This window comes from Azorhizobium doebereinerae UFLA1-100 (assembly GCF_000473085.1).
Classification (GTDB): Bacteria; Pseudomonadota; Alphaproteobacteria; order Rhizobiales; family Xanthobacteraceae; genus Azorhizobium; species Azorhizobium doebereinerae.
Genome location: NZ_AXBA01000015.1, coordinates 112,980 through 167,412, shown reverse-complemented (window position 1 = coordinate 167,412; position 54,433 = coordinate 112,980). Strand labels below are relative to the sequence as shown.

Sequence of the window (54,433 nt, the reverse complement as noted above, 5' to 3'; positions counted from 1 at the left end):
TGCGCGAGGGCTGCGGTGCCCGGCACGGCAATGCCGAACGCGAGGGCGAGCGCCGGAAGCGCAGCCCGCAGCATGCGGGGAATGGGTGAGCCCTTGGATCGCATGGGTTTCCTCCGATGTGTGCTTGTTATCGTTGGTTGGCCGAAGTGGATGGCCGCCAGACGGTGAGCCGGTTCTCGATCAGCGTCACGCCGGCATCGATGAGGATGACGAAGACGGCGAGCACGAGCATCCCCGAGAACACGCCAGTCACGTCGAACACGCCTTCCGCCTGGTGGATGCGGTAGCCGAGCCCCGCGGCCGAGCCGAGATATTCCCCGACCACGGCGCCGACCAGGGCAAAGCCCACCGAGGTGTGCAGCGAGGAGAACATCCAGGTGAGCGCGGACGGCCAGTAGACATGGCGCAGCAGCTGGCGCTCCGACATGCCGAGCATGCGCGCATTGGCCAGCACCGTCGGGCTCACCTCCTTCACGCCCTGATAGACGTTGAAGAACACGATGAAGAAGACGAGGCTGACGCCCAGCGCCACCTTCGACCAGATGCCCAGCCCGAGCCACAGGGCGAAGATGGGCGCCAGCACCACGCGCGGCAAAGCGTTGGCCATCTTCACGTAAGGGTCGAACACGGCGGCCACGAGCTGGCGGCGGGCGAACCAGAACCCCACCACGACCCCGCCCGCCGCGCCGATGGCGAAGGCGAGCGCCGTTTCCAGTAGCGTGATGCCGAGGTGATACCAGATGACCCCGGTGGCGAAGTCCCGCCACGTGCGCTCGAACACCGCGATCGGCGTCGAGAAGAAGAACGGATCGAGCGGATAGACGGCCTTGGCCGACAGGTAGCCGGCGGGAATCCGCACGGTCGAGCCGAAATGCCAGATGCCGATCAGCACCACCGCCACCAGCACCTGAAACAGCAGCAGTGCCGGGCGCGAGAACAGGAAACGCATCAGGCGGCACCTTCCGTCTGTAGATAGCCCTTCGCCACTTCTTCCCTGAGCGCGCTCCAGATCTCCCGGTGCAGGGCGTGGAATTCCGGCAGCAGGCGCACCTCGGCGATGTCGCGTGGCCGGGCGAGGCCGACGCGCCACTCGCCGATGATCCGGGAAGCGGGACCGGCGCTCATGATGACGACCCGGTCGGCGAGCGCGATGGCCTCGTCGAGGTCGTGGGTCACGAACATCACCGCCTTGCGGTCGAGGCTCCACAGGTCGAGCAGCAAATTGCCCATGATCTGCCGGGTCTGGGCGTCCAGCGGGCCGAAGGGCTCGTCCATGAGCAGGATCTTGGGGTCGCGGATCAGCACCTGGGCGAGGCCGACACGCTTGCGCTGGCCGCCGGAGAGCATGTGCGGATAGCGGGCGCCGAACGCGCCGAGCCCAACCCGCTTCAGCCAGGCCATGGCGCGCGCCCGCGCCTCGGCGGTGGCCACGCCGGCCACCTCCAGGCCGATGGCCACATTCTCCTCGACCGTCTTCCAAGGAAACAGCGCCTCGGCCTGGAACAGGTAACCGGCCTGCCGGTTCAGCCCCGCCAGCGGCTGGCCGAACACCCGGACGCGTCCCACACTGGGGATGAGAAGGCCCGCGGTGGCGTTGAGGAGCGTCGACTTCCCGCACCCGGTCGGGCCGACAATGGCGAGGAACTCCCCGTCCGCGACGGTCAGGTCCACGCTGTCGACCGCGATGAACGGGGTTTCCTTCGCCTGTCTGCCGGAAAACGAGATCCGCACGCCCTCCAGCTGTGCGGCCGGGGCGGCAGGGAGCGAAGCGGGTATTTCGGATCGTGCGCTGGCGGTGCCGTCAAGCCCGGCCATATCTCCTCCCATATTGCCGGTGACCCCGGCTTCTTGGGCGCAGAGGTTAGCGGCCCGTGCCGGTGACGCAAGCGCGGCGGGCACCGGCACACAGCCTTAAGAGGGCTGCCGTTGCGGGACTAAGAATTTGCACCGGCAGGCGAATTCAATCGTTGGTGGAAACCGGGTGGGGCCGCCTCACGCCGACGCGCGCCACCGGCACGGCGCGCGGGCAACAAAAAAGCCGGGACGAAGCCCGGCTTTTGCAGTGATGGATGGAACGGCCCTGCGGCGCGTTCGCGGCCTTCAGCGACGGCGGAAGTTCTGCTGGCGCCGGGCGCCGGGCGGCGGCGCATTGCCTTCCGCCTTGTGGCGGAAATTGATCCGGCCGCGATCAAGGTCGTAGGGGGACATTTCCACCACGACGCGATCGCCTTCGATGGTGCGGATGCGGTTCTTCTTCATCTTGCCGGCCGCATAGGCCAGGATCTGATGATCGTTGTCGAGCCGCACACGGAAGTTGCCGTCGGGCAGCACTTCCGTCACCGTTCCTTCGAACTCCAGCAGTTCTTCTTTCGCCATATAGTCTGCTCCAGCTTCCCCAATATCACCGGGCCGGACGACGCGCCGGGCCCGTCTTGTCGGTGCGGACGGTTGCCGACCGCATGAAACCCACGGCTCCGATCTCGGAGCTCTGCTGTGAACGCTGGCCACCCTGGCCGCGCCCCTGGCGGGCACCTTCAGGCCGGCCGCCGGGCGCGGATCCCGCCCCGCGTCCCTCGGCCTTGCGGCCATCCTGGTTCGCGCCGGCGTTGCGCTGGCGCGGAGCCTGCGAACGTTCGCCATGATTACGCTCGCCATGGCTGCGCTCACCCTGTGAGCGGTCACCCTGGCTGCGTTCGCCGTGGCCCCGTTCCCCACGCTCGCCCTGCGGGCGGTCGCCGCGCGGACGGTCGCCCTGCGGACGACCGCTGCGGCGATGCCCCTCGCTGCTGGCGGGCGCGCCCGCGATGGCAGCCTGGCGGGGCTCGCCGCGCCGATCGGTGGTCGGAAGCGCCATGCGGATAAGCTTCTCGATCGACCGCAGGTAGGCGCGCTCCTCGCCGTCGCAGAACGAGATGGCGATGCCTTCGCGTCCGGCGCGGGCCGTGCGTCCGATGCGGTGAACATAGGATTCCGGCACGTTCGGCAGATCGAAATTTACCACATGACTGATGCCGGTGACATCAATGCCGCGTGCGGCGATGTCGGTGGCCACCAGCGTGCGGATGGTGCCTTCGCGGAAGGCCGCGAGCACACGGTCACGCTGGTTCTGCGACTTGTTGCCGTGAATGGCCTCGGCGGCGACGCCGGCCCGCGACAGGGCCTGCACCACCTTGTCCGCGCCATGCTTGGTGCGGGTGAAGACGAGCGCGCGGTCGATGTCCTCGGCGCCGAGAATCTCGGCGAGGAGCTGCGGCTTGTTGGACTTCTCCACGAAGATCACGCGCTGGTCGACGCGATCGGCGGTCTTGGCCACCGGCGTCACCGCCACCGTCACCGGATTGCGCAGCATGGAGCCGGCGAGTTCGGCGATCGCGCTCGGCATGGTGGCCGAGAAGAACAGGCTGTGGCGCTTGGCCGGCAGCCGGCGCACCACGGCGCGGATCGAATGGACGAAGCCCATGTCGAGCATCTGGTCGGCCTCGTCGAGGACGAACACCTCCACCGCGTCGAGCTTCACGGCGTGGTTGTCCACGAGGTCGATGAGGCGGCCGGGGGTCGCCACCAGCACGTCGACGCCGCGCTGGAGGGCGCGAATCTGGCGGCCCATGGGCACGCCGCCGATGGCGAGCGTGGTGGACAGGCGGATGTGGCGGCCGAACTTGTCGAAATTATCCAGGATCTGGCCGGACAGCTCGCGGGTCGGCGACAGCACCAGAACGCGCACGCTCTTGGGCTCGACGCGGCGCGGGTTGCGCGCCAGGTGATCGAGAATGGGAAGGGCGAAGGCCGCCGTCTTGCCGGTGCCGGTCTGGGCGATGCCGATCAGGTCCTTGCCCGCAAGGACGGAAGGGATGGCCTGGGATTGGATGGGGGTCGGGGTGACGTGCTTCTCTTCGGTGAGGGCACGGACGATAGGCTCGGCGAGGCCGAGTTCGGAAAACGAGGTCAAGCTCATTCTTTCATGAGGCGAGAGCCGGCCGCGCCAACAAAGGGGCAGCGCGTGCTGTCACGAGGGTCTTTTGACACCCCGCGTGGCCTGGGCTGTCGCAATCGATCGGATGAAGATCGGGCCGAAGCCGTGCGAGAAGACGGAGGATGTCCGTTCGATCTCGTGGGCGGTTTCCGCTACGCGGCCCGAGAGCGACCCGAGATGGACCTGTCAAGGCACCTTGATCGCTGCAAGCCGCCATATGGCCCAGATCCGTGGTCATTTCAAGGCATTTGCTGCCTTTTGTGCCGGCGGCCCCGAAAATAGGCCGCGCGTCTTCGAACTCCGGCAGCGCAGGCTCCGCCCTTGCAATGCCCGATTTCCCCCCGAGATAGGAAGACGGAGGCGGTATGTTCGATTTCAGCACGTTGGTTTCCCAGACGCTGGCGCTGGTCCAGCAGCATCAGCAATGGGCCGTGCCCATCGTCTTCGCGCTGGCGCTGGGCGAATCGCTCGCCGTGCTCTCGCTGTTCATCCCGGCCACCGTGCTGCTGCTCGGGATCGGGGCGCTGATCGAGGCCAGTAACCTGGATTTCTGGCAGATCTGGGCCGCGGCGGCGGTGGGCGCCGTGGTGGGCGACACCATCTCCTACGGTCTGGGCTATTATTTCAAGGATGGTGCCAAGACCATCTGGCCGCTCTCGCGCCAGCCCGAAATGGTGATGAAGGGCGAGGTCTTCTTCGCCCGCTTCGGCGTCTGGAGCATCGCCATCGGCCGCTTCTTCGGGCCGGCGCGCGCGGTCGTGCCGCTGATCGCCGGGGTGCTCGCCATGCGCCAGATCCCGTTCCAGCTGGCCAATGTGGGCAGCGCGTTCGTCTGGTCGTTCGTGATGCTCGCTCCCGGCGGGGCGGCGCTCAAGATGTTCGGCCTCTGAGGGAACACGGCTCTTCCGGGCGGGGTTGGCAGGTCATCGCCCCCCGCAGGAGGCCCGCCATGTTGAAGATCGTTCCCGCCCTCGCGGTCATAGCCTTTCTCTCTCCCCTGCCCGCGCTGGCCCAGGTCGGCACCGGGCCGCGCCCGCCCGACGCGCCCGGCCCGACCGTGCCAGGCCCGCGGCCCGGCGAAACCCTGAGCGACCAGCTCCAGCGCAACGACGGGGTCATCCCGCCGGCGCGGAATCTCGATCCGGACATGCACAAGCCCGCCCCGGACACCGGCACCACGCCGGTCATCCCCCCACCGGGGTCGCCGGGTGGCAACAGCAATGTGCAGCCGAAATAGAACCATTCCACTGTGGCGCTTCGCCTGTGGAACGGCCCGCCAAAGCTGTATATGACGGGACATAACATAGACGGAGGTCTTCCATGTCCCGCCTTGCCGCTGCCCTGAATTGCCTGAATCCGTTATTCCTGTCCCGTCGTAGCGTCCTCTCCCTCGCGCTGGCGTCGGCCATCGGCGCCGCCGCTCCCGTGGCGGCGCGGGCCGAGGAGGCGGTGACGGTGTTCGCCGCCGCCAGCATGACCAACGCCATCCAGGACATTGCCAAGGCCTACACGGCGAAGACCGGAGTGGTCGTGCGGACCTCGTTCGCCGCCTCGTCCGACCTCGCCAAGCAGATCGAATCGGGCGCGCCCGCCAACGTGTTCATCTCCGCCGACAACCGCTGGATGGACTATCTGGAGCAGCGCAGCCTGGTCCTGAAAGACACCCGCACCGATCCCATCGGCAATTCGCTGGTCGTGGTCGTGCCGGCCACCAAGCCGGTCAAGATCACGATCAACTCGTCCTTCGATTTCGACACCATCCTGGGCAAGGACGGCAAGCTGGTCACCGGCATTCCGGAGAGCGTGCCGGTGGGCGTCTATGCGAAGGCGGCCCTCACCAAGCTCGGCCTGTGGGACAAGGTGCGCCCGCACGTGGTCGGCGCCGAGAGCGTGCGCGCCGCATTGGCCCTGGTGGAGCGCGGCGAAGCCGCCGCCGGCATCGTCTATGCCACCGACGCCGCCATCGCGAAGAATGTGGTGGTCGCCGGCACGTTCCCGGCCGACAGCCATGAGCCGGTGGTCTATCCCTTCGCCATCGTGAAGGGCAACGACACGCCCGCCGCCAAGGCGTTTTTCGCCTACCTGCTTGGGCCGGACGCCAAGGCGGTCTACGCCAAGTACGGCTTCACCGCGAAGTAGTCGCGCGCAACGCCTTCGCAGCGGCTGGCATGCCGGCGTAAGCTCCGGCAGAAACCGGCCTGTTCGAGGATTCCCGCCGTCATGCTGACACCGGAGGAATGGACCGCCGTGCGGCTCAGCCTTCAGGTGGCCTTCTGGGCCACGATCTGGAGCCTGCCGCCCGGCATCCTCGTCGCCTTCATGCTTTCGCGCCTGGAGTTTCCCGGGCGCGGGCTGTTCGACGGGCTGGTCCATCTGCCCCTGGTGCTGCCCCGCGTGGTGGTGGGCTATCTGCTGCTGCTCCTGCTCGGGGCGCGGGGGACGTTCGGCTACTATCTCGACCAGTGGTTCGGCATCCGCCTGATCTTCTCCACCGCCGGCGCGACGGTCGCGGCGGCGGTGGTGTCCTTCCCCCTCACGGTCAATGCTATCCGCCTGTCGCTCGACGCGGTGGACCGCGGGCTTGAAACCGCGGCCCGGACGCTGGGGGCGACGCGGCTCGACGTCTTCTTCAGCATCACCCTGCCCCTCATGCTGCCGGGCATCCTGTCCGGCACGCTGATTTCCCTGGCTTCGGCCCTGGGCGAGTTCGGCGCGACGATTACCTTCGTCTCCAATGTCGAAGGCATCACGCGCACCATCCCGCTCGCCATCTACAGCGCCACCAGCATGCCGGACGGCGACGACATCGCCTTGCGGCTGACGGTCGTGTCCATCGTCCTGGCGCTCGGCGCCCTGCTGCTGGCCGAGTTCGCCGACCGCCGCATCCGCATCGTGCTGGGGCGCGCATGATCGAGATCGACGTCACGCTCACGCGCTCCTCCAGCTTCACCCTGACAGCCCGCTTTTCCGCGCCCGGTCGGGGCGTCACCGCGCTGTTCGGCCGGTCCGGAGCGGGAAAAAGCACCATCATCCACATGGTGGCCGGCACCGTGCGCCCCGACAGCGGGATCATCCGGGTGGGCGACGCGGTGTTCTTCGATTCGGCCAGCCGCACCGAGTTGCCCATGGAGCGGCGGCGGGTGGGTTATGTCTTCCAGGACGCCCGGCTGTTCCCGCACATGGGGGTGGAAAACAATCTGCGCTACGGCGAGCGCCGGGCCGGCGCCGAGCGGCGCATCGGCTTCGACGCGGTGGTGGGCATGCTCGGCATCGGCCACCTGCTCAAGCGCCGGCCGCACACGCTCTCGGGCGGCGAGCGCCAGCGCGTCGCCATCGGCCGCGCGCTCCTGGCGCAGCCGCGCCTGCTGCTGATGGACGAGCCGCTGGCGGCGCTCGACGACCAGCGCAAGGCGGAAATCCTGCCCTATCTCGAACGGCTGCGGGACGAACTGAAGCTGCCGATTCTCTATGTGAGCCATTCGCTGGAGGAGGTGCTGCGCCTGTCCGACATGGCGGTGGCGATGGCCGACGGCCAGGTGGTCGCGGCCGGGCCGGTGGCAGAGGTGATGTCCCGGCCGGAACTCCTGCCCGTGATCGGGCGGTTCGATCTAGGCACCATCCTCGACTGCACCGTGAAGGCCCATGACCCGGCCTATGCGCTCTCCACCCTGGCGTTCCAGGATGGCGAGCTGCGGGTGCCGCTCGTGGATCTGCCGGTGGGCACGCCGGCTCGGGCGCGGGTGCGGTCCCGCGACGTGGCCCTCTCCCTCTCCCGCCCCATGGATGTCTCCGTCACCAACCGCCTCGCGGGCAAGGTCAGCGACATCCGGCGGGAGGAAGGCCCCTATGCGGACGTGGGGGTCGATCTCGGCCATGCCACGTTGCGCGCCCTGGTCACCAAGGAGAGCGTCGAGCGCTTGGCGCTCGAACCGGGGATGCCGGCCTGGGTGATGATCAAGGCGGTGGCGGTGGATGCCCGCTCGCCGCTGTTCGACACACCGGCACCGGGCGAGGCTCCTGCGGCCGACCTGCCTGCCGCCGTCAGCCCGCCTTCGGCTCCGGCTCTGCGTCTTGTCGGGACCGATCGTCCTTCGCGAGGGAACGGCTGAGTTCCCGCACCGATGCCTCGGTCGCGCGCGCGCTCTGGCGCTCCATCGCCCGATAGAGTGCGATCAGCCGGTGCCCGAAGGGCGTCACGTCGGTGCCGCTGCCGCGCCGGCCGGGATGGGTAACGATGACCGTCTCCTCGAACATGCGGTCGAGTTCGTCCATGAGCAGCCACGCCCTGCGGTAGCTCATGCCGACAGCCTTCGCGGCCGACAGGATGGAGCCGTGGACACCGATGGCCTCCAGGAGGGCGATCTTGCCCGGGCCGAGGCGGCGCCCGTCGCCGAAATCCAGGCGCAGGAAAAGGCTGGGCGTGGTGTCTGTGGCATCCGGCATTAAGGCACCTCCTGCGCCAGGATAGACGCAGACCGTCCGGATGACAGCCGCCATGTCCCGGCCCGCACGAAAAAGCCCGCCGCCCCCGAAGGGACGGCGGGCCGAAAGCCGACAGCCTTCGCGGCGGCTCAGTTCTTGGTCTTGTCCACCAGGGCCTTGGCCTTGATCCACGGCATCATGCCGCGCAGCTTCTCGCCGACTTCCTCGATCTGGTGGGCATTCACCTTGGCGCGGGTGGCCTTGAACGAGGTCTGGCTGACCTTGTTCTCCAGCATCCAGTCGCGGGTGAACTTGCCGGACTGGATGTCGTTGAGGACGCGCTTCATCTCGGCCTTCGTCTCGGCGGTGATGATGCGCGGGCCGGTGACATATTCGCCGTACTCGGCGGTGTTCGAGATCGAGTAGTTCATGTTGGCGATGCCGCCCTCATAGATGAGGTCGACGATCAGCTTCACTTCGTGCAGGCACTCGAAATACGCCATCTCGGGCGCGTAGCCGGCTTCCACCAGCGTCTCGAAGCCGGCGCGGATCAGCTCCACGAGGCCGCCGCAGAGCACCACCTGCTCGCCGAACAGGTCGGTCTCGCACTCTTCCTTGAAGGTGGTCTCGATGATGCCGGCGCGGCCGCCGCCGTTGGCGGAGGCGTAGGAGAGGCCGAGGTCATGGGCGTTGCCCGAGGCGTCCTGCGCGATGGCGATCAGGGTCGGCACGCCGCCGCCGCGCTGATACTCGGAGCGCACGGTGTGGCCGGGGCCCTTGGGGGCGATCATCAGCACGTCGAGATCCTTGCGGGCCTCGATCAGGTTGAAGTGCACGTTGAGGCCGTGGGCGAACAGCAGCGCCGCGCCCTGCTTCATGTTGTCGTGCAGGCTCTCCTTGTAGATGTCGGCCTGCAGCTCGTCCGGGGTGAGCATCATCACCACGTCGCCCCACTTGGCGGCGTCGGCGGGCGTCATGACCTTGAAGCCTTCGGCCTCGGCCTTCTTGGCGCTGGCGGAGCCGGGGCGCAGAGCCACGACGATGTCCTTCACGCCGCTGTCGCGCAGGTTGAGCGCATGGGCGTGGCCCTGGCTGCCGTAGCCGACGATGACGACCTTCTTGCCCTTGATGAGGTTCAGGTCGGCATCACGATCGTAATAAACGCGCATTGGCTTTCCTCTTGATGAAACCGTTTGAAGCGTACGGGCCGGAGCCCGGATCAGGTGGCGCGGCCGCCGGCGCTCACATGGCGTCGGGGCCGCGGGAAATGGCGACCACGCCGGTGCGGGCCACCTCGACGAGACCGAGGGGCTCCATCAGCACGGCGAACTGGTCGATCTTGTCGGACTTGCCGGTGATCTCGAACACGAAGCTCTCGGTGGTGGCATCGATCACCCGGGCACGGAAGGCCTCGGCGAGGCGAAGCGCCTCGCTGCGCGCCTCCCCGGTGCCGCGCACCTTCACCATGGCCAGTTCGCGTTCGAGCGAAGCGGCTTCCACGGTCAGGTCGCGCACCCGGTGCACCGGCACCAGGCGGTCGAGCTGGTTGCGGATCTGCTCGATCACCATGGGCGTGCCAGTAGTGACGATGGTGATGCGCGAGAGATGCCCCTCGTGGCTCACCTCGGACACGGTGAGGCTGTCGATATTGTAGCCACGGCCGGAGAACAGGCCGATGACGCGGGCAAGCACGCCGGGCTCGTTGTCCACCAGCACGGAGAGGGTGTGGCGTTCGGTCTTGTCTTGGACGAGCGACATGAAGAGGTCTCTGCGAGGACGGCGAGAAAAGGGAGCTTGCGGCGCCGGCGGATGGTGGCGACCGGCCGCGCGCTGCGCGGCCGGCATGAGGTCACACCAGCATCTTGCCTTCGTCGGTGATGGCCTCGTCGAGGTCCACGGCCATGTCGCCGAGGATCATCTCGTTGTGGGCACGGCCCGACGGGATCATGGGGAAGCAGTTCTCCTGCTGGTCCACGATGCAGTCGAAGATCACCGGGCGCTTGATGTTGATCATCTCCTGGATCGCCCCGTCGAGGTCGCCCGGCTTCTCGCAGCGGATGCCGACGCCACCATAGGCGTCCGCAAGCTTCACGAAGTCCGGCAGCGCTTCCGAATAGGAATGCGAGTAGCGCCCGCCATGCAGCAGCTCCTGCCACTGGCGCACCATGCCCATGTAACGGTTGTTCAGGATGAAGATCTTCACCGGCAGGTTGAACTGCACCGCCGTGGACATCTCCTGCATGTTCATCAGGATCGAGGCTTCGCCGGCGATATCGACGCACAGCGCCTCGGGATGGGCGATCTGCGCGCCGATGGCGGCCGGCAGGCCGTAGCCCATGGTGCCGAGGCCGCCGGAGGTCAGCCAGCGGTTGGGCTCCTCGAAGCGGAAGAACTGCGCCGCCCACATCTGGTGCTGGCCGACTTCGGTGGAGATGTAGACGTCCCTGTCCTTGGTCGCCGCATAGAGCCGCTCGATGGCCTGCTGCGGCTTGATGGTGTCCGGCAGCAGCCGGTAGGCGAGCGAATTGCGCCCGCGCCAGCGGTCGATCTGCTTCCACCAGTCGTCCAGCGCGGCGCGGTCGATATGCCGGTCCTGGCTCTTCCAGGCGGCCAGCATGGCGTCCAGCACCTTGGCGCAATCGCCGATGATGGGCAGGTCCACCTTGACGTTCTTGTTGATGGACGAGGGGTCGATGTCGATGTGGATCTTCTTCGAGCCGGGCGAGAAGGCGTCCAGCCGCCCGGTAATTCGGTCGTCGAAGCGCGCGCCGATGCAGACCATGACGTCGCAGCCGTGCATGGTCATGTTGGCCTCATAGGTGCCGTGCATGCCCAGCATGCCCAGCCACTGGCCGTTCGCCGCCGGAAAGGCGCCGAGGCCCATCAGCGTGGAGGTGACCGGAACGCCGGTAAGGCGGGCCAGCTCGCGCAGGGCGCGGCTCGCCGCCGGGCCGGAATTGATGACGCCGCCGCCGGTATAGAAGATCGGGCGCTTGGCGCCGGCGATCATGTCCACCGCCTGCTGGATCTTGTCGGCATCGCCCACCAGCTTCGGCTTGTAGGTCTTGTGTTCGATATTCTCGCGGCCGACGTAGGTGCCCTTGGCGAACTGGACGTCCTTCGGGATGTCGACGACGACCGGGCCGGGCCGACCGTTCTGCGCCACGTAGAAGGCTTCGTGCAGCACGCGCGCGAGGTCGTTGACGTCGCGCACCAGGTAATTGTGCTTGGTGCAGGGCCGGGTGATGCCGACCGTGTCGCATTCCTGGAACGCGTCGTTGCCGATCAGGTGGGTGGCGACCTGGCCGGTGATGCAGACGATCGGGATCGAGTCCATCAGCGCGTCGGTCAGGCCGGTCACCGCATTGGTGGCGCCGGGGCCGGAGGTGACGAGGACCACGCCGACCTTGCCGGACGAGCGCGCGTAGCCTTCGGCCGAATGGACCGCCGCCTGCTCGTGGCGCACCAGGATGTGCTCGATCCGGTTCTGGTGGAACAGCGCATCATAGATCGGCAGCACGGCGCCGCCGGGATAGCCGAACAGGTGATCGACCCCCTGGTCGGCAAGCGCCTGGATCACCATCTCGGCGCCGGTCATCTCCTTGCTCATCTCATCTGCTCCTTGCTGCCCTTGGCGCATCCTGCGCCTCCGGCCGCCCTTGAACCTTCGGAATTCTCGAACCTCAGAAACGACGAAGGGGCCCGAAGGCCCCTCGTCACGCGCCACTCGTCCCTTCCGACGACCCTCAGGCCGTCGTGACGGTGGCGCTCCTGCGTACAAGAATGATAACGAAGTTGCGCATGTGCGCAGTCACCCTTTCAAAAGTTGCGCGAACGTACCCACTGACGAAATCTCCGTCAAGGCATTCCCGCGCGCTTTTTTACATGCGGCATCAGCGCCGCTCGCGTATCTTCCCGTTGCCCCGATATTGCCCCAACAGTCAGGTCTTTGTTAGGAAACGCCATCACCGACGTAGCGGAACTGGACATGTCCCGGATCACTCATTCGCCGCGCTTCAAGGGCTCGATCGCCTTCGGCCTCGCCCTCGCGCTCTGCACGGCCGGTGCGGTCCCGGCCCTTGCCGACTGCCAATCCGACTTCATGGCGCTGCGCGCCGACATGGAAGCCAAGGGCAAGGCCCTGCAGGCCGCCGGCAAGGCCAAGGTCGGCCCGCAGGAGCTCTGCCCGCTGTTCCGCAACTTCACGGCGGCGGAATCCAAGGCGGCCAAGTACCTGCAGGACAACAAGGACTGGTGCCAGATCCCGCCGGAGACGGTGCAGTCGGCGCTCGCCAACAACCAGAAGACCGCCGCGCTGCGCGACAAGGTCTGCCAGGCTGCCGCCAATGGCGGCGAGGCGGGCGGAGGCGGCGCGGTCAAGCCGCCGCCGCAGGGCAGCCTCTCCCAGGCGCTCGGCGTGACCACCGGCTATGTGCCGGGTGAGAGCAGCAATCGCGGCGGGGTGTTCGACACCCTCACCGGAAACGCGCTGTCAAAGTGAACGGGGATCTGAGGGACGCGATGGAAGGCCCTGCGCTTTCGGCCGTGGCCGATGCGCCCGCGGGCAACTGGGTCGATCGTTACGCGCCACCGAAGGTTCGCCCCTACCTCCAACTCGCGCGCCTCGACCGCCCCATCGGCAGTTGGCTGCTGCTGCTGCCGTGCTGGTGGTCCACGGCGCTCGCGGCGGGCGCCGCGCGCCAGCCGTTCCCTGACCCCCGGCTGCTGATTCTGTTCGCCATCGGCGCGGTCGCCATGCGCGGCGCCGGCTGCACCTGGAACGACATCCTCGACCGCAAGATCGACCGCATGGTGGCACGGACCCAGAGCCGCCCCATCGCCAGCGGCGCGGTGAGCGTGCCCGCAGCCTTTGCCTTCCTGGTGTTCCAGGCGCTCATCGGGCTTGCCGTCCTGCTGTCGCTTCCGCGCTTCGCGGTGATCACCGGCCTCGCCTCGCTCGGCGTCGTCGCCATCTACCCGTTGATGAAGCGCATCACCTCGGTGCCGCAGGCGGTGCTGGGCATCGCTTTCTCCTGGGGCGCGCTCATGGGCTGGGCCAGCGTGTTCCGCAGCATCGACGACCCGGCGCTGCTGCTGTTCGCCGGCTCGGTGTGCTGGGTGTTCGCCTACGACACCATCTATGCCCATCAGGACCGCGAGGACGACGCCATCGTCGGCGTGCGCTCCACCGCTTTGCTGTTCGGGCAGGCGAGTTGGCTGGCGCTGGCCCTGTGCTACACCGCCACCGTCATCCTGTTCGCCATGGCCCTGCTCGGGGCAGGATCCGGCATTCTGGCCTGGATCGGGCTGATGGCGTTTGCCTATCACCTGCACGGGCAGGTGAAGCGGCTCGACATCGACGATCCGGCGCTTTGCCTCGCCATCTTCAAATCCAACCGCGACGCCGGCCTGATTCTGTTTGCCGGCCTCTCCCTGGACGCCATCGGCCAGCATCTCGCGTCCATTTGGCTGTCCTGATGCCGATATGGAGACATGTCGCCTTGCCTCGGGCCACCGGGGCGCCTATGGGCTGCGCATGATTTCCCAAGACCCGTCCCTGCCCCGCGCCGGCCTGTCGTCCATCGACGCGCCGGAGGCGGCCGCGCGGCATCTGGCCGATGCGGTGACCGCTGCCGGAGCCGTGGCGCTCGCCATGTTCCGGTCCGGCAAAGTGGCGTCCTGGACGAAGAACAACGATTCCCCGGTCACCGAGGCGGACATCGCCGTCGACCGTTTTCTGAACGAGCGGCTGACGGCGCTGGCGCCGGACTATGGCTGGCTCTCCGAGGAGACCGCCGACAGCGCGGATCGCCTGGCGCGCACGCGGGTGTGGGTGGTGGACCCCATCGACGGCACTCGCGCCTTCATGGCCGGAGCGCCGGACTGGTCGGTTTCCGCCGCTCTCGTGGAGGCCGGACGGCCGATCGCGGCCGCCCTGTTCGCGCCCGCCACCAACGAACTGTTCGTGGCCGCCGTCGGCCAGGGCGCCAGGCGCAACGGGCTGCCCCTGCGCGCCGGGGCGCGCACGGATCTGGACGGAGCCACCGTGTCCGGGCCGGCCACGGCGGTGGACCATCTGGCACATTACGCGGCGATCCAGCGCCAGCCACGCGTGCGGTCGCTTGCCTTGCGGATCGCCCGGGTGGCCACGGCCGAGCTTGACGTGGCGCTCGCCACCAGCAATGCCCACGATTGGGATCTTGCGGCGGCCGATCTGCTGGTCCACGAAGCCCACGGGATTCTGTCCGGCCTGGATGGAAGACCACTGACCTATAATGCTACGGTGCCGCGGCACGGCGCCCTGGTTTCCACCGGGCGCGCGCTGCACAGCACAGTTCTTGCCGCGGCGCGTGCGGGCGCCGGCGGAACGCCGTGATTTCTCTTCACGCCTCGTTGTACTGGCCTGCTCCGGGATCGGACGACAATGACTGAACGCAAGCAACTGCCCCACCTCGTATTCGGTGGGGAACTGAAGGAACTGGGCTCGGTGGAGTTCAAGGACCTGAGCCAGCTCGACATCGTCGGCGTCTATCCCGACTATGCGAGCGCGGTGGCCGCTTGGCGCGGCAAGGCCCAGATGACGGTCGACAATGCGATGATGCGCTATTTCGTCGTCCATCTGCATCGGCTGCTCGACCCCGACACGGACACCGCCGGCGGGCACTGACGGACGGAAATCTCGACACATGTGGCGTCGCATTCGGACCAACCGGGGTGCCCAGGTCGCCCTGGGCACGGCTTTTGCGTATTATTTCAAGGCCGTCGCTCGGACGACCCGGTTCGTCGTGGAGCCGGCCGACATCTATGAGCGCATCGACGGCAACCTGCCGCTGATCATGACCTTCTGGCACGGGCAGCACTTCCTGACGCCGTTCGTCATGAAGCCGCACCACAAGGCCAAGGTGCTGATCTCCCGCCATGCTGACGCCGAGATCAACGCGATCGCGGCGGAAAAGCTCGGCGTCGGCACCATTCGCGGCTCCGGGGCCACTTCGCCGCGGGATTTTCATCGCAAGGGCGGCGTCTCGGCCACCTATGCCATGATTGACACCCTCGCCCAGGGGATCAATGTGGCGATGACGGCGGACGTGCCGAAGATCGCTCGCCACGTGGGCAAGGGCGTCATCGTCATCGCCCGCCATTCCGGCCGTCCCATCATTCCGATCGCCATGGCAACCAGCAACCGCATCACCCTGAAGAGTTGGGACAAGGCGAGCCTCAACCTGCCGTTCGGACGCGGGGCGGCGGTCGCCGCCGAGCCCATCTGGGTGCCGCGCGACCTGGACGACGCCGGCATGGAGGCCATGCGCCAATTGCTCCAGCAGCGTCTCGACGCGGCGACGGCGCGGGCCGAGGCGCTGGTCGGGCGGGGCCATGCGCCGGCGCTCGTGGCGGGCCGGGCGCCCGCCGAGGCGCCGCAATGAAGGGGAGGCCGCTGCCGGTCCCTCTGCGCATCTATCGCGGCGCCGCCGCGGCCGCGACGCTTCTTGCCCCGGCGTGGCTCAAGTATCGCGTTTCCAAGGGCAAGGAAGACCCGGCCCGGCTGTCCGAGCGGCGCGGCATCACCCGGCTGGAGCGGCCCCAGGGCCCGCTGATCTGGGTGCATGGCGCCAGCGTCGGCGAGATCGTCTCCGTGCTGCCGCTGGTGGACCGGCTGATGGGGCGCGGCTTCCACATCCTCCTCACCTCCGGCACGCTGACCTCCAGCCGGATCGCCTCGCGCCGGGCCGCGCGCGGCGTGATCCACCAGTTCATCCCGCTGGATGCCCCGGCCTTCGTGCGGCGCTTCCTCGCCCATTGGAAGCCGGACCTCGTGCTGCTGGCGGAATCGGAGCTCTGGCCGAACCTGATGACCGAGCTGGACCGGCGCGGCACCTCCGTCGTCCTGGTCAACGGGCGGCTGTCGCGCCGGTCCGCCGAGCGCTGGGGCCGCCTGCCGCGCAGCGCCCGCGCCCTGCTCTCCCGCGTCGATCTCTGCCTTGCCCAGACGCCGGAGGACGGCGCCCGCTTCAAGTCGCTCGGCGCGCCGCGCGTGGAAGTGGCGGGGAACCTGAAGTTCGACGTTCCCGCCCCGCCCGCCGACCCGGCCCTGCTGGGGCGCCTGGAAGCGGCGGTGGGCGACCGCCCCATCCTGCTCGCCGCCTCCACCCATCCCGGCGAGGATGAGGTGGTGATCGCGGCGCACCAGCAGTTGCGGCAGCGGTTGCCCGACCTCCTGACCATCATCGCCCCCCGCCATCCCGAGCGCGGCGCCGACATCCTGGCGCTGGCCGAGGGGGCCGGCCTTGCCGCCGCCCAGCGCAGCCGCACGCCGCTGCCGCCCGCCGAGGCCGAACTCTATGTGGCCGATACCATCGGCGAGCTCGGCCTGTTCTACCGGCTGGCGCCGGTGGCGTTTCTCGGCGGGTCGCTGGTGCGGCACGGCGGTCAGAACCCCATCGAGGCGGCCAAGATCGGCACCGTCGTGCTGCACGGCCCGCACGTGTGGAACTTCGGCGCGGTCTACGGCCGCCTGGACGCCGATCTCGGCGCCGTGCCGGTGGAAGGGGCCGAGGAGATCGTCCGCTCGGCCCTCGACGTCTTCCTGAGCCCCGGCTTCCACGACCACACCGCCCGCGCCGCCCGGCGCGCGGTGGAAATGCTCGGCGGCGCGCTCGACCGGACGCTGGCCGCCGTGGAGCCCTACCTGCTGCAAATCCGGCTGGAAGGGAAATGATCGGCAGCGCCCCGGCGTTCTGGTCGCGGCGGACGAGCCTCGCGAGCCTGCTGCTGAGCCCTGTCGGCTGCATCGTCGGCGCGATTACCCTGCGCCGCATGAAGGGGCCATCCCAGATAGTTCCCGTGCCGGTCCTCTGCATCGGCAATCCCACCGTGGGCGGCGCGGGCAAGACGCCTACCGCCCTTGCCCTGCTGGCCCGCCTGTCGCGCCAGGGGCATGCGCCGTTCGCGCTGCTGCGCGGCCACGGCGGCAGCCTGCCGGGGCCGGTGCGCGTCGTCCCCGACCGGCACGATGCCGTTGCCGTGGGCGACGAGGCGCTGCTGCTGGCCGCCGCCGCGCCCACCATAGTGTCCCGCGATCGGCCGTCCGGGGCGCGGCTGGCGGTGGCGGAGGGCGCCTCGGTCATCCTCATGGACGACGGCTTCCAGAATCCCTCCCTCGCCAAGGACGTCAGCGTCCTGGTCATCGACGGCGCGGCCGGGGTCGGCAACGGCAGGGTGCTGCCCGCCGGCCCCTTGCGCGCACCCCTGGCGCCGCAGCTCGCGGCGGCGGATGCGGTCCTCGTGGTCGGAGACGGTGCGGCCGGCGAGGCCGTGGCGGCGCAGGCCGCACGGATGGGCAAGGCAGTGCTGCACGGAACCGTTCGCCCCGACCCGCAAGTGGTGGCGGCCCTGCGCGGGCGGCGGGTGCTCGCCTTTGCCGGCATCGGCCGGCCGGACAAGCTGGCAACCACCCTGCGGACAGCCGATGTGGAGGTGGCGGGACTGCGGGCCTTTCCCGACCATCACGCCTACGTGCCGGACGAAATCGCCGCACTGGCTGCCGAGGCCGAGCGCATCGGCGCGATGCTGGTGACGACCAGCAAGGACATGGCGCGGCTGCGCGCCCCCGCCTTCGCCGCCCACCGGCCGGCGATCATTGTCCTGCCCATTGAGATGGAGATCGGCCCGCAAGCAACGCTCGACGACCTGCTGGCGCTGGCATTCACGCGCGCGGCGCGGCGCTCGCTCCAGCCGGCATGACGCATTCCGGCCTGCACAGGCGGACCTGCGGTCAGTCCTCGGCCTTGGCCTGTCCCGTCACCCGCGCCAGGACGGCCTGCGGATCGGCATAGGCTTCCTGGAGGTCCACGCTCCAGTAGCGCAATTCGTCGAGCGGAATCTGCTGGCCGGTGACCGCGCATCGCACGTAGCTGCCGGGCCGCAGGATGCGGAATTCACCGTCGAGATAGCGGATCTCCGCTTCGCCGTGGGGCTCCGGAAAACGTTCGAATCGATTCATCACGGCGAAACAGGGTCCTGCAAGGCGGGTGCGGCCGAGGCCGCATGTGCCGAAGATAATGCGTTTATGCCGCCACCGAAAGAGCGCCGCCGTTGCGGCATGAGGTCAGGTGTCGAACAAGGTGGGCTGCGACGGCTTCTCCGGCCCGCGCGCCGGCGCGACAGGAGCGGCCGCTCCGGGTGTCGGCTTGGCGGGCGCGCCGCCCGCCACCACGCCGACGCGGCCGTCGGCGAACTCAAGCTCCAGCCGGGCACCGGCAGCGACGGCTCCGGCGGTGCGCACCGCATGACCCTGTGCATCGCGCACCAGCGCGAAGCCGCGCGCCAATACGCCCCGATAGGACAGCGCCCGCAGCAACTGGTCCACCGCCTCCAGGCGCCGCCGACGCGCCCGCAACTCGCCCGCCACCGCGCGCCCCGCCCGCTGGTCGAGGACCGCGAGGCGCTCCCTGGCACGCGCCATCTGAACCTGGTGCGCGCGCAGATTGGTGGCGTGGGCGGTGGAGAGGCGGGTGGCGAGCGCGGCGAAGCACTCGCCCCGGCGCTGCACGAGGCCGCCGAGGCCGGTCTGGAGGCGCCGCCCGAGCCCGTCCGCCCGTTCGGCGAGCCGTTCCAGCCGCATCCGCAGGGCCGAGGGGGACAGGCGGGCGCGCGCGGCCTGGAACTGGACGCGGTGAGCCACCGCATTGCCGCGCAGCGCGCGGGGCAGGCGCTCCCCTGCCCCGTCGAGCCGCTGGCGCGGCACGGCCAGCAGGGTATCGGCGGAGGGCAGGTGCCGGGCCAAGGCGCGGAAATCGCCCCGCCGCCGCTCCAGCAGCCGGATGGGCGCGGCCGCGAGGCGCCCGCCCAGCCCGTCCACGGCGGCGATGAGATCGGCCCGCACCGGCACCACCATCTCGGCGGCGGCGGTCGGCGTCGGCGCGCGCACATCGGCGGCGAAATCGATCAGCGTCACGTCGGTCTCGTGGCCCACGGCCGAGACCAGGGGGATGCCGCTCTCAGCCGCCGCGCGAACCACGGCCTCGTCGGAAAAGCCCAGCAGGTCTTCCAGCGACCCGCCGCCGCGGGCGACGATCAGCACGTCCGGCCGCGGGATTGGCCCCCCCTGCGGCAGCGCGTTGAAGCCGCGGATGGCGGCGGCGACCTCGGCGGCGCTGGTGTCGCCCTGCACCCGCACCGGCCACACCAGCACCTGGCGGGGAAAGCGGTCGGAGAGGCGGTGCAGGATGTCGCGGATCACCGCGCCGGTGGGCGAGGTGATGACGCCGATCACCTTGGGCAGAAAGGGCAGCAGGGTCTTGCGCGCGGGGTCGAACAGGCCCTCGGCGGCGAGGCGGCGCTTGCGCTCCTCCAGCATAGCCATGATCGCCCCGGCGCCGGCGAATTCCAGGCTCTCGATGACGATCTGGTAGCCCGACTTGCCCGGATAGGTGGTGAGCTTGCCGATGGCCACCACTTCCAGGCCTTCCTCGGGGCGCAGCTTCAGGCGGGCGAAGGTGCCCTTCCAGATGATGGCGTCGAGGCGCGCGCCTTCGTCCTTCAGCGAAAAATAGGCGTGGCCGGAGGAATGAGGCCCGCGATATCCAGAGATTTCTCCGCGCACCCGCACATGGCCATAGGCGTCCTCCACCGTCCGGCGGAGGGCGAAGGACAGCTCGGAAACGCTCCATTCGGGCGCATTGGCGCGGGTTTCAGCGGTGTTGGTCATGGAATCACATGGCAGCAGAAGATCGAGGCAGAAGCATAGCCCCTATCTCATATGCAGCGGGCGCAATGCCCAACCCCTTGTTCGCGAGGCCCGGAGCCGATAGCGAAATCGAAACGGGGGAAGACAGCCTGATGAACGTGCTCCTGCTCGGCTCCGGTGGCCGCGAACATGCTCTCGCCTGGAAGCTCGCCCAGAGCCCCGGCATGGGCCGCTTTTATGCCCTGCCGGGCAATCCCGGCATCGGCGACCTCGCGGAACTGGTGGAGGGCATCCCGCTTTCGGCGCATGACACGCTAGTGCGCTGGTGCAAGGACAACGCCATCGACCTCGTCGTGGTCGGCCCCGAGGCGCCCCTGGTGGCGGGCCTCGTGGATCGCCTCGCGGAAGCCGGCATCGCCGCCTTCGGCCCCGATGCGGCCGCCGCCCGGCTGGAAGGCTCCAAGCTCTTCACCAAGGAATTGTGCCGGGCCAACGGCATCCCCACCGCCGCCTTCGCCCGCTTCACCAAGCCGGAAGCCGCCTGGGCCTATGTGACGACCGAGGGCGCGCCCATCGTCATCAAGGCCGACGGGCTCATGGCCGGCAAGGGCGTGGTGGTGGCGCAGACCGTGGAAGAGGCGGTGGCCGCCATCGACCAGGTGTTCGCCGGCGGCGGCCAGGAAGTGCTGGTCGAAGAGTTCATGGAGGGCGAGGAAGCCAGCCTGTTCTGCCTCGTGGACGGCGAGACGGTGGTGCCCTTCGGCAGCGCGCAGGACCACAAGCGCGCGTTCGACGGCGACCTCGGCCCCAACACCGGCGGCATGGGCGCCTATTCCCCGGCCCCCATCCTGACGCCGGAGCTGGAGCGACAGGCGATCGAGGAGATCGTCATCCCCACCGCGAAGGCGATGGTGGCGGCAGGCACGCCGTATCGCGGGGTGCTCTATGCCGGCCTGATGCTGACCTCCGCCGGGCCGAAGCTGGTGGAATACAACTGCCGTTTCGGCGACCCGGAATGCCAGGTCTTGATGCCCCGCTTCAAGGGCAACCTGCTGGAAACCCTCGCCGCCGTCGCTCACGGGCGCCTCGCCGAGGTCTCGGTCTCCTGGTCGGACGAGGCGGCCATCACCGTCGCCTATGCGAGCCGGGGCTATCCCGGCGCGCACCAGACCGGCAGCGAGATCCGCGGCGTGGAGGCGGCCGCCGCGCTTGAGGGCGTGCTGGTGTTCCAGGCCGGAACCAAGAAGATCGGCGCCCGCCTCCTGTCCAACGGCGGCCGGGTACTGAACGTCACCGCCGTCGGCGCCACCCTGAAGGAGGCGCGGGACCGCGCCTATGCGGCCGCCGCCCTCATCGACTGGCCGGACGGCTTCTACCGCCATGACATCGGCTGGCGCGCCCTGGGCTGAGCGAAGACCGCCGCTCGAAGACCGCCGCACCCGCACTGGCGGGCGCGGCGCATCCTGTGCCACCCTCCGGGAAAAGGCCAAGGAGGCGCACATGTCCGATCTCGCCGATCTGTTTCCCGGCTTCGAAGCGCACAATGTGGATACGCCCGTCGGGCGTATTTTCGTGCGGACCGGTGGAACGGGCACCCCGCTCCTCCTGCTGCACGGGTTCCCGCAGACCGGCGTGATGTGGCATCGCCTCGCGCCGGAACTGGCCAAGCAGCACACCCTTGTCATCGCCGACCTGCCCGGCTACGGCTGGAGCGCCGCCCCCGAGCCGGGACGCGACCATGCGCCTTATTCCAAGCGCGCCATGGGCGAGGCCCTGGTGCGGGCGATGGAGCATCTCGGCCACGCCCACTTTTCCCTTATCGGCCATGACCGGGGGGCGCGGGTCGGCTACCGCATCGGCCTCGACCATCCCGGGCGCCTCGACCGGCTGGCGGTGCTCGACATCGTGCCCACCAGCGTCATGTGGCACGGCATGGACCGCAGCCGGGCCATGACCACCTATCACTGGATGTTTCTCGCCCAGCCCCATCCCTTCCCCGAGACGATGATCGGCAAGGACCCCGGCTTCTTCTTCGACTGGACCCTGGCGAGCTGGACCGCCGGCAAGGATCTCTCCACCTTCGATCCGCGCGCGCTGGCCCATTACCGGGCGTCGTGCGCGGTGCCTGAGCGCATCCGCGCCATGTGCGAGGATTATCGCGCCGGGGCCACCATCGATCTCGCCCATGACGAGGCGGATCTGGCCGCCGGACGCACCATCGACTGCCCGGTGCTGGCGCTGTGGGGCAGCTCGGGCATCCCGGCGCGGGGCGAAAGCCCGCTCAACGCCTGGCGCGCCTTCGCCCCCGATGTGACCGGCGCCTCGGTGGAGGCCGGGCATTTCGTCGCCGAGGAAGCGCCCGAGGCGGTGCTCGGGGCACTCCTGCCCTTTCTGAAGGGGTAGCCGTCAGGTCAGGAGCGCGACCAGCCAGTCGGGATGCAGCGACCAGCCGGCGAAGCCGGCGGCGCCCATGACGAAGCCGAAGGCGCCGAACCCCCAGGAGATGAACAGCAGCCACCACATGCCGGTCAGCGCGGCGACGGCGGCCAGCGACAGGGAGATGGCGAGGGCGGCGTCGGCGAGGTCGAACTGGTCGTCATGCAGGTTCAGCGCGTCATAGCTGGCCTGGAGGTCCTTGGCTTTGAGCGCGAGCGCGTCGGAGCGCGCCTGGTAGCGGGCCTTCTCGGCCTCGATGGCGGCTTCCTTCGCCACCATCTGGGCGGAGGGCGACGGCAGGGTGATCTTGAGGATCTCCTGCGTCTGCTCGTTCATGTGCAGCTTGAGCCGGGCGGCCTGATATTCGTTCCAGGTGTCGACGATGTCGGCCTTGGCGACCTGCATGGCCTGGACCACGTTGTCGTCCTTGATCTTCGCCACCGCCATGAAGACGGAGAGAAAGACCACGGTTATGGCCACGGCCCGGTTGAGCGAGCGCGTCCGGCCCTCGCTGGTGATCTCGACTTCCATGCGCTTCCCCCGATGACGGCCAAGGCCGCGCTGCGGACCTTAGAGCGGGAGGTATGTGGAAGGAAGTTGTGACCCAAGGTCACGCCGCGCCGGGCGAAACCGATAAGCTGGCTCAGCGCCGTTCCTGGAAGAAGGCGCGCAGCACCTCGGCCGCCTGGCGTTCCGCGATGCCGCCATAGACGTCGGGGGCATGGTGGCAGGTGGGCTGGGAAAAAAACCGCGGCCCGCTTTCCACCGCCCCGCCCTTGGGGTCGGGGGCACCGTAATAGAGCCGGCGGATGCGGGCGAAGGAGATCGCCCCCGCGCACATGGCGCAGGGCTCCAGCGTCACATAGAGATCGCAGGACAGCAGGCGCTCGGCCCCCATGGCGGCGGCGCCTGCCCGCAGCACCTGCATTTCCGCATGGGCCGTGGGGTCGGAAAGCTCGCGGGTGCGGTTTCCGTCGCGGGCGACCACCTGGCTGCCCCGCACCAGCACCGCGCCCACCGGCACTTCGCCCCGCGCCGCGGCGGCGCGCGCCTCGGAGAGCGCCATCTGCATGAAAGTCTCGCTCACCGGGGGCCCCGTGATCTCGTCTCGCAGCACGGATCGTGCTATCGCCCCTGCATGCCTCGAACATTGCCTCCCCGCAAGGACAAGAACCGCGTCCCGCGCGCCAAGCGCGCCCTCCCCCGTCCGGCTCCCAAGGAGGCCGAGCGCGTCGCGAAAGTGATCGCCCGCGTCGGCCTCGGTTCGCGCCGCGAGATCGAGGAGTGGATCACTGCCGGCCGCGTGTCGGTCAATGGCGAGGTGCTGACCACGCCCGCCGTCACGGTCACCCCCGCCGATGAAATTCGCGTGGACGGCGAGCCGCTTCCCGAGCGGGAGCGCACGCGCCTGTTCCTCTATCACAAGCCCAATGGCGTGGTGACCACCAACCGCGACCCGGAAGGGCGCACCACGCTGTTCGAGCTCCTGCCCGCCAGCCTGCCCCGGCTGGTCAGCATCGGCCGGCTCGACCTCAATTCCGAGGGCCTGCTGCTGCTGACCAATGACGGCGGCCTCGCCCGTGTGCTGGAACTGCCCGAGACCGGCTGGCTCCGGCGCTACCGGGTGCGGGCCAAGGGTAGCGTAAACCAGGCCCAGCTCGACGCCTTGCTCAAGGGTATCACCGTCGACGGCATCGAATACGGTTCCATCGAAGCGGTGCTCGACCGCGTGCAGGGCGCCAATGTGTGGATCACCGTGGCGCTGCGCGAAGGCAAGAACCGGGAAGTCCGCAACGTGCTCGGTGCGCTCGGGCTCCAGGTGAACCGGCTGATCCGCGTGTCCTACGGCCCGTTCCAGCTCGGCGACGTGCCCGAAGGCGGCATCGAGGAGGTGCGCACCCGCGTCCTGCGCGACCAGATCGGCGATGACATCGCCGCGGCTGCGGGCGCCGATTTCTCCGGTCCGCTGATCGAGCGCGAGGTGGACGAGACGCCGCGTGAACGCCCGGCCACCGTCGCCCGCCCCGCGGCGGACAGCGAAAAGCCGGCGCGCGCGCCCCGCCGCGCGCCCCAGCGCGAGATCGATCCCGAACGGGCCAAGCCCGCGCCGGGCAAGCGCCGCCGCGACGACGACCGGCAGGTGGTCCGCGTCGGCACCGTGGCCGACCGCAAGGGCCGCGAAGTCAAGGTGGAGCGCAAGATCACGCCACCCGGCGAAGAACGCGGCCCCCGCCGCGGCCGCGCGGATGCCGCCGGCCGCGACCAGGGCTTCGAGGCTCCGGCACGCGGCCGCGCGCCGCGCCGCGAGCCCTATGGCGACGGCCCGCCCCGCTCGCGGGAGGACCGCGCTGACCGCCCGCGCGAAGGCACGTTCCGTCCGCGCTTCAATCGCGACGACGCCTCCCGTGGCAACCGCGAGGACGCCCCGCGCGGCCGCGCGCCCCGTGGCGATTTCGAGGACCGGCCGAAGCGCAGCTTCCGGTCCGAAGGCGGCAGCGAGCGTCCGCGTGAAGGTGCGGCCCGTCCGCGCTTCAATCGCGACGACGCCTCCCGTGGCAGCCGCGAGGATGCGCCGCGCAGCCGCGCGCCCCGTGGCGATTTCGAGGACCGGCCGAAGCGCAGCTTCCGGTCCGAAGGCGGCAGCGAGCGTCCGCGTGAGGGTGCGGCCCGCCCGCGCTTCAATCGCGACGACGCCTCCCGTGGCAACCGCGAGGATGCGCCGCGCAGCCGCGCGCCGCGCGGGGATTTCGAGGACCGGCCGAAGCGCAGCTTCCGGTCGGAGGGCGGAACCGATCGTCCGCGTGAGGGTGCGGCCCGCCCGCGCTTCAACCGCGACGAGGCGCCACGCCGTGGCCCGCCGCGCGACGGTGCGCCGGAGCGACGCCCCCGCGAGTTCCCGGCGGGCGAGGATCGTTCCGACCGCGCCCCGTGGCGCGAGCGCGAGGAAAGCCCACGCCGTCCGCCCCGGGCCCGGCCTCCGCGCGAGGATGGCGACCGGCCCCGCGGCGAGCGTCCGGCCAAGTTCGGCAAGCCGGCCGGCGAACGCGCCGGGCGTGCGCCCGGCGGCGCCGGCGGCTTCCGGGCCGAACGCGGCCCGCGCGGTGCGGCGAAGGATGTCGGCTTCGGCGGTGCCGAGCGGAGCGAACGGCCGCGAAGCGGCGGCAAGCCCGGCGGCTTCAAGGCGGGTGGCTTCAAGGCCGGCGGCGCCGCCAAGGGCGGTCCGGCCCGGGGCAAGGGCGGTCCCGGCGGTGGCAAGGGTGGCCCGGCGCGCGGCGGCAAGCCGTCCGGACCCCGCACTCGCGGCTGATCCCGATGCGGATCGTCGGCGGCAAGCATCGCGGGCGCCCCATCGAGGCGCCCGCTTCCAAGGCCACGCGGCCCACCTCGGACCGCCTGCGCGAGGCCCTGTTCAACGTGCTCGCCCATGCTTATGGCGATGCCGCGCAGGGCGCCCGGGTGCTCGATCTTTTCGCCGGCACCGGCGCGCTGGGGCTTGAAGCGCTGTCGCGCGGCGCCGACTTCGCGCTGTTCGTGGAGGATGCGGCGGAGGCGCGCGGCCTGATCCGTACCAATGTGGAGAGCCTCGGTCTGACCGGCGCCACCCGCATCTTCCGGCGCGATGCCGCTAGGCTCGGCGACATGGGGCCGGGAGCGCCCCACGATCTGGTGTTCTGCGACCCGCCCTACGGCAAGGGGCTGGCGGAGGCCGCCGTCGCTTCAGCCCAGGCCGGCGGCTGGCTGACCGCCAACGCGCTGATCGTGGTGGAGGAACTGGCCGGGGCGTTCGTCCTGCCCGCCGGCTTCGAAGAAATCGAACGCCGCCGCTATGACGACACCGAGCTGACCTTCCTCCAGCCGCTCCCGCCGGCCGCAGGCTGATCGTCCGGCTCACCGCCGGGCGAACAGCTTCTCCACGTCCTTAAGGGACAAGGTGACGAAGGTCGGCCGGCCGTGGTTGCACTCGCCGGCATTGGGCGTCGTCTCCATCTCGCGCAGCAGCGCGTTCATCTCCTCCACCCGCAGGCGACGGCCGGCGCGCACCGAGCCGTGGCAGGCCATGGTGGCGGCCACGTGCAGCAGGCGCCGCTCCAGCGGCAAAGCGTCGTCCCATTCCGCCGCGTGCTCGGCCACGTCGCGCACCAGCCGCGTCACGTCGGCGGAGGACAGCAGCGCGGGAACCTCCCGCACCAGCACGGCGCCGATGCCGAAGCTCTCGATCACCAGCCCGAGCTGGGCCAGATCGGCCGCGCGCTCCACCAGCCGGTCGGCCTCGGCCGGATCGAGATCCACCACCGCCGGCACCAGCAGGCCCTGGCGGCCGACGCCGTCGCGCTCCAGGGCGGCCTTCAGCTTCTCATAGACCAGCCGCTCATGGGCGGCGTGCTGATCCACCAGCACAACGCCCTCGCGGGTCTGGGCGACGATATAGGTCTCGTGCAGCTGCGCGCGTGCCGCCCCGAGCGGCCGGTCGAGATCGCCGGCCTCCGGCACCGCGCGGTCGGCCCGCGCATCCACCGACGGCGGGCCGATGTCGAAGACTGCCTGCGCGGCCTCGGCAAAGCCGGCCGCCGCCGTGCCCGGCTCATCCGGCGGGCGGGCCGGCGAGGCACGCCAGTCATACCCACCGGCCGGCATGGGGTCGGGGCGGTAGAGGCGCGGCGCGAAGCCGCCCTGCCCGCCCGGCAGAGCCGGAGCGCGCAGATCGACCGTCTCCAGCTCCGGCGCGCGGGCGAGCGCCACGAGGCGGTCGGCCATGGTGGCCGCGGTGCGCGGAACCCGGGCGGCGAGCGCATCGGTCAGGGTGCGCACCAGCAAGGCGCGGACATTGCCGCCGTCGCGGAACCGCACCTCGGTCTTGGCCGGATGGACGTTCACGTCCACCTCGCGCGGGTCGAGGGTGAGGAATAGGGCCAGGACGGGATAGCGGTCGGAAGGCAGGAGGTCCGCATAGGCGGCACGCAGCGCCCCCATCAGCAGCTTGTCCTTCACCGGCCGGCCGTTGACGAACAGGAATTGCGACAGGGAATTGGCCTTGGAGAAGGTAGGCAGGCCGGCGAGGCCGACCAGTTCGACACCACCCCGCAGGCCGTGAACCGGGATGAGATTGCGGCCCGCCTCGGCACCCAGCACGTCGGCGACGCGGGCCGCCCGTCCGACCTCGTCGGCGCCGCGGGCCACCCAGGTCAGCGGCTGGCGGTCGTCGGTGACGAGGGTGAAGGCCACGTCGGGCCGGGCGAGCGCGAGGCGGCGCACCACGTCCATGGCTGCGGCGGATTCCGCGCGATCGGATTTCAGGAATTTGAGACGCGCCGGCGTGGCGAAGAACAGGTCGCGCACCTCCACCCGCGTGCCGCCGTTCAGCGCCGCCGGACGGGGCGGGGTGAGGACGCCGCCTTCCACGCGGATCTCGAAGGCATGGGGCGCGCCCTTCGGCCGGCTGGCGATGGACAGCCGCGCCACCGCCCCGATGGACGGCAGGGCCTCGCCCCGGAAGCCGAGCGTCGAGATCGACAGCAGGTCCTCGGTGGGCAGCTTGGAGGTGGCATGCCGTTCCACCGCCAGGGACAGGTCGTCGGCGGACATGCCGCCGCCGTCGTCGGTGACGCGGATGAGCTGGCGCCCGCCGCCGTCCACCAGCACCTCGATCGCCCGGGCGCCGGCATCGAGCGCATTCTCCACCACTTCCTTCACCACGGCAGCCGGGCGCTCAACCACCTCGCCGGCGGCGATGCGGTCGATGAGGACGGGCGGCAGGCGGCGAATGGACATGGGGCGCGGACGACTCACCAGATGGGATGGCGCCATCTTAGACGGGTTGGGAGAGGCATCCCACACGGCATGCGCGCGGAAGCGCTGCCGCCCCGCAGCCGGGGCGTCGGGCCTTGCAACGGAATGGCAGGGAAAGCGGAGCGGTCAGAACGACATGGAATGGTCCGACCCCGGATGCCGCTCCGGACCGGGGTCGTCGTCTTCGTCCAGCAGGTCCCGCAGGGCGGCGGCGATGCCGGCGCTTGTATAGGGCTTGGGCACCCGGATGGCGTCGGAGAAGCGATCGGGAAAACGCGACAGGCCCATATGGCCGCTACAGAAGATCATCGGGATGCCACGGTCGCATAGCACCGCCGCAGCCGGGAAGACCAGTTCGCCACGCAGGTTCACGTCCAGTATGGCCGCGTCCATCTGCTCGGTCTCGGCCACCCGCAGCGCGTCCGCAAGGCTGACCACCGGCCCGATCACCACATAGCCGAGCGAACGAAGATTGTCCTGGAGGCCGAGGGCCACCAGGAATTCATCTTCGACGATCAGTATCCGCTTTCCTGAAACATCCATATCCGGAACGCCTTTATCCCCCGACGCACATGCAACGGGGAAACCGCGCTCCGGTTCCCGTCCTGCGCGAAACAGGCGCGCCGGAGGGAGGCGGGATCAGTCCTTGGCGCGTTCCACGTAGGACGCGTCCGCCGTCATGATGACCACGCGGGTGCCGGAGGCCACATGCGGGGGGACCATGGTGCGCACTCCGTTCGACAGCATGGCGGGCTTGTAGGAGGACGAGGCCGTCTGGCCCTTCACCGTGGGCTCGGTGTCCACGATCTCCAGCACCACGCGCTGCGGCAGCTCGATGGCGATGGCATTGCCGTTATAGGTGGAGAGCATGCATTCCATGCCTTCCTGGAGATAGACCGCCTGGTCGCCCACCACGTCCTTGGGAACCGCGATCTGCTCGTAATTTTCCGGGTTCATGAAGGTGTAGCCGTCGCTATCTTCATAAAGATAAGTAAACGGCCGGTCTTCCACATAGGCGCGCTCCACCTGCTCGGTGGTGCGGTAGCGCTCGGACACCTTCACGCCGTCGGAGATGCGGCGCATGTCCATCTGGGTGACGGGGGTGCCCTTGCCGGGATGGATGTTCTCGGCGCTGAGAATTACGTAGAGCTTGTCGTCCATCTCGACAACATTGCCCTTGCGCAGAGAGCTGGCGATGACCTTGACCACGGTTTCTCTTCCTCAGACAGATTTTGGCGGCAAGCCGCAATGCTTCGTCGGCGCGCAACATAGCGATCTTCGCAGTTTTCGCCAGTCTCACCCCACGCTTTTCCAGGCCCGCGCTCCCTTCGCCGGCCATTTCCGCTCCTGAGCCCCGCCATGTCAAACCCGTCCCCCCCCGCCAGCCCCTGGTGGACACCGTCCGTGCACCAGGACCGCCGGCCGTTCCTGCTGGCCCGTGGCCGCATCGCCGCGGCGGTCCGGGCCTATTTCGCGGACGAGGGCTTCATCGAGGTGGAGACGCCGGTGCTCCAGCGCTCGCCGGGCAACGAGGCGCATCTGCACGCCTTCCTCACCCACTGGCGCAGCCCCGGGGGCGAGACGTCGCCTTATTATCTGCGCACCTCGCCGGAATTCGCCGCCAAGAAGCTGCTGGCGGCGGGCGAGACGCGGATCTTCGAGATGGCCCGCGTGTTCCGGGACCGGGAACGCGGGGCGACCCACCATCCCGAGTTCACCATGCTGGAATGGTACCGCGCCCGAGCCCCCTACGAGACGCTGATGGCCGATTGCGCCCGGCTGCTGGCGTGCGCCGCGCAGGCGGGCGGGGTACGGGAGTTCCGGTTCCGCGGGCGGACCTGCGATCCGTCCGCCACGCCGGAACGGCTGACCCTGGCCGAGGCGTTCGGCCGGTTCGCGGGCATCGACCTGCTGCCGCTCCTTGCCCCCCCTGGCGAAGAGCCGGAAGCCGCTCCCCTCGCCGCCGCGGCGCGGGCGGCGGGCATCCGGGTGGCGGCGGACGACACCTGGGCGGACGTGTTCTCCCGCATCCTCGTGGAAAAGGTGGAGCCGCGCCTCGGCGACGGCGTGCCGACGCTCTTGTGCGAATATCCCACCAGCGAGGCCGCCCTCGCCCGCCCCAAGCCAGCGGACCCGCGCGTCGCCGAGCGGTTCGAGCTCTATGCCTGCGGTGTCGAGCTGGCCAATGCGTTCGGTGAACTCACCGATCCGGCGGAGCAGCGGCGGCGCTTCGTCATCGAGATGGACGAGAAGGCCCGCCTCTATGGCGAGCGCTATCCCATCGACGAAGCCTTTCTCGACGCTCTCGGTGCCATGCCGCCCGCAAGCGGCTGCGCCCTCGGCTTCGACCGCCTGGCCATGCTGGCGAGCGGGGCGCGGCGCATCGAGGACGTGCTATGGGCGCCGGTCGAGATTTCGTGAACACATTCTCGCCATTTTTTGCGCTGCGTCAAACGTCGGCTTGACGGTTCGGCGCAACGTCCGCTCATCGAGAAAGCGGAGAAAATCCAATGTCCATCGGCCTTTCCACCGGCAGCGCACCAGCCGGAAACGGTGCCTTATTGCGGCGGCTGATCGGGCCGGTTGTCCTTCCGAACCGCTTCGCGCTGACGGACGGCATGAATATGGTGCGGATCATCGCCGGCCTGTTCTATCTGCCCCACGTCATCCAGAAGCTCGCCGGCATCGACAGTTCGCTGGTGTTCTTCACCAAGGCAGGGCTGGTGCCCGCGCCGCTGTTCCTTGGCCTGTCCATCACCTTCGAGAGCCTGTCGTTCATCTGCCTGACCTTCGGCCTGTTCACCCGCTGGATTGGCCTCGTCTCGTTCGGCTGCATGATGGTCGCGGCCTATGCCATCATCCAGACCAAGGGGCTGGGCTGGTACTGGGCCAGGGGCGGCGTCGAATATCTCCTGTTCTGGGGCTTCACCTCGCTGGTCATCGCCATCGACGCCTGGCGCAAGGGGCAGGCGCTGGCACGGTGAGCGCCAAAACTCTCCGGCCTACTGGCCGGAGGGTTTCTGCTGCTCGGAGGCTTTCTGAGCGGCGGAGGCGGCAATCCGGGCATCGATGCCGCTGATGCGCACGCCATCCACATTGATCTGGCTGGGAACGGCGCCCCCGTTCGCAGCCATTTCCTTTTCCAGCTCCTCGCGCATCTTCCCGCCCTGCCCGATCAGCTGGGCGAACTTGCCGTGGTTCATGTCGTCCATGGCCTTCACATTGCTCATGTCGACCACCATGGCGCCCAGGCTGACCAGCTCGGCATCATTGGTATAGTTGCCGAGGCGGAGCTTGCCGCCGGCGAGGAAGTCGGAAATCCCCAGCGCCTTGTCGTCACGCGAGACGATGACGATGAACGGCTTCTCCGGCTTGCCGAAGCGGCGGAGCTGGGTCTTGAACACGTCCACGTCGATGTCCGGGGCGGCCAGGATCACGTTTCCGATCCGCTTGGATGGGATCATCCGGCCGGAGATCTTCATCTGCCGCAGCGCCTCCACGGTGACCCAATTGCCCATGGAGTGGGCCAGGATGGTGATCTCCTCCGCATTGCTGGCGGCGACGAGGCCGAGCGTGCGCTCCAGATTGTCGCGGGCGGCGGTGGCGCTGTTGTTGTCGTAGACGTAGTCCTCGGTCTTGCCGCGCGAAGCCCAGGAGAACAGCACCGGCACGCCCGGCGTCTTGGCGTCGTAGGCGATCTGGGTCAGGCGGTAGAGCGCCTCGGAGAAGGTGGTGTTGTAGCCGTGCACGAACACCAGCACCTTGCGCTGGCCGGCCGGCAGCCTGGCAAGCTGAGCGTTGAGGTCGCGGACGAAATCCTGCTCGGTGTCGCGATAGATCGCCTCGTGCACGACCATGTCGGTGGCCGGATTGCCCGGCGCCTGGCTCGGAAACTCGATCGCCCCGGCCTTGTGGGTCGGCGGGACGGACAGGTCGACGGTGGCGAAGTCCAGGTCGGAGGCGCGCTCGCCGCCGAACAGCGTGCCGGCCTTGGCGTCCCGCGCCCGCGTGGTGGCGACGAGCACCACCTGCTTGGTGGCGCCGGGCGCTTCCGCCGTGGTGGGGAGGAGGGAATCGGGGCCGGGTCGCGACGCGCAGCCCGCCAGGGACACCATGCAGGCGGCCAGCATCAACAGGCCGACGCCTCGGGAGGCGATCCGCCGCCTGTACTCGAAAACACTACGCACAACCAACCTCGCCCGCGGCTATCTAAGGTACCATAGCAGCGGCGCCGGGCGGGGCGATGGAACTTTTTGGACAGATCCCGGCGGTTCGCCGCCGTTTCATGGGGTCAGAGGGCGGGCTCGACGGCGGGGTCGACCGCGGCGGCATCGCCTGCCGGCATCGCGTCCGGCTCGAACAGCGCCAGTTGCTGCGCCCGCACCGGCGCAAAGGAGGTGCGGTGGTGGCGGCAGGGGCCGAGCCGGCGCAGTGCCGCCCCGTGCTCGGCGGTGCCATAGCCCATGTGCCGTTCGAAGCCGTAGCCGGGAAAGGCGGCGCCAAGGCCGGTCATCAGCCGGTCGCGCGTCACCTTGGCGACGATGGAGGCGGCGGCGATGGAGGCGATCAACCCATCCCCGCCGATCACCATCTCCACTTGGCAGGACAAGGGCGGCCGGTCGTTGCCGTCGACGAAGACGAGTTGCGGCACGCAGGGCAGCCCGTGCACCGCATTGGCCAGCGCCCACAAGGTGGCTTGCCGGATGTTGTCGCGATCGATGCGCCATGGCGGGGCGAGCGTCACCGAGATTTCTGCCGTGGCGCAGATCTCGGCGAACAGCGCTTCCCGGCGCTCGCGCGTGAGCTTCTTGGAATCGTCGAGGCCGGCGGGCACGCGCCTGGGGTCGAGGATGACGGCGGCCGCCACCACCGGGCCGGCCAGCGGCCCACGCCCCGCCTCGTCCGCGCCCGCCACCGGCGCGAAGCCGCCCTTGTAGGCGGCCCGCTCGCGCTTGAAGCCCAGACCGCCGGCCTTGCCGGCGCCTTTGGCGCGAACGATGCGACTCACCTTCTCCGTCATGCGGCCAAAATGGCCGCCGGCCGGTCCGCTGGCAACCGGACAGCGCGCCACACCGCCGGGGCGCTTGACGCTCGGCCATGCGCGGGGCCACTGATCCGCCGCGAGCCCGTGTTTCCATCCCAAGGGATCGAAGCGCGAGAGTGAACCGGGGCGCTTCTTCGGCATTGTCCGAGCGGGGCCCCGGGTGGCCCGGGAGAACGACATGCGTTTGGACGACTTCCGACCCAGCAGCAATGTGGAGGACCGGCGCGGCGGCGGGTTCCAGATCCCCGGCGGCGGTGGCGGGCTGGGAATCGGCACCATCATCATCGTCGGCCTCGTGGGCTGGGCGCTCGGGATCAATCCGGTGACGCTGCTCAGCGGGCTGGAGGCGATCCAGGGCAGCGGATCGCAGCAGAGCGCGCCGGCCGGCAAGATGGGCGCTCCGGACGACCAGCTCGGCCAGTTCGCGGCCAAGGTGCTGGCCAGCACCGAGCAGGTGTGGACCGACATCTTCCGCGGCCAGGGCAAGACCTACCAGGACCCGAAGATGGTGCTGTTCACCGGACAGGTGCGCTCGGCCTGCGGCGACGCTTCCGCCGCCGTCGGGCCGTTCTATTGCCCCACCGACCAGAAGGTCTATCTCGACCTCAGCTTCTTCAACGACCTCGCCACCCGGTTCAAGGCGCCGGGCGATTTCGCCTCAGCCTACGTGATCGCCCATGAGGTGGGCCATCACGTGCAGAACCTCACCGGCATCCTGCCCAAGCTTCAGCAGGCCCAGCGCCAAGCCGCCACCAAGCGCGAGGCCAACGGCATCTCGGTGCGCTCGGAATTGATGGCCGACTGTCTCGCCGGGGTGTGGGCCTACCATGCCAACGAGCGCTACCGCATCCTGGAGCCCGGCGACATCGAGGAAGGCATGAAGGCCGCCGCCGCCGTCGGCGACGACCGGCTGCAACGGCAGGCCCAGGGCACGGTGGTGCCGGACAGCTTCACCCACGGCTCGTCCCAGCAGCGGGTGAACTGGTTCATGCGCGGGCTGAAGACCGGCGCCATGCAGCAGTGCAACACCTTGCAGGGAGCGATCTGATGCCCGGCATCGACGCGGCGCGCCCGTTCGTGGCGCTCAATATCGCGGTCCTAACCATTTCCGACACCCGCGTGCCGGAGGACGACCGCTCCGGCAGCCTGCTGGCGGAACGCCTGACCACCGCCGGCCATCGCCTGGCCGACCGGCGCATCGTGACCGACGACGTGGCCGACATCCGCGCCGCCGTGCAGGCCTGGATCGACGATCCGGCGGTGGATGCGGTGATCACCACCGGCGGCACCGGCTTCACCGGCCGCGACGTGACGCCGGAGGCGGTGGAGCCCTTGTTCGAGAAAAGGATGGAGGGCTTCTCCACCGTCTTCCACATCATCTCCTTCGGGAAGATCGGCACGTCCACCTTGCAGAGCCGGGCGACCGCCGGCGTGGCCAACGCCACCTATATCTTCTGCCTGCCCGGCTCGCCGGGCGCCTGCCGCGACGGCTGGGACGAGATCCTCGCCAACCAGCTCGACGTGCGCTACCGGCCCTGCAATTTCGTGGAGATCCTGCCGCGCCTCGACGAGCACCTGAAGCGCGCGAAGGCGAAGGGCGCCACCGTCTGAGCGCCTACACCGCCCGCAGGTTCGGCTTGCGCCGCGGCGGCGGCGCCTTCCGGACGCGCATGCCCGCATACATCAGCGCGGCCGGGACGAAGGCGTTCAGCACCTGGATGATGTTGAGCGGCCAGAGGCCGATGAAGCCGCGCAGATAGGCCTGGAGCGAGCCCATGAGGATGACATGGACCGCGATGCCGCCCGCCAGCACGAACAGCAGCACCCGTCTGGGCAGTCCCGCCCGCGTCACCGCCACGGAGAGCGTCCACAGGCTGAGCGGCAGAAAGAACAGGACGGCGGTGAGCAGGCCGGGATTGTACCGCCCCTCCGCCATCGCCACGCCCACATGGACGAAGGCGTTCACCAGCGGCACCGCGAAGAAGCTCAGCCCGATCGCCGGCCAGCGCCTGGCCGCCAGCGCCGACAAAAGGCCGGCGCCCCATACCGAGCCAACGTTCACGGCGGTGATGAAGGACAGCGGCACGGGACAGGCGATGGGATCGCGATAGCCCAGCATGCGGCACATGTCGGTACGGAACGCATAGGGCTGGCCGAGCAGGTCGATGCCGTGCTCCTCGAACTGGTGAAGCAGATAGGCGGCGAGGCCCAGCCACACCAGCCAGGGCAGATCGTGCCAGCGCGAGATGCCGCGGTCGGCCTGGAGGCCGTCGGTGGAGACCAGCACGATCAGCAGGGCGGCTGCGGCGCCCAGTCCGATCCATGGCCAGATGATTGCGAACACGGGCATGCGGGAAGACTAGAATGCCCCCGGCGACGGCGAAAGCGCCAACCGGCCCGCCCCGGCCGCTGTACCCAATTTGCTTGAACCCGCAGGCAATCGCGCATCTGATGAGGCGCGCCCGCCGCACGGGCCGCAAAGACAGCCGGCAATGTCCGGCATGCCCCCGGGAGGGCGCCCATGGCCATGTCTTCGCCCGGACCATCGTCCGACCGGCTGCCCGTCGATTCGCCGGGCGCCGCGCCCGATGCGGACGGCATGAACCAGCCGCCGCCGTTCAGCGACGTCAACCTGGTCGCCCTCGACGCGCCGCTGCGCTCCGCCATGAGCATCAGCGGCCGCCCGCAGGCGGAAGCGCTGGCCTTCGGCGCGGAATGGGGCAGCCAGGACCGGCTGTGCCTCGGCCGGGCCGCGAACGAGAACCCGCCGCGCCTGCGCACCCATGACGCGCGCGGCCGCCGCCTGGACATGGTGGAGTTCCACCCCGCCTATCACGCGCTGATGGCGGCGAGCAGCGCCTCGGGCCTGCATTGCTCCACCTGGGACGGCGGCCGGCACCTCGACCGGGCGGCCCGGCTGTTCATCATCACCCAGGTGGAAGCCGGCCACGTCTGCCCGCTGACCATGACCCACGCCGCCCCGGCGGCGCTCGCCGCCAGCCCCGCACTGAAGGCGGAATGGCTGCCGCGCATCACCTCCAGGCTCTATGACGGACGCTTCCTGCCGTTCTGGGAGAAGACCTCCGTCACCATCGGCATGGGCATGACGGAAAAGCAGGGCGGCACCGACGTGCGGGCCAATACCACCGTCGCGGTGCCCATTGGCGGCGAGGACTATGAGATCACCGGCCATAAATGGTTCTTTTCCGCGCCCATGAGCGATGCGTTCCTGGTGCTGGCCCAGGCGCCGGGCGGCCTCACCTGCTTCCTCATGCCCCGCTTCCGGCCCGACGGCGGCGTGAACGGCCTCTCGCTCCAGCGCCTGAAGGACAAGCTGGGCAACCGCTCCAACGCCTCCTCCGAGGTGGAGTTCGCACGCGCCTTCGCCTGGCGCGTCGGCCCGGAGGGCCGGGGTGTAGCGACCATCCTGGAGATGGTGCAGCTCACCCGGCTGGACTGCGCGGTGTCGTCCGCCGGGCTGATGCGCATGGCGCTGGCCCAGGCGGTCCATCATGCCCGGCACCGCAGCGTCTTCGGCAAGCGCCTGGTGGACCAGCCGGCCATGCGCGCCGTGCTGGCGGACCTCGCCCTCGACAGCGAGGCGACGACCGCCCTGACCCTGCGCCTCGCGGCGAGCTTCGACGCCGCCCGCACCCAGACGGCCGAGGCGGCGCGGGCCAGGCTGCTGACCCCGGCGGTGAAATTCTCCGTCTGCAAGGCGGCGCCGGGATTCGTCTATGAGGCCATGGAGGCGCTCGGCGGCAACGGTTACGTTGAGGAAAGCCTGCTGCCCCGGCTGTATCGCGAGGCCCCGGTCAACGCCATCTGGGAGGGCACCGGCACGGTGGTCGCCCTCGACCTGCTGCGCGCCGCCGCCCGCGAGCCGGACGCCGTGCGCGCGCTGGTCGGCGAACTCGCCGCCGAAGCCGGGGACCTGCCGGGCGTCGCCGGCGCGGCGCGGCAGATCGTTCTCGATCTGGCGCATCCCACCCCTGAGGTTTTCGCGCGGCGCGCCGCCGACCGGCTCGCCGCGCTGGCCGCGACGGCCGCGCTGGCGGCCCGGGCGCCGGGCGCCATCGCCGAGGCATTCGCCCGGACACGGCTTGCCGGCGCACGCGCCGTCCATGGCACGAACGATGTCGCATCCGCGGCCCAAGCCCTTCTGGCGCGGGCGCTGGACGGCGTATAAGAGACGCGCCGGCAGGTGCCGCCCCGAGAGGGCGCCATTGAAACCGGGGTCCGGCTTCGCTATAGGGGCCACGACGATTCCGATAAGGCCACACGGCCACCCTTTGCCGTGGCTGCCGCGCTCGCCCCCGCGAGCCGGCTGCGCGAGACGCGGCCGAGATAATTCAAAGAGGCGTACTGATGTCTTCAACGTTTGATGCCGTGGCCAACATCATCGCCGAGACCTGTGACATTCCGCGTGACACGATCACGCCCGAAAGCCATGCGATCGACGATCTCGGTATCGACAGCCTCGACTTCCTCGACATCGCCTTCGCCATCGACAAGGCGTTCGGCATCAAGCTCCCGCTTGAGCAGTGGACGCAGGAAGTGAACGACGGCAAGGCCACCACCGAGCAGTATTTCGTGCTCAAGAATCTCTGCGCCCGGATCGACGAACTGGTCGCTGCAAAGACCGCGTGAGGTCGGACGGAGCGAATGCGCCCTGAAGTTTTCAAGATGGTGGACCGGGTCGTCGCGATCGACCCCGGTCTTGAGACCATTCAATGCGAGGGACTGGTCCCTGAGGAGAGCTCCATCTTCGAGGGGCACTTTCCCGGCCATCCCATCATGCCCGGCGTCCTGCTCATCGAGGCGATGGCCCAAACCACCGGCTGGCTGATCCTCGCCCGCAATCGCTTCGAGAAGATGCCCTTCCTGGCCACCGTCAAGGAGGCCAAGCTGCGCACCTTCGTGGTGCCGGGGCAGATGCTCGACCTGCACTCGAAGATCCTGCACGAGGGCTCCGGCTTCGTGGTGGCGCAGACCAAGGCGCTCATCGAGGGCAAGCCGGTGTGCAACGCGGAGCTGGTGTTCCGCGTCCTCGCCTGGCCGGAGGGCCGCATGAAGGACGTGGTCATGAAGGTGGCCGAACGGGTGGAATTCCCGGTGGCGGACTTTGCCAATGCATGACGCTCAGCGGCCGGGCCAACGTGACGTCTGGATCACCGGCATCGGCCTCGTCTCCTCGCTCGGCGAGGGGCTGGACGCCCATTGGGCGGCCCTGAACGCGGGCGCCGGGCCCCATGTGGATGCCGAGACCTTCGCGCCCTACGTGGTGCACCCGCTGGTCAAGGTGAATTACGACCAGCAGATCCCCAAGAAGGGTGATCAGCGGCAGATGGAGGCGTGGCAGCGCATCGGCACCTATGCCGCGGGCCTCGCCCTCGATTCGGCCGGCGTCGCCAAGAATGCCGAGATCCTCGGCCGCACCGACATGGTGGTGGCGGCCGGCGGTGGCGAGCGCGACTTCCAGGTGGACGCCGCCATCCTCAACGACCTGCTGGCCTCGAACGACTGGGGCCGCTCGTTGAACGAGCGTCTGCTGTCGGACCTGCGCCCGACGCTGTCGCTGGCCCAGCTGTCCAACCTGCTGGCCGGCAACATCTCCATCGTGCACGGCGTCACCGGCTCCTCCCGCACCTTCATGGGCGAGGAAAGCTCCGGCGTGGACGCCACCCGGATCGCCTTCTCGCGCATCGCGGCGGGCCAGAGCGAGATCGGCCTCGTGGGCGGCGCCTACAATGCCGAGCGCGAGGACATGCTGCTGCTCTACGCGCTCAACGGCCTGTGCATGACCGGCGCCTTCCGGCCCGTGCTGGGCACCGAGCCCGCCCCCGGCATCCCGTCCGGCTCCATGGGCGCCTTCCTGGTGCTCGAATCGCCCGAGCATGCGACCGCGCGCGGCGCCAAGCCGATCGCCAAGCTGTCGGGCGTGTGGTCCGAGCGGGCCCGGCGCAGCGCGACCGGCAGCGTCGCTGAAAAGGTGAAGTCGCTGATCTCGACCGCCGGCACCGGGCCTGCCACCGTGGTCTATTCTGGCGCCAGCGGCGCGGCCGGCGCCACCGAGGCGGAGGGCGAGGCGCTGAAGGCGTCCGGCCTGCCGGTCCGCGTGATGGCCAACCGGATCGGGCATGGCTTCGAGGCGCAGTTCACCGCCCTGCTCGGCCTTGCGGCCCTGAGCCTGTCGCACGGTGCGGCGATCCCGCCGGTGGCGGGCGCACCCGTCGAGGCGCCGCTTGAGGGCGCGCTGGACCGGGTCATCGTCACGTCGGTGGGGCACTGGCGCGGCGAGGGCGCGGCCCTGGTGGAAAAGATCGGCTGATCCCAGCCTTCGGCGGGACGACCGGAGACCAGTGACCCCGCCCGGCGGATTTTCCGTCCGGGCGGATTCGTTTCCGGGGTGAAATATCGCGCGGGCGCATTAGGTTTGGGCCACGTCTTGCCCGATCCGGTCGGGCCGCTCAGATCAGGAGGCGCCCATGGCGCAGATCCACAACGACAAATTCGGCCGTCCCATCGTCGTGGTGACGGGCATCGGCATCGTCACGTCGCTCGGCCAGGGCAAGGCTGAGAACTGGAAGAAGCTGACCGCCGGCGAATCGGGCATCCATCGCATCACCCGCTTCCCCATCGAGGGCATGCGCACGACCATCGCCGGCACCGTCGACTTCCTGTTCGACGAGCGCGTCGCTGCGCCGAACCTGTCGCAGAAGCTGGCCACGCTGGCGGCCGAGGAAGCCATTTCCGAGGCCGGCATCGGCGGCAACGGGGATTTCCCCGGCCCGCTGTTCGCCGCCGTGCCGCCGGTGGAGATCGAGTGGCCGGAGCGCCGCCAGCTCGCCGAGCAGGTCACGCATCGCCCCATGGTCTATCACGACCTGCTGGATGCCGCCGCCACGGGCAAGTTCCGCGCCTGGCATGAGCGCTTCCTGTTCGGCTCGGTGGCCGACGCCCTGGCGGACCGCTTCGGCACGCGCGGCCAGCCGATCTCGCTGTCCACCGCCTGCGCCTCCGGCGCCACCGCAATCCAGCTCGGCGTCGAGGCGATCCGGCGCGGCGAGTGCGATGTGGCCCTGGCCCTCGGCACTGACGGCTCGGTGCATCCCGAGGCGCTGATCCGCTTCTCCCTGCTCTCCGCACTGACCACCGCTAACGACAATCCGGCCGAGGCGTCCCGCCCCTTCGCCAAGAATCGCGACGGCTTCGTCATGGCCGAAGGCGCGGCGGCGCTGGTGCTGGAAAGCTACGAGCATGCCCGGGCGCGCGGCGCCAAGATCCTGGCGGTGCTGGAAGGCGCCGGCGAGATGGCGGACAATTTCCACCGCACCCGCTCCAGCCCCGATGCCAAGCCGATCATCGGCTGCATGAGGCGGGCGCTGACCGATGCCGGCATCACGCCGGAGGACGTGGACTATATCAATGCCCACGGCACCTCCACGCCCGAGAATGACCGCATGGAGCATGTGGGCCTGTCCGGCGTGTTCGGCGAGCACCTGAAGAACGTGCCGATCTCCTCCAACAAGTCGATGATCGGCCACACCCTGACGGCGGCCGGCGCCATCGAGGCGGCCTTCTCGGTGCTGACCATCCTCAACAGCCGCATCCCGCCGACCATCAACTACAACATACCGGACCCGGCCATTCCGCTCGACGTGGTGCCGAACGTGGCGCGCGACGCGACCGTGAACCGGGTGATTTCCAGCTCGTTCGGCTTCGGCGGACAGAATGTCTGCCTCGTCGTGGCGGGTGAGCCGGCGTGAGCGACACCGGCAAGCGCGTCCTCGTCACCGGCGGCGGGCGCGGCCTCGGGGCCGCCATCGTGCGCGCCCTTTCCGAGGCCGGGTTCGCGGTGACCTTCACCTATCGCAGCGCGGCGGCCGAGGCCGAGGCGCTGGTGGCCGCCATCCGCGCCGACCGCCCCGACGCGGCGATCGCCGCCAAGGCGGTCGATCTGGCCGACCGCGGCGCCGTCGAGGCGCTGGCCGAGGAACTGGAGGCCGGCGAGACCTGGTTCGGCTTCTGCCACAATGCGGGAGCGTCCTATGACACGCTCGCCGCCATGGTGGATCAGGACAAGGCCGAGGAGGTGATGCAGGTGAATCATTTCGCCTTCGTCCGCCTGTCGCGCGCGCTGATCCGGCCGATGACCCGCGCCAAGCAGGGCCGCATCGTCGCCATCGGCTCTGTCGCCGCCTTGCAGGCCAATCCCGGCAACGTGGCCTATGCCGCCTCCAAGGCCGCCTTGCTCGCCCATGTGCGCGGGCTGGCGGTGGAGAGCGCCCGGCGCGGCGTGACCGTGAACTACATCGCCCCCGGCTTCATCGACACCGCCATGCTGGCCAAGTTCGCCGACTATCGCGAACGCCTTGAAAGCCAGATCCCCGCCGGTCGCTTCGCCCAGCCGGACGACGTGGCGCAGGTGGCCGCCTTTCTCTTCTCGCCCGGCGCGGGCTATATCACCGGCGCCGTGATCCCGGTGGACGGGGGCCTGTCCGCCGCGCTCGCCGCCCATCGCTGATTTGTCAGGACCAACATGCGCGCCCTTCAGCTCGTCTCCGACCGCACCCTCCAGATCGTCGACATGCCCGAGCCCGACGCCCCCGGCGCGGGCGAGGTGCAGGTGCGCGTGAAGGCGCTGGCGCTGAACCATATCGACGTGTGGGGCTGGCGCGGCATGGCCTTCGCCAAGCGCAAGATGCCTCTGGTCGTCGGCGCGGAAGCCGCCGGCGAGATCGTGGCGCTGGGCGCCGACGTGCGCGGCCTCAAGGTGGGCCAGACGGTGGCCATGTACGGCGCCCTGACCTGCGGCCACTGCTCCAACTGCCTCAAGGGCCGCGACAATCTGTGCGAGAAGGTGGGCGGCGTGCTCGGCTTCCACGTGGACGGCTTCGCCCGCGACGTGCTGAACATGCCCGAGCGGCTGGTGATCCCCGCCCCCGAGGGCGTCTCCTTCGAGGAAGCCGGCTGCGCCGGCATCACCTTCTCCACCGTCGAGCACATGCTGTTCGACAATGCCAAGCTGGAGAAGGGCGAGACCGTGCTGGTCCATGCCGGCGGCTCCGGCATCGGCTCGGCCGCCATCCGGCTCGCCAAGGACGTGGGCGCCACCGTCATCACCACTGTGGGCGACGATGAGAAGGCGGCCAAGGCCCTGGCGCTGGGGGCCGACCACGTCATCAACTACAAGGTGGACCGCTTCGAGCACGAGGTGCGCAAGATCACCAAGAAGGTCGGCGTGGACGTGGTGTTCGAGCATGTGGGCGTGGACACCTGGCAGGGCTCGCTGCTCTCCATGAAGCCCGGCGCGCGGCTGGTGACCTGCGGCTCCACCTCCGGGGTCAGCACCACCATGAACCTGATGCAGCTGTTCCAGCGCCAGTACAAGATTTTCGGCTCGTTCGGCGCCACCATCCGCAACGTGGCGGACGGCCTGGAGAAGATGGGCCGCGGCGTGAAGCCGGTGATCGACACCGTGGTGCCGCTGGAGCGCTTCAACGAAGGGCTGGAGCGGCTGGAAAGCCGCCGCGTGTTCGGCAAGATCATCGTCAAGTTCTGACGGGGCGCCGGTCCGGGAGGGCTTCGATGCGCTCTGCCAAGCAGGTGTGGCGCCGCTTCGCGCGCAAGATGCAGCCGGCGTTCGACGCCTTCGTCGCCGGCTATGTGCGCGTATCCATCTGGTGGATGCGGCTGTTCCCGATCTCCTGGTCGTCCAACATCATCGGCTCTCTGGCGCGCTGGTTCGGCCCCTGGTTCCTGGTGAGCAAGGTGGCGCGCGCCAATCTGCGCGCCGCCTTCCCGGAGAAGAGCCGCAGCGAGATCGAGCGCATCCTGGCCGACGTGTGGGAGAATCTCGGGCGCATGGCGGGCGAGTTCGCCGTGCTCGACCGCATCTGGGACTATGACCCGGCCCATCCCGGCGCGGGGCGCATCGAGCTGGTGGGGGCCGAGGTCATGGCCCGGCTGCGCGACGACGGCCGCCCGGCCCTGTTCTTCACCGCCCATACCGGAAACTGGGAACTGAACGCCATCACCGGCGAGAAGCTCGGCGTGCGCGGCGGCGTGCTCTACCGCGCCCCCAACAATCAGAAGGCCGCCGAAGTGGTGCTCGGCATGCGCGCCAAGACCATGCCCGGCCTGATCCGCGCCGGACGGGCCGCCGGGCGCCAGATGGCGCAAATGCTGGAGGACGGCCAGCATCTGGGCATGCTGGTGGACCAGCACTGGGGCCAGGGCGTGACCGTGACCTTCTTCGGCCGGCCGGCGGCGACCAACCCGACGCTGGCCCGCCTCGCCCGCCAGTTCGACTGCCCGGTGCATGGCATGCGCGTCATCCGCCTGCCCAGGGGGCGCTTCCGCATCGAGATCACCGAGGAAGTCCACCTGCCGCGCGACGCCGAAGGGCGCATCGACGTGCACGATGGCATGCAGGCGGTCAGTTCGGTGATCGAGGGCTGGGTGCGCGAATATCCCGGCCAGTGGCTCTGGCTGCACCGCCGCTGGCGATAGGCCCGGCAGGACGCCCTCCCGTCCGCTCCGCGCGGACGCGGGAAGGCGGCGCATTGGGACATCGCGCCGGAAAGCGAGGGCGGTGATCGACCCCCGCGCCGCCGCCGAAAGCCTCGCCCAAGCCTCATGCAGGACAATGACGATCGCGGCTGTGCCCGAGCACGCGGACGCTCGTCCGGCGTTTCCCACCGGAGGGGCCGACGGATGATCGAGACGCGTCCCCGGTCATGATGTCGCCGGCCGCCGTGTCGTGCGTCACGGCGCCTTCACCTTCCGCCGGAAGGCCGAATTCCATCCGCGCGATGCGGGGGGCATCGGGTCGGGACGAGTGGTCGGCGGCACAAAGACAGTGCTTTTGCCCGACTTCGCGTCGAGGAAGGGAGATGAGGGGCTTTCCGCCGCAGCGCAAAAGCGTCTCTTGCGGAGTACCTTCATCTTTTTGTTGCACGGATACGGTAAAGTATATCCAATTTGAAGCAAGTTGCGAGCACGACTGAGCGATAATCAGTTGATTTCATCTCACGTGTCGTTGAATATGCGAAGCGTAGCAGCGTTAAGGCGCTGCTTTTGCGCATCGGGTGATGCGCAAAACTGTGTTTGATTGGCGCATACATACTCGTGCCATGCGATAGACATGCCGTCGCATGTATGGATGTCCCTATCGTAAAAGGGTCCGAGAGTTATGCAGATCGTATTGGTCGACGCCAGTCGCGTCACCCTCAAGCTGATGACCAAGATGCTCCACGATAACGGGCATGAGGTCGCTGCCTTTGGTGACGGCACCGATGCCCTTGCGCATCTGCATAGCGGCGCCGAAGTCGATGTGCTCATGACCAGCTTCGAAATCCCCGGCATTTCCGGCCTGCAATTGTGCTGGGAAGCGCGGTTGATCGCCAATGCCGGGCGCCCGCTGTACGTGATCGCCATGTCGTCCAACACCGACATCGGCCACTTGGTGGAAGCGCTGGATTCCGGCGCGGACGATTTCGTCTCCAAGCCGCCGGCCCTTCCCGAACTCTACGCCCGCCTGCGCGCCGCCGAGCGGATGAACCAGGCCCAGCGCGAGTTGGTGCGGCTGGCCACCCGCGACTTCCTCACCGGCCTGTTCAACCGCCGCGCCTTCTTCTTCAAGGCCGAAGAACTCATCCGCAACCGCGTTCCCGCCTCGGTGCTGCTGCTCGACATCGACTACTTCAAGCACGTGAACGACACCTACGGCCACGATGGCGGCGACCTGGCGCTGATCGCGGTGGCCAAGGCGATCTCGGCCTACGCGGGCCGTGCCGCCCGTGTCGGCGGCGAGGAATTCGCCATCCTGCTGCCCGAGATCTCCGAGGCCGACGCCTATGAGGAGGCCGAGCGCCTGCGGTTCGACATCGCCAACACGGCGGTGATGCTGCCGGGCAATCAGGAGATCTCCATCACCATCTCGATCGGCGTCGCCGAGCGTGATCCGGACGACAATGTGGACGAATGGGTGAAGCGCTCGGACGTGGCGCTCTATGCCGCCAAGACCGGCGGGCGCAACCGCTCGGTGATGGCGGAGGACGTGATGGCGCCTGACGCGCCGAGCGCGGGCCTCGCCCGCAGCGGTGGCGGGCGTGGCAAGCGCGCTCCCGATCCCCTGGCGTAGCACCCGGCATGCCCTGCCCCTGTTGCCGGCCGGCCGTTGGCGCTTGCCGGTTTGCCCCTTGCTCCGCGGGCCGTGATCCGATAAAGCCGCGCTTTCCTTTGCGGGGATGATCGCGATGGGGCAGCGGCCGGTGGCCGTCATCATGGGCAGCCAGTCCGATTGGGACACCATGCGCCATGCTGTGGAGACGCTCGAAGCACTGAACGTGGGGTTTGACGCGCGCATCGTGTCGGCTCACCGCACGCCGGACCGCATGTATGCCTTTGCCAAGGGCGCCAAGGCGGAAGGCTTCAAGGTGATCATCGCCGGCGCCGGCGGTGCCGCGCACCTGCCGGGCATGGTGGCGGCGCTGACCCCCCTGCCCGTCTTCGGCGTGCCGGTGGAATCCAAGGCGCTCCAGGGCGTCGACAGCCTCCATTCCATCGTCCAGATGCCGGCCGGCATTCCCGTGGGCACCCTGGCCATCGGCAAGGCCGGGGCCACCAATGCCGCGCTGCTGGCCGCCGCCGTGCTCGCCCTGTCCGACACCGACCTCGCCGAGCGTCTCGACGCCTGGCGCGCCGCGCGCACCGACGCCGTCGCGGAGCGGCCGGCCTGATCATGCTGAAGCCCGGTTCGACGATTGGCATCCTCGGCGGGGGACAGCTGGGGCGGATGATCGCCCTCGCCGCCGCCCCGCTCGGCCTCAAGACCCACATCTACTGCCCCGACCGGGACAGCCCGGCATTCCAGGTGAGCGACGCCCACACCTGCGCGGCCTATGACGACGGCGCGGCGCTGGACCGCTTCGCCGCTGGCGTCGATGTCGTGACCTACGAATTCGAGAACGTGCCGCTGGCGACCGCCGAGCGCCTGGCCGCGCGCGTGCCCGTGCGGCCAGGCGCCAAGGCGCTGGCCATTACCCAGGATCGCCTGGCGGAAAAGAGCTTCGTGCGCGACCTCGGCATCGGCACCGCGCCGTTCGCCGCCGTGGACGACCTGGCGGGGCTGGAGGCGGCGGTCGCCACCATCGGCCTGCCGGCGGTGCTGAAGACCCGGCGCTTCGGCTATGACGGCAAGGGCCAGGTGACCATCCGGCCCGGCGACGACCTGTCGGCGGCCTGGGCTGCCATCGGCCGCCAGCCGGCGATTCTCGAAGGCTTCATCGCCTTCCAGCGCGAGGTCTCGATCATCGCCGCCCGGCGCGCGGACGACGCCTTCGCCGCCTATGACGTCACCGAGAACGTCCACCGCAACCACATCCTCCACCGCTCCACCGTGCCGGCCGCGATCCAGGCCGAGGCGGCGCGGGAGGCGCGCGGCATCGCCTGCCGCATCGCCTCCGCGCTCGACTATGTGGGCGTGATGGCGGTGGAACTGTTCGTGACCCACCTTCAGGGGCGCGACACCGTCATCGTCAACGAGATCGCGCCGCGCGTGCACAACAGCGGGCACTGGACCCAGGATGGGGCCGTCACCTCGCAGTTCGAGCAGCATGTGCGGGCCATCGCCGGCTGGCCGCTGGGCGATGCCCGCCGGCTCGGCCGGGCGGAGATGGTCAATCTCATCGGCGACGACGTGGAGCAATGGCTCAGCCTGCTGGCCGAGCCGGGCGCCCACCTGCACCTCTACGGCAAGGACGAAGCCCGCCCCGGCCGCAAGATGGGCCATGTGAACCGCCTCTGGCTGGACGACGCCGCGGCGCGCGCCTGCGCCGAGGAGTGAGCCGGCGCCGCACCGTCCGCCGATGAAATGCAAAACCCGCCGGCCCTGACGGACCGGCGGGTTTTTCATGCGTCGAGAGGGGGGCGGCGGACGCCCCCCATTTCCCGCCTCAGGCGGCGCGGACGGTGGCGAGGAAGCGCTCCACCTCGACCTTGAGGTGCTCGCCTTCCTGGCCGAGCGCGCGCGCCGACTGGAGCACCTCGGCCGAGGCCTCGCCGGTCTCGGCGGCGCCACGGGTCACTTCGGCGATGTTCGAGCTGACCTGGGCGGTGCCGGTGGCGGCCTGCTGGATGTTGCGGCTGATCTCGGCCGTGGCCGCGCCCTGCTCCTCCACCGCCGCGGCGATGGCCTGGGCGATGCCGGAGATGCGGTTGATGGTGTCGCTGATCTCCTTCATGGCCGCGACGCAATCGGCTGTGGCGGTCTGGATCTGCGAGATCTGGTCGCCGATCTCCTCGGTGGCCTTGCCGGTCTGGGTGGCCAGTTCCTTCACCTCGGAGGCGACCACCGCGAAGCCCTTGCCGGCGTCCCCGGCGCGCGCCGCCTCGATGGTGGCGTTGAGGGCCAGAAGGTTGGTCTGCGAGGCGATGGCGGTGATGAGCGCCACCACGTCGCCGATACGGCCGGCGGCCTGCGACAGTTCGGTGATGCGGCTGTCGGTGCGCTGCGCCTGGCTGACGGCCTCCGACGCGATCTGGCTGGACGACTGCACCTGACGGGCGATCTCCGACACCGAGCTGGTCAGTTCCTCGGCGGCGACCGCCACGGACTTCACGTTGGTGCTGGCCTGATCGGAGGCGGAGGCGACTTCGCCGGAGAGCGTGCGGGTGGTGGCCGCGGTCTGCGACAGGGACGAGGCGGCGCTCTCCATCCGGCCGGTGGCGGCGGAGACGGTGGTCACGATGCCGCCGACGGCGGTCTCGAACAGCGCGGCCAGCTTGGCGAGCTCGGCCTTGCGGGACTGCTGCGCGGCCAGTTCCATCTCCTTCTGGCGCTGCTCCATCTCCGTGGCGGCGATGGACTTGTCCTTGAAGACGCTGAGCGCCTTGGCCATGGCGCCGACCTCGTCCTTGCGGTCCTGGTCGTCGATATTCACGGTGAGGTCGCCGTCCGCGAGGCGGTGCATCAGGCCGCCGAGGTGGCTGATGGGGCGCGAGATGGTGAACTGGCCGACCAGGAAGCCGAGGATGATGGCGAGGATGGTGCTGCCGCCGATCAGCAGATAGCTGGTCAGGCGCACGGTTTCCGTCTCGCTCTTCAGCTGGTCCGAATTCTCCAGGATGACCTTGCCGGCCTTGTCGATGACCGGCGTGGAGGACCGGCGCGCGGCGGCGATCTGGGGCACCACGGTCTGGGCGATCTTGCGGGCCTCTTCCACCTTGCCGGCGCGGACCAGTTCCACGCCGCGGACGATCTCGTTGAACAGCGGATCGAACGACTGGGCGTAGCGCGTGTAGAAATCCGCATTCTGCGGATCAAGACGCGCAGTATCCGCAAGAATGGTGTCCACTTCCTTCTTGTAGGCGAGGAGGGTCTTCATCGTGGCGTCGATGTCCGGCTTCTCGAAAGCGATGGAAGTCAGGAGGCCGGACTCGAAATTGTTGGTGCGGATATTGGCGCGCACCAGCGCGAGGAGCGCGGGCTCCTGGTTCTCGGTCAGGTAGGCATAGCGGGAGATGATGGCCGAGGTACGGGCGTTCAGATACACCACAGCGGCTACAGTAATGACGCCCACGAGCGCCAGGATCAGCGCGATTTTGTGGGCAATTTTCAGATCTCGGATCTTCACTGCAGCACCCTACAATCAAAGGAAGATGCGCAGAATAAGCACACGATCAACGATCGATAAAGCGCCTGAATTTGATTTGTGACAACATAATGGAAATTATTATAGTTGAAAACACAACCTAATGGTGCTATGCAACATGATATTATTTACTTGGCACAGATGTCGTCACAGTACTTTTCTTAGATCATGTTGAGCTTGCCCCAGGCTTGCGGCCCCGCCGCCCCCGATGCGGCGGCTTGCCCAGCGGCATCCGCATAGTACGATGGCGGTCGTTTTCCGGCGGCGCTTGCCTGCCGATCAAAACGATTTAACCGGCCAAAAAGGCCGGAGCCATATGCTGGAGGAAGCCCATGTCCCTGATCTCCCGCGGCCTTGCGGCCGCGCTTGCGATTGCGTGCGCCACGGCCGTCATTCCTTTCTCCGCCGTGCCCGCGGCGGCTCAGACGAAACTGAAATGGGCGCATGTGTACGAGCCCTCGGAGCCGTTCCACACCGCCTCGGTCTGGGCGGCGGCGGAGATCGCCAAGCGCACCAACGGACGCTACCAGATCGACGTCTATCCCTCCTCGCAGCTCGGCAAGGAGAGCGACATCAACCAGGGCCTGACGCTCGGCACCGTGGACATGATCATTTCCGGCTCCAGCTTCGCCGGCAAGGCCTACCCGCCCATCGGCGTCACCTACTACCCCTATACGTTCCGCGACGCCCAGCATCTGCTGGCCTATGCCAAGAGCGACGTCTTCAAGGATCTCGCCAAGGGATATGAAGACAAGACCGGCAATCACATCATTGCGGTTACATATTACGGCGTGCGCCAGGCTACATCCAACAAGCTGTTCAAGACCTGCGTCGAGATGAAGGGCCTGAAGATCCGCGTTCCGGATGCCCCCGCCTATCTCGCCATGCCCAAGGCCTGCGGCGCCAACATCGCCCCCATCGCCTTCGCCGAAGTCTATCTGGCGCTCCAGAACGGCACCGTGGACGCGCAGGAAAACCCGCTCACCACCATCGAGGCCAAGAAGTTCTACGAGGTGCAGAAGAACATCATTCTCACCGGCCATATCGTGGATCACCTCAATACCGTCCTCTCGCCCTCGCTGTGGGCCAAGCTCTCGCCCGAGGACCGCAAGATCTTCATCGACGTGGCGCAGGAGGCCGCCGCCAAGGCCAGCGGCGAGGTGGCCGCGCGCGAGAAGGAACTGATCGCGCTGTTCAAGGAGAAGGGGCTCAACATCGTGGAGGTGGATACCGGCGATTTCCGCGACACGGTGATGAAGACCATCCCGTTCGAGAGCTTCGGCTATCGCAAGGCGGACTGGGACCGCATCCAGGCGCTGAAGAGCACCATGTGAGCGCCCGCGCCGGCCGGGCCGGCGCGGCATCCCCCTTTCCCTTGTCCTGATCCCATTGCCTTGGAGCGCCGATGACAGCCGAGGTCCATACCCGCGTGACCGGCGAGGAACTCGCCGAAACGTTCGACCAGGAGGTCGCGATCGACCTCTCCCCTTATGCGCCGGAGGACTGGATCACGCTGATCCTGTTCTGGGTGATGGCGGGGCTGGTCTTCCTCCAGTTCTTCACCCGCTACGTGCTGAACGACAGCTATAGCTGGACCGAGGAGATGGCCAGCTACAGCCTGGTCGGTGTCGTCTTCCTCGGCTCGGCCATGTGCGTGCGCCTGTCGCGCCATATCCAGGTGGACCTGCTCTACCGCTTCCTTCCGCCCGCGGCGGGCCGGGTGGCGGCGACCCTGGTGGACGCCGTGCGCATCGCCTTCTTCGCTTATGCCTGCTGGCTCATGTGGCGCTACATCGGCCTCGTCGGCGACGAGCCCATGGTGATGATTCAGGCCTCCAAGGGCATCGTCTATTGGGCGGTGCTGGCGGCCTTCGCCCTCATGCTGCTGCGCGCCATCCAGGTGGCGGTCGCCAATCTGCGGCGCGGCTACAGCGTCCTCGAACGCCCCGAAGCGTTCGACGGCACGGAGGGCTGAACCATGTGGCTGCTCATCGGCGCCTTTCTCGGCCTCATGATCTGCGGCGTGCCCGTGGCCATCGCCATGGCCGCGGCCTCGCTGGTCTATATCCTCGTCTCCGGCACGGTGCCGGACGTGGTGATCGCCCAGCGCATGATCGCGGGCGTGGAGAGCTTTCCGCTGCTCGCCGTGCCCTTCTTCATCCTCGCTGGCAACCTGATGAACATCGCCGGCGTCACCGGGCGGATCTATTCCTTCGCGGTGGCGCTGGTGGGGTGGATGCGCGGCGGGCTCGGGCAGGTGAATATCATCGGCTCGGTGATCTTCTCCGGCATGTCCGGCACGGCCATCGCGGATGCGGCGGGCCTCGGCACCATCGAGATCAAGGCGATGAAGGACCACGGCTATTCGACCGAGTTCGCGGTCGGCGTCACCGCCGCCTCCGCCACGCTCGGGCCGATCATCCCGCCGTCCCTGCCGTTCGTGATCTACGGCATGCTGGCCAATGTCTCCATCGGCGCGCTGTTCCTGGGCGGGGTCGTTCCCGGCGCGGTGATGACGCTGCTGATGATGGCCACCGTGGCCTTCTTCGCCCGCCGCAACGGCTGGGGGAGCGATGCCAAATTCTCCTGGCGGCGGCTCGGCGGGGCGGGCATCGAGGTGGGCGTGGTGGCGCTGTTTCCGCTCGGCGTCTACGCCTTGGTGGAACTGGGCCTCTCCATCAACACCTCCGTGCTCATCGCCCTGGCGGTGCTGCTGGCGGCGGACTGGTATTTCGACTTCTCCGCCGTGATGGCGCTGATGGCGCCGATCATCCTGATCGGCGGCATGACGCTCGGCTGGTTCACGCCCACGGAAGCGGCGGTGGCGGCGGTGATCTGGTCGCTGTTCCTCGGCCTCGTGCGCTATCGCTCCATGACCCTCAGGGCGCTGGCGAAAGCGACGTTCGACACCATCGAGACCACCGCCTCGGTGCTGTTCATCGTCACCGCGGCCTCCATCTTCGCCTGGCTGCTCACCGCCAGCCAGGCGGCGCAGGTGATGTCCGACGCCATCCTCGGCTTCACCCAGAACAAATGGGTGTTCCTGGCGCTGGCCAACCTGCTGATCCTGCTGGTGGGCTGCTTCATCGACACCATCGCCGCCATCACCATCCTGGTGCCGATCCTGCTGCCCATCGTGCTGAAGCTCGGCATCGACCCGATCCATTTCGGGCTGGTGATGACATTGAACCTGATGATCGGCCTGCTGCACCCGCCGCTGGGCATGGTGCTGTTCGTGCTGGCGCGGGTGGCCAAGCTCTCGGTGGAGCGCACCACCATCGCCATCCTGCCCTGGCTGGTGCCGCTGCTGCTGGCGCTCCTCGCCATCACCTACATTCCCGAACTCACCCTCTGGCTGCCCCGCGCGGCGGGACTCGGGAAATAAACCCGGTGCCGGGCGAATGATGCGGGATTGACTGCATCATTCGCCCGGCTTCACCAATCGACCCTCTTCGGCCTTGTAGAAATACTGGCTCGCCACCAGCCATCCCTTGAGCGGCCGCAAGGGCGGGATGCAGGTCAGCAGCAGCAGCGGCAGGGTGGTGAACAGATGCACCCAATAGGGCGCCTGATAGGCCGTCTCCAGCCAGATGGCGAAGATGATGGACGGCAGGCAGCCGAAGGTGATGACGAAAAACGCTGGCCCGTCAGCGGGATCGGCGAAGCTGTAATCGAGGCCGCAGACCTCGCAGCGCGGCGCCAGCGTGAGGAAGCCGTTGAACAGATGGCCCTCCCCGCAACGGGGACAGCGCCCGCGCACGCCGGTCTCGAGCGGCGAAAGACGAGGATAGGTCGGGGGCACGGCAGGCATCCTATGTTGCAGACTTGTATGTAACATAGGCGCATCATTTATGCATTCAACACGCCGAATGTCGCAACCCCGAGCCTCCGTGGGCGCCGGAGCCTCCCTTAGATCACGAAAACGTGAACGACCCGACGCCACCTGCCGGCAGGGAATACCGGCGTGAAATCTGGCATCATTCCAAGATGTTATCCACAGATCCCGATCCGGCCCCGACGCAAGAACATGGCGGGATTGTGAGAAGCAGGCGCGATGCAAGCCCGGGGCAAGCTACACTGCGGTTTCTAGATCCCTGCCTTGGGGGTCCGATCAATTGTCGCTGGCCGGTGGGGTTTCAGCGGCAGGGCCGTAACGCGGAGGCAATGTATGTCTGTAGCACCAGTTACTCCCGTCGATGGCGTCAGCCTCCAGTTGGCTGCCCGGCAGAGTCGCGAAGCGGCGGAAGCGATGGCCGCAGCCGTCGTCGCTGGCGACATGGCCGCCGCGCAGCGTTATCTCGCAGTCCTGCAATTGCACGATCCCACTGCGCTTAACGGCGGCCGCAGCAGCACGACCATCGACGTAAGCATCCCCGGCGAGCGCCGCATCGGCCTCGGCGCCCTGATCACCGCCGTCCAGGCCGGCGACATGGACCGCGCGCGGCTGGTTGTGGGCCGGTCCGGCACGTCCAATGACGAGGTCGCGGCCACCGCCCTTGCCACCAAGGCCGAGAGCGAAGGCATCGCCGCCCCGAAGGTGATCGACGCCTCCAATGCCGGCGCTGTGCTGATCGATCTCTCCGCGCGCCTGAACGCGGAAATGTCCGGCGCCCGCAGCCAGGTCGAGGTGGACGCCGACAAGAAGCGGGCCGCGGGTGTCGACAACACCACCGGCGAGCAGGCCAAGACCGCCACCCAGGTGCCGAACGCGCAGCACGTTCCCGGCCCCGGCGAGGAGGAGAACGGCAACACCCGCTTTACCGGCGAGGCGATCCGGTCGCGCGCCCAGGTCCTGCACAGCTACAGCCAATATCTCTCGTTCTGACTGCGATCTGGCCGCTGGTGGGGCGGGAAGGTCCTGGTCCCCACCCGCGCGCGGCACTCGCCGTGCGCCTGTAACGTCCCGTCGGTCAGCAATGGCCGGCGGTTCAGCGCTTCAGGTGCTTCATGACCATAGATCTCGGCTCCACCTACGCCACCTATAATTACCTCTCCAAAAATTACACCACCGCCCTTGAGCAAGAGTCAAAGGACCCGGCCACCGCCAACGACACGGCGTATTTCGAGGCCAATATCGGCAGCATCACTTCGGTCGATGACCTCGTCGGCAACTACCGCCTCTTGAATTATGTCGCGAAGGCTTACGGCCTTGAGGACATGGCCTATGCCAAGGCCTATTTGAAGAAGGTGCTCAACAGCGACCTCACCGACAGCACCAGTTTCGCAAACAAGCTGACCGACGATCGCTTCGTCGCCTTCGCCAGCGCATTCAGCTATCTGCAGGACGGCAGCACCATTTCCAGCTCGACCACTGAAACGGTCGTCAACAAATACTTGCAGCAGACGATGGAGGACAATGCCGGTTCCTCCGACCAGGGTGTCCAGCTCGCGCTCTATTTCAAGCGCATGGCCTCCACGGTGACATC

At 68.7% G+C, this 54,433-nt stretch carries 58 protein-coding genes (2 of these 58 only partly in view); 37 read left to right on the top strand and 21 right to left on the bottom strand.

All coding sequences use genetic code 11. The annotated features are described in order from the left end of the window. From YU1_RS0113330 to YU1_RS29350, 5 genes are all read right to left on the bottom strand, one after another. Positions 1-74: the beginning of an ABC transporter substrate-binding protein gene (locus YU1_RS0113330; RefSeq protein WP_029004505.1), read on the bottom strand. Its footprint begins 952 nt before the window's first position; the window shows 74 of its 1,026 coding nt (coding positions 1-74); its start codon is at positions 72-74; the stop codon falls past the left edge of the window. Between the two features lie 53 nt (positions 75-127). Next, the gene (locus YU1_RS0113325; protein WP_029004504.1) at positions 128-949 is read right to left on the bottom strand and encodes an ABC transporter permease; all 822 of its coding nucleotides are present in this window, start codon (positions 947-949) and stop codon (positions 128-130) included. Then, a complete protein-coding gene (locus YU1_RS0113320) occupies positions 949-1,815 on the bottom strand; it encodes an ABC transporter ATP-binding protein (RefSeq protein WP_051356832.1) in 867 nt (288 codons plus the stop codon). The genes YU1_RS0113325 and YU1_RS0113320 overlap by 1 nt, the downstream gene beginning before the upstream one ends. A 285-nt stretch (positions 1,816-2,100) precedes the next feature. Continuing rightward, positions 2,101-2,376 (bottom strand): translation initiation factor IF-1, encoded by a 276-nt coding sequence (infA, locus tag YU1_RS0113315; RefSeq protein WP_012115181.1) that lies wholly within the window; start codon positions 2,374-2,376, stop codon positions 2,101-2,103. A 25-nt stretch (positions 2,377-2,401) separates the two neighbouring features. After that, positions 2,402-3,955: a DEAD/DEAH box helicase gene (locus tag YU1_RS29350; RefSeq protein ID WP_051356831.1), complete on the bottom strand. Its 1,554-nt coding sequence runs from the start codon at positions 3,953-3,955 to the stop codon at positions 2,402-2,404. A 383-nt stretch (positions 3,956-4,338) separates the two neighbouring features. On the opposite strand from YU1_RS29350, the gene YU1_RS0113305 reads away from it, so the two are divergent. The 5 genes from YU1_RS0113305 to modC all read left to right on the top strand — a co-directional run bounded on the left by YU1_RS0113305 (position 4,339) and on the right by modC (position 8,082). Next, positions 4,339-4,863: a DedA family protein gene (locus tag YU1_RS0113305; RefSeq protein WP_035715259.1), complete on the top strand. Its 525-nt coding sequence runs from the start codon at positions 4,339-4,341 to the stop codon at positions 4,861-4,863. A 59-nt stretch (positions 4,864-4,922) separates the two neighbouring features. After that, positions 4,923-5,210 (top strand): hypothetical protein, encoded by a 288-nt coding sequence (locus tag YU1_RS0113300; RefSeq protein ID WP_035715257.1) that lies wholly within the window; start codon positions 4,923-4,925, stop codon positions 5,208-5,210. 83 nt (positions 5,211-5,293) lie between these two features. Beyond that, positions 5,294-6,112 (top strand): molybdate ABC transporter substrate-binding protein, encoded by an 819-nt coding sequence (modA, locus tag YU1_RS0113295; protein WP_051356830.1) that lies wholly within the window; start codon positions 5,294-5,296, stop codon positions 6,110-6,112. An 81-nt stretch (positions 6,113-6,193) separates the two neighbouring features. Further along, complete coding sequence (gene modB, locus YU1_RS0113290) at positions 6,194-6,883, top strand: molybdate ABC transporter permease subunit (protein WP_029004499.1); 690 nt, start codon at positions 6,194-6,196, stop codon at positions 6,881-6,883. Further along, positions 6,880-8,082, top strand: a complete 1,203-nt coding sequence (gene modC, locus YU1_RS29345; protein WP_084539847.1) for a molybdenum ABC transporter ATP-binding protein — start codon at positions 6,880-6,882, stop codon at positions 8,080-8,082. Before modB ends, modC begins: the two co-directional genes overlap by 4 nt. Here modC and YU1_RS0113280 read toward each other — a convergent pair. The 4 genes from YU1_RS0113280 to YU1_RS0113265 form a co-directional block, all read right to left on the bottom strand. Continuing rightward, complete coding sequence (locus YU1_RS0113280; protein WP_029004498.1) at positions 8,015-8,416, bottom strand: winged helix-turn-helix domain-containing protein; 402 nt, start codon at positions 8,414-8,416, stop codon at positions 8,015-8,017. The two genes, modC and YU1_RS0113280, sit on opposite strands and share 68 nt — an antisense overlap. A gap of 128 nt (positions 8,417-8,544) precedes the next feature. Then, positions 8,545-9,564, bottom strand: a complete 1,020-nt coding sequence (gene ilvC / locus YU1_RS0113275) for a ketol-acid reductoisomerase (RefSeq protein ID WP_029004497.1) — start codon at positions 9,562-9,564, stop codon at positions 8,545-8,547. A 73-nt stretch (positions 9,565-9,637) separates the two neighbouring features. Beyond that, entirely contained in the window at positions 9,638-10,153 is a 516-nt protein-coding gene (gene ilvN / locus YU1_RS0113270) for an acetolactate synthase small subunit (RefSeq protein WP_029004496.1), read from the bottom strand. Between the two features lie 91 nt (positions 10,154-10,244). Then, positions 10,245-12,005 (bottom strand): acetolactate synthase 3 large subunit, encoded by a 1,761-nt coding sequence (locus tag YU1_RS0113265; protein ID WP_029004495.1) that lies wholly within the window; start codon positions 12,003-12,005, stop codon positions 10,245-10,247. A 378-nt stretch (positions 12,006-12,383) separates the two neighbouring features. Between YU1_RS0113265 and YU1_RS31985 the strand changes: the two genes are divergently transcribed. The 7 genes from YU1_RS31985 to lpxK are packed head-to-tail and all read left to right on the top strand — an operon-like array spanning position 12,384 to position 18,136. Beyond that, complete coding sequence (locus YU1_RS31985; RefSeq protein ID WP_051356829.1) at positions 12,384-12,896, top strand: hypothetical protein; 513 nt, start codon at positions 12,384-12,386, stop codon at positions 12,894-12,896. Between the two features lie 20 nt (positions 12,897-12,916). Then, on the top strand, positions 12,917-13,873 hold the full coding sequence (gene ubiA, locus YU1_RS0113255) for a 4-hydroxybenzoate octaprenyltransferase (protein WP_029004494.1): 957 nt from the start codon (positions 12,917-12,919) through the stop codon (positions 13,871-13,873). Between the two features lie 58 nt (positions 13,874-13,931). Then, positions 13,932-14,771, top strand: coding sequence for a 3'(2'),5'-bisphosphate nucleotidase CysQ (locus YU1_RS0113250; protein WP_035715322.1), 840 nt, complete (start codon positions 13,932-13,934; stop codon positions 14,769-14,771). 48 nt (positions 14,772-14,819) lie between these two features. Beyond that, positions 14,820-15,062 (top strand): DUF4170 domain-containing protein, encoded by a 243-nt coding sequence (locus YU1_RS0113245; protein WP_029004492.1) that lies wholly within the window; start codon positions 14,820-14,822, stop codon positions 15,060-15,062. A gap of 19 nt (positions 15,063-15,081) precedes the next feature. Continuing rightward, positions 15,082-15,819, top strand: coding sequence for a lysophospholipid acyltransferase family protein (locus YU1_RS29335; protein WP_035715253.1), 738 nt, complete (start codon positions 15,082-15,084; stop codon positions 15,817-15,819). Continuing rightward, on the top strand, positions 15,816-17,111 hold the full coding sequence (locus tag YU1_RS0113235) for a 3-deoxy-D-manno-octulosonic acid transferase (RefSeq protein WP_029004491.1): 1,296 nt from the start codon (positions 15,816-15,818) through the stop codon (positions 17,109-17,111). Before YU1_RS29335 ends, YU1_RS0113235 begins: the two co-directional genes overlap by 4 nt. After that, the gene (gene lpxK, locus YU1_RS0113230) at positions 17,108-18,136 is read left to right on the top strand and encodes a tetraacyldisaccharide 4'-kinase (protein WP_029004490.1); all 1,029 of its coding nucleotides are present in this window, start codon (positions 17,108-17,110) and stop codon (positions 18,134-18,136) included. The genes YU1_RS0113235 and lpxK overlap by 4 nt, the downstream gene beginning before the upstream one ends. A 31-nt stretch (positions 18,137-18,167) precedes the next feature. Here lpxK and YU1_RS0113225 read toward each other — a convergent pair whose 3' ends face one another. Both YU1_RS0113225 and xseA read right to left on the bottom strand, forming a co-directional pair. Next, positions 18,168-18,395, bottom strand: coding sequence for a DUF2093 domain-containing protein (locus YU1_RS0113225; RefSeq protein WP_029004489.1), 228 nt, complete (start codon positions 18,393-18,395; stop codon positions 18,168-18,170). Between the two features lie 105 nt (positions 18,396-18,500). Then, a complete protein-coding gene (xseA, locus tag YU1_RS0113220; protein WP_029004488.1) occupies positions 18,501-20,102 on the bottom strand; it encodes an exodeoxyribonuclease VII large subunit in 1,602 nt (533 codons plus the stop codon). Positions 20,103-20,233: 131 nt separating this feature from the next. Between xseA and purD the strand changes: the two genes are divergently transcribed. Both purD and YU1_RS0113210 read left to right on the top strand, forming a co-directional pair. After that, positions 20,234-21,490 carry a phosphoribosylamine--glycine ligase gene (gene purD / locus YU1_RS0113215; protein ID WP_029004487.1) on the top strand — a complete coding sequence of 419 codons (1,257 nt, stop codon included), beginning with the start codon at positions 20,234-20,236 and terminating at the stop codon, positions 21,488-21,490. A gap of 91 nt (positions 21,491-21,581) precedes the next feature. Continuing rightward, positions 21,582-22,484: an alpha/beta fold hydrolase gene (locus YU1_RS0113210; protein WP_029004486.1), complete on the top strand. Its 903-nt coding sequence runs from the start codon at positions 21,582-21,584 to the stop codon at positions 22,482-22,484. A 3-nt stretch (positions 22,485-22,487) separates the two neighbouring features. On the opposite strand, the gene YU1_RS0113205 is transcribed toward YU1_RS0113210, so the two are convergent. Beyond that, positions 22,488-23,048 carry a DUF4337 domain-containing protein gene (locus YU1_RS0113205; RefSeq protein ID WP_029004485.1) on the bottom strand — a complete coding sequence of 187 codons (561 nt, stop codon included), beginning with the start codon at positions 23,046-23,048 and terminating at the stop codon, positions 22,488-22,490. A gap of 112 nt (positions 23,049-23,160) precedes the next feature. Continuing rightward, positions 23,161-23,589, bottom strand: coding sequence for a nucleoside deaminase (locus YU1_RS0113200; protein WP_425339149.1), 429 nt, complete (start codon positions 23,587-23,589; stop codon positions 23,161-23,163). A 78-nt stretch (positions 23,590-23,667) separates the two neighbouring features. On the opposite strand from YU1_RS0113200, the gene YU1_RS0113195 reads away from it, so the two are divergent. Continuing rightward, positions 23,668-25,824, top strand: a complete 2,157-nt coding sequence (locus tag YU1_RS0113195) for a pseudouridine synthase (RefSeq protein WP_051356828.1) — start codon at positions 23,668-23,670, stop codon at positions 25,822-25,824. 5 nt (positions 25,825-25,829) lie between these two features. Then, positions 25,830-26,396, top strand: a complete 567-nt coding sequence (rsmD, locus tag YU1_RS0113190; RefSeq protein WP_029004482.1) for a 16S rRNA (guanine(966)-N(2))-methyltransferase RsmD — start codon at positions 25,830-25,832, stop codon at positions 26,394-26,396. A 9-nt stretch (positions 26,397-26,405) separates the two neighbouring features. On the opposite strand, the gene mutL is transcribed toward rsmD, so the two are convergent. The 3 genes from mutL to efp all read right to left on the bottom strand — a co-directional run bounded on the left by mutL (position 26,406) and on the right by efp (position 29,513). After that, the gene (mutL, locus tag YU1_RS0113185; RefSeq protein ID WP_029004481.1) at positions 26,406-28,286 is read right to left on the bottom strand and encodes a DNA mismatch repair endonuclease MutL; all 1,881 of its coding nucleotides are present in this window, start codon (positions 28,284-28,286) and stop codon (positions 26,406-26,408) included. 144 nt (positions 28,287-28,430) lie between these two features. Next, entirely contained in the window at positions 28,431-28,847 is a 417-nt protein-coding gene (locus YU1_RS29330) for a response regulator (protein WP_051356827.1), read from the bottom strand. Between the two features lie 96 nt (positions 28,848-28,943). Further along, on the bottom strand, positions 28,944-29,513 hold the full coding sequence (gene efp / locus YU1_RS0113175) for an elongation factor P (RefSeq protein WP_029004480.1): 570 nt from the start codon (positions 29,511-29,513) through the stop codon (positions 28,944-28,946). On the opposite strand from efp, the gene YU1_RS33445 reads away from it, so the two are divergent. The 3 genes from YU1_RS33445 to YU1_RS29325 all read left to right on the top strand — a co-directional run bounded on the left by YU1_RS33445 (position 29,500) and on the right by YU1_RS29325 (position 31,288). Further along, entirely contained in the window at positions 29,500-29,655 is a 156-nt protein-coding gene (locus YU1_RS33445) for a hypothetical protein (RefSeq protein WP_156922108.1), read from the top strand. The two genes, efp and YU1_RS33445, sit on opposite strands and share 14 nt — an antisense overlap. An 8-nt stretch (positions 29,656-29,663) precedes the next feature. Beyond that, complete coding sequence (gene epmA / locus YU1_RS0113170) at positions 29,664-30,725, top strand: EF-P lysine aminoacylase EpmA (protein ID WP_029004479.1); 1,062 nt, start codon at positions 29,664-29,666, stop codon at positions 30,723-30,725. 89 nt (positions 30,726-30,814) lie between these two features. After that, positions 30,815-31,288 (top strand): DoxX family protein, encoded by a 474-nt coding sequence (locus tag YU1_RS29325; RefSeq protein ID WP_084539846.1) that lies wholly within the window; start codon positions 30,815-30,817, stop codon positions 31,286-31,288. A gap of 18 nt (positions 31,289-31,306) precedes the next feature. On the opposite strand, the gene YU1_RS29320 is transcribed toward YU1_RS29325, so the two are convergent. Then, positions 31,307-32,434, bottom strand: coding sequence for an alpha/beta hydrolase (locus YU1_RS29320; protein ID WP_051356826.1), 1,128 nt, complete (start codon positions 32,432-32,434; stop codon positions 31,307-31,309). 161 nt (positions 32,435-32,595) lie between these two features. Beyond that, complete coding sequence (locus tag YU1_RS29315; protein WP_084539845.1) at positions 32,596-33,324, bottom strand: ribonuclease HII; 729 nt, start codon at positions 33,322-33,324, stop codon at positions 32,596-32,598. Between the two features lie 202 nt (positions 33,325-33,526). Here YU1_RS29315 and ypfJ point away from each other — a divergent pair, with 202 nt between their 5' ends. Beyond that, entirely contained in the window at positions 33,527-34,396 is an 870-nt protein-coding gene (gene ypfJ / locus YU1_RS0113150; RefSeq protein WP_029004478.1) for a KPN_02809 family neutral zinc metallopeptidase, read from the top strand. Continuing rightward, positions 34,396-34,959, top strand: coding sequence for a molybdenum cofactor biosynthesis protein B (moaB, locus tag YU1_RS0113145; protein ID WP_029004477.1), 564 nt, complete (start codon positions 34,396-34,398; stop codon positions 34,957-34,959). The genes ypfJ and moaB overlap by 1 nt, the downstream gene beginning before the upstream one ends. A 4-nt stretch (positions 34,960-34,963) precedes the next feature. Here moaB and YU1_RS0113140 read toward each other — a convergent pair whose 3' ends face one another. Continuing rightward, positions 34,964-35,698 carry an HXXEE domain-containing protein gene (locus YU1_RS0113140; RefSeq protein ID WP_029004476.1) on the bottom strand — a complete coding sequence of 245 codons (735 nt, stop codon included), beginning with the start codon at positions 35,696-35,698 and terminating at the stop codon, positions 34,964-34,966. A gap of 249 nt (positions 35,699-35,947) precedes the next feature. On the opposite strand from YU1_RS0113140, the gene YU1_RS0113135 reads away from it, so the two are divergent. The 11 genes from YU1_RS0113135 (at position 35,948) to YU1_RS0113085 (ending at position 47,200) form a co-directional block, all read left to right on the top strand. Then, entirely contained in the window at positions 35,948-37,537 is a 1,590-nt protein-coding gene (locus tag YU1_RS0113135; protein WP_029004475.1) for an acyl-CoA dehydrogenase family protein, read from the top strand. Positions 37,538-37,716: 179 nt separating this feature from the next. Continuing rightward, positions 37,717-37,998, top strand: coding sequence for an acyl carrier protein (locus YU1_RS0113130; protein WP_029004474.1), 282 nt, complete (start codon positions 37,717-37,719; stop codon positions 37,996-37,998). 15 nt (positions 37,999-38,013) lie between these two features. After that, positions 38,014-38,487, top strand: a complete 474-nt coding sequence (locus tag YU1_RS0113125; protein ID WP_029004473.1) for a 3-hydroxyacyl-ACP dehydratase FabZ family protein — start codon at positions 38,014-38,016, stop codon at positions 38,485-38,487. Continuing rightward, positions 38,480-39,679, top strand: coding sequence for a beta-ketoacyl-ACP synthase (locus YU1_RS0113120; protein ID WP_029004472.1), 1,200 nt, complete (start codon positions 38,480-38,482; stop codon positions 39,677-39,679). The genes YU1_RS0113125 and YU1_RS0113120 overlap by 8 nt, the downstream gene beginning before the upstream one ends. A gap of 157 nt (positions 39,680-39,836) precedes the next feature. Next, entirely contained in the window at positions 39,837-41,117 is a 1,281-nt protein-coding gene (locus YU1_RS0113115) for a beta-ketoacyl-ACP synthase (protein ID WP_029004471.1), read from the top strand. Next, positions 41,114-41,875, top strand: a complete 762-nt coding sequence (locus YU1_RS0113110) for an SDR family oxidoreductase (protein ID WP_029004470.1) — start codon at positions 41,114-41,116, stop codon at positions 41,873-41,875. The genes YU1_RS0113115 and YU1_RS0113110 overlap by 4 nt, the downstream gene beginning before the upstream one ends. 15 nt (positions 41,876-41,890) lie before the next feature. After that, complete coding sequence (locus tag YU1_RS0113105) at positions 41,891-42,913, top strand: zinc-binding dehydrogenase (RefSeq protein WP_029004469.1); 1,023 nt, start codon at positions 41,891-41,893, stop codon at positions 42,911-42,913. 26 nt (positions 42,914-42,939) lie between these two features. Further along, positions 42,940-43,863 (top strand): lipid A biosynthesis lauroyl acyltransferase, encoded by a 924-nt coding sequence (locus tag YU1_RS0113100; RefSeq protein ID WP_029004468.1) that lies wholly within the window; start codon positions 42,940-42,942, stop codon positions 43,861-43,863. A 682-nt stretch (positions 43,864-44,545) separates the two neighbouring features. After that, a complete protein-coding gene (locus YU1_RS29310; RefSeq protein WP_084539844.1) occupies positions 44,546-45,496 on the top strand; it encodes a diguanylate cyclase in 951 nt (316 codons plus the stop codon). A gap of 115 nt (positions 45,497-45,611) precedes the next feature. Further along, on the top strand, positions 45,612-46,094 hold the full coding sequence (gene purE, locus YU1_RS0113090; RefSeq protein ID WP_029004467.1) for a 5-(carboxyamino)imidazole ribonucleotide mutase: 483 nt from the start codon (positions 45,612-45,614) through the stop codon (positions 46,092-46,094). A 2-nt stretch (positions 46,095-46,096) separates the two neighbouring features. Continuing rightward, complete coding sequence (locus YU1_RS0113085) at positions 46,097-47,200, top strand: 5-(carboxyamino)imidazole ribonucleotide synthase (RefSeq protein WP_029004466.1); 1,104 nt, start codon at positions 46,097-46,099, stop codon at positions 47,198-47,200. A 109-nt stretch (positions 47,201-47,309) separates the two neighbouring features. On the opposite strand, the gene YU1_RS0113080 is transcribed toward YU1_RS0113085, so the two are convergent. Next, positions 47,310-48,989, bottom strand: a complete 1,680-nt coding sequence (locus YU1_RS0113080) for a methyl-accepting chemotaxis protein (protein WP_029004465.1) — start codon at positions 48,987-48,989, stop codon at positions 47,310-47,312. 350 nt (positions 48,990-49,339) lie between these two features. Between YU1_RS0113080 and YU1_RS0113075 the strand changes: the two genes are divergently transcribed. The 3 genes from YU1_RS0113075 to YU1_RS0113065 all read left to right on the top strand — a co-directional run bounded on the left by YU1_RS0113075 (position 49,340) and on the right by YU1_RS0113065 (position 52,392). After that, a complete protein-coding gene (locus tag YU1_RS0113075) occupies positions 49,340-50,341 on the top strand; it encodes a sialic acid TRAP transporter substrate-binding protein SiaP (RefSeq protein WP_035715248.1) in 1,002 nt (333 codons plus the stop codon). A gap of 71 nt (positions 50,342-50,412) precedes the next feature. After that, positions 50,413-50,982 carry a TRAP transporter small permease gene (locus YU1_RS0113070; RefSeq protein ID WP_029004463.1) on the top strand — a complete coding sequence of 190 codons (570 nt, stop codon included), beginning with the start codon at positions 50,413-50,415 and terminating at the stop codon, positions 50,980-50,982. A 3-nt stretch (positions 50,983-50,985) separates the two neighbouring features. After that, positions 50,986-52,392 (top strand): TRAP transporter large permease, encoded by a 1,407-nt coding sequence (locus YU1_RS0113065; protein WP_029004462.1) that lies wholly within the window; start codon positions 50,986-50,988, stop codon positions 52,390-52,392. A gap of 36 nt (positions 52,393-52,428) precedes the next feature. Here the strand turns inward: YU1_RS0113065 and YU1_RS0113060 are convergent, their stop codons facing one another. Further along, positions 52,429-52,818, bottom strand: a complete 390-nt coding sequence (locus tag YU1_RS0113060) for a DUF983 domain-containing protein (protein WP_029004461.1) — start codon at positions 52,816-52,818, stop codon at positions 52,429-52,431. 438 nt (positions 52,819-53,256) lie between these two features. On the opposite strand from YU1_RS0113060, the gene YU1_RS0113055 reads away from it, so the two are divergent. Continuing rightward, complete coding sequence (locus tag YU1_RS0113055; protein ID WP_029004460.1) at positions 53,257-53,832, top strand: hypothetical protein; 576 nt, start codon at positions 53,257-53,259, stop codon at positions 53,830-53,832. 122 nt (positions 53,833-53,954) lie between these two features. Beyond that, positions 53,955-54,433: the 5' portion of a DUF1217 domain-containing protein gene (locus YU1_RS0113050; RefSeq protein WP_029004459.1), read on the top strand. Its footprint extends 304 nt past the window's final position; the window shows 479 of its 783 coding nt (coding positions 1-479); the start codon lies at positions 53,955-53,957; its stop codon lies off the right edge, out of view.

Excerpts from the sequence above, each read along its gene's own strand:
- YU1_RS0113200 (WP_425339149.1), bottom strand. The coding sequence starts at position 23,589 with ATGCAGATGGCGCTCTCCGAGGCGCGCGCCGCCGCGGCGCGGGGCGAA.
- YU1_RS0113140 (WP_029004476.1), bottom strand. The coding sequence starts at position 35,698 with ATGCCCGTGTTCGCAATCATCTGGCCATGGATCGGACTGGGCGCCGCA.
- YU1_RS0113245 (WP_029004492.1), top strand. The coding sequence starts at position 14,820 with ATGACTGAACGCAAGCAACTGCCCCACCTCGTATTCGGTGGGGAACTG.
- YU1_RS0113325 (WP_029004504.1), bottom strand. The coding sequence starts at position 949 with ATGCGTTTCCTGTTCTCGCGCCCGGCACTGCTGCTGTTTCAGGTGCTG.
- epmA (WP_029004479.1), top strand. The coding sequence starts at position 29,664 with ATGTCAAACCCGTCCCCCCCCGCCAGCCCCTGGTGGACACCGTCCGTG.
- YU1_RS0113135 (WP_029004475.1), top strand. The coding sequence starts at position 35,948 with ATGAACCAGCCGCCGCCGTTCAGCGACGTCAACCTGGTCGCCCTCGAC.
- YU1_RS29325 (WP_084539846.1), top strand. The coding sequence starts at position 30,815 with ATGTCCATCGGCCTTTCCACCGGCAGCGCACCAGCCGGAAACGGTGCC.
- ypfJ (WP_029004478.1), top strand. The coding sequence starts at position 33,527 with ATGCGTTTGGACGACTTCCGACCCAGCAGCAATGTGGAGGACCGGCGC.
- YU1_RS0113070 (WP_029004463.1), top strand. The coding sequence starts at position 50,413 with ATGACAGCCGAGGTCCATACCCGCGTGACCGGCGAGGAACTCGCCGAA.
- rsmD (WP_029004482.1), top strand. The coding sequence starts at position 25,830 with ATGCGGATCGTCGGCGGCAAGCATCGCGGGCGCCCCATCGAGGCGCCC.
- YU1_RS33445 (WP_156922108.1), top strand. The coding sequence starts at position 29,500 with ATGACCTTGACCACGGTTTCTCTTCCTCAGACAGATTTTGGCGGCAAG.
- YU1_RS0113300 (WP_035715257.1), top strand. The coding sequence starts at position 4,923 with ATGTTGAAGATCGTTCCCGCCCTCGCGGTCATAGCCTTTCTCTCTCCC.
- YU1_RS0113130 (WP_029004474.1), top strand. The coding sequence starts at position 37,717 with ATGTCTTCAACGTTTGATGCCGTGGCCAACATCATCGCCGAGACCTGT.
- YU1_RS29335 (WP_035715253.1), top strand. The coding sequence starts at position 15,082 with ATGTGGCGTCGCATTCGGACCAACCGGGGTGCCCAGGTCGCCCTGGGC.
- modC (WP_084539847.1), top strand. The coding sequence starts at position 6,880 with ATGATCGAGATCGACGTCACGCTCACGCGCTCCTCCAGCTTCACCCTG.
- YU1_RS0113210 (WP_029004486.1), top strand. The coding sequence starts at position 21,582 with ATGTCCGATCTCGCCGATCTGTTTCCCGGCTTCGAAGCGCACAATGTG.
- YU1_RS0113075 (WP_035715248.1), top strand. The coding sequence starts at position 49,340 with ATGTCCCTGATCTCCCGCGGCCTTGCGGCCGCGCTTGCGATTGCGTGC.
- YU1_RS29330 (WP_051356827.1), bottom strand. The coding sequence starts at position 28,847 with ATGGATGTTTCAGGAAAGCGGATACTGATCGTCGAAGATGAATTCCTG.
- ubiA (WP_029004494.1), top strand. The coding sequence starts at position 12,917 with ATGGAAGGCCCTGCGCTTTCGGCCGTGGCCGATGCGCCCGCGGGCAAC.
- YU1_RS0113100 (WP_029004468.1), top strand. The coding sequence starts at position 42,940 with ATGCGCTCTGCCAAGCAGGTGTGGCGCCGCTTCGCGCGCAAGATGCAG.
- YU1_RS29315 (WP_084539845.1), bottom strand. The coding sequence starts at position 33,324 with ATGACGGAGAAGGTGAGTCGCATCGTTCGCGCCAAAGGCGCCGGCAAG.
- YU1_RS0113105 (WP_029004469.1), top strand. The coding sequence starts at position 41,891 with ATGCGCGCCCTTCAGCTCGTCTCCGACCGCACCCTCCAGATCGTCGAC.
- ilvN (WP_029004496.1), bottom strand. The coding sequence starts at position 10,153 with ATGTCGCTCGTCCAAGACAAGACCGAACGCCACACCCTCTCCGTGCTG.
- YU1_RS0113120 (WP_029004472.1), top strand. The coding sequence starts at position 38,480 with ATGCATGACGCTCAGCGGCCGGGCCAACGTGACGTCTGGATCACCGGC.
- ilvC (WP_029004497.1), bottom strand. The coding sequence starts at position 9,564 with ATGCGCGTTTATTACGATCGTGATGCCGACCTGAACCTCATCAAGGGC.
- purD (WP_029004487.1), top strand. The coding sequence starts at position 20,234 with ATGAACGTGCTCCTGCTCGGCTCCGGTGGCCGCGAACATGCTCTCGCC.
- YU1_RS0113265 (WP_029004495.1), bottom strand. The coding sequence starts at position 12,005 with ATGAGCAAGGAGATGACCGGCGCCGAGATGGTGATCCAGGCGCTTGCC.
- YU1_RS0113205 (WP_029004485.1), bottom strand. The coding sequence starts at position 23,048 with ATGGAAGTCGAGATCACCAGCGAGGGCCGGACGCGCTCGCTCAACCGG.
- YU1_RS0113280 (WP_029004498.1), bottom strand. The coding sequence starts at position 8,416 with ATGCCGGATGCCACAGACACCACGCCCAGCCTTTTCCTGCGCCTGGAT.
- YU1_RS0113305 (WP_035715259.1), top strand. The coding sequence starts at position 4,339 with ATGTTCGATTTCAGCACGTTGGTTTCCCAGACGCTGGCGCTGGTCCAG.
- YU1_RS29320 (WP_051356826.1), bottom strand. The coding sequence starts at position 32,434 with ATGCTGGCCGCCTGCATGGTGTCCCTGGCGGGCTGCGCGTCGCGACCC.
- YU1_RS31985 (WP_051356829.1), top strand. The coding sequence starts at position 12,384 with ATGTCCCGGATCACTCATTCGCCGCGCTTCAAGGGCTCGATCGCCTTC.
- lpxK (WP_029004490.1), top strand. The coding sequence starts at position 17,108 with ATGATCGGCAGCGCCCCGGCGTTCTGGTCGCGGCGGACGAGCCTCGCG.
- purE (WP_029004467.1), top strand. The coding sequence starts at position 45,612 with ATGGGGCAGCGGCCGGTGGCCGTCATCATGGGCAGCCAGTCCGATTGG.
- mutL (WP_029004481.1), bottom strand. The coding sequence starts at position 28,286 with ATGTCCATTCGCCGCCTGCCGCCCGTCCTCATCGACCGCATCGCCGCC.
- YU1_RS0113225 (WP_029004489.1), bottom strand. The coding sequence starts at position 18,395 with ATGAATCGATTCGAACGTTTTCCGGAGCCCCACGGCGAAGCGGAGATC.
- YU1_RS0113060 (WP_029004461.1), bottom strand. The coding sequence starts at position 52,818 with ATGCCTGCCGTGCCCCCGACCTATCCTCGTCTTTCGCCGCTCGAGACC.
- YU1_RS0113055 (WP_029004460.1), top strand. The coding sequence starts at position 53,257 with ATGGCCGCAGCCGTCGTCGCTGGCGACATGGCCGCCGCGCAGCGTTAT.
- YU1_RS0113125 (WP_029004473.1), top strand. The coding sequence starts at position 38,014 with ATGCGCCCTGAAGTTTTCAAGATGGTGGACCGGGTCGTCGCGATCGAC.
- YU1_RS0113115 (WP_029004471.1), top strand. The coding sequence starts at position 39,837 with ATGGCGCAGATCCACAACGACAAATTCGGCCGTCCCATCGTCGTGGTG.
- modA (WP_051356830.1), top strand. The coding sequence starts at position 5,294 with ATGTCCCGCCTTGCCGCTGCCCTGAATTGCCTGAATCCGTTATTCCTG.
- infA (WP_012115181.1), bottom strand. The coding sequence starts at position 2,376 with ATGGCGAAAGAAGAACTGCTGGAGTTCGAAGGAACGGTGACGGAAGTG.
- YU1_RS0113085 (WP_029004466.1), top strand. The coding sequence starts at position 46,097 with ATGCTGAAGCCCGGTTCGACGATTGGCATCCTCGGCGGGGGACAGCTG.
- modB (WP_029004499.1), top strand. The coding sequence starts at position 6,194 with ATGCTGACACCGGAGGAATGGACCGCCGTGCGGCTCAGCCTTCAGGTG.
- YU1_RS0113235 (WP_029004491.1), top strand. The coding sequence starts at position 15,816 with ATGAAGGGGAGGCCGCTGCCGGTCCCTCTGCGCATCTATCGCGGCGCC.
- YU1_RS0113320 (WP_051356832.1), bottom strand. The coding sequence starts at position 1,815 with ATGGCCGGGCTTGACGGCACCGCCAGCGCACGATCCGAAATACCCGCT.
- YU1_RS29310 (WP_084539844.1), top strand. The coding sequence starts at position 44,546 with ATGCAGATCGTATTGGTCGACGCCAGTCGCGTCACCCTCAAGCTGATG.
- YU1_RS0113250 (WP_035715322.1), top strand. The coding sequence starts at position 13,932 with ATGATTTCCCAAGACCCGTCCCTGCCCCGCGCCGGCCTGTCGTCCATC.
- xseA (WP_029004488.1), bottom strand. The coding sequence starts at position 20,102 with ATGACCAACACCGCTGAAACCCGCGCCAATGCGCCCGAATGGAGCGTT.
- YU1_RS29350 (WP_051356831.1), bottom strand. The coding sequence starts at position 3,955 with ATGAGCTTGACCTCGTTTTCCGAACTCGGCCTCGCCGAGCCTATCGTC.
- YU1_RS0113065 (WP_029004462.1), top strand. The coding sequence starts at position 50,986 with ATGTGGCTGCTCATCGGCGCCTTTCTCGGCCTCATGATCTGCGGCGTG.
- moaB (WP_029004477.1), top strand. The coding sequence starts at position 34,396 with ATGCCCGGCATCGACGCGGCGCGCCCGTTCGTGGCGCTCAATATCGCG.